The organism is Streptomyces xiamenensis (genome assembly GCF_000993785.3).
Lineage (GTDB): Bacteria > Actinomycetota > Actinomycetes > Streptomycetales > Streptomycetaceae > Streptomyces > Streptomyces xiamenensis.
This window is the reverse complement of sequence record NZ_CP009922.3, coordinates 2,783,627-2,839,137: the sequence shown is the minus strand read 5'-3', so window position 1 is coordinate 2,839,137 and position 55,511 is coordinate 2,783,627. Positions and strand designations below refer to the sequence as shown.

Genomic DNA, 55,511 nt, shown 5'->3' with positions numbered 1-55,511 from the left:
GAGGGCGGCACCAGCGGTGTCTCGTACCGCGGCGACTTCTACTCCGCCCACGAGGTACGCAACATCCCCGGCTGTGTGCAGCGGCCCCGGCTGCCGTTCGCGGTCGCCGCCACCGGCCCGCGCGGCATGCGGCTCGCCGCCCGGCACGGACAGGCCTGGGTCACCACCGGCGATCCGAAGTCCCTGGACGGCGGCCCCGACGCGTTCCTCGCCGGGCTCGGCCGCCAGGTGGAGCGGCTGGCCGGCATCTGCGAGGAGGCGGGACGCGAGCCCGGCGCCCTGGACAAGATCGTGCTGGACTCCTCCCTCGCCCCCGACGTCAACCCCCTGGCGTCGGTGACCGCCTTCGTCGACTTCGCCGGACGCTGCGCCGAGCTCGGCTTCACCGAGCTGGTGGTGCACTACCCGGTGCCCGACTCGGTGTACGCGGCCGACATGGACGTCTTCGAGCGGATCGCCACCGACGGCCTCGCCCAGCTCACCAACTGAGCCCCGGCCCGGCACCGCACCGGCCCGCCGTGGTCCTCAGGGGCAGCGCTCCCCTTCCCCTAAGGGGAAAGGGAGCCACGAGAGTGAGGTACACGCCCGCCCACCGGCACTAGTGTCTGCCGGGTGAGTGTGATTGCGACCGAAAGCCTGAGCAAGCGGTACCCCCGGGTCACCGCCCTTGACCGGCTGACCGTGGACATCGGGCCCGGTGTCACCGGCCTGGTGGGGGCCAACGGAGCCGGCAAGTCGACGCTGATCAAGATCCTGCTGGGACTCGCCCCCGCCAGCGAGGGCAGCGCGGCCGTCCTGGGCCACGACTCCGCCCGGGACGGCGCCGCCATCCGCGAGCAGGTCGGGTACATGCCCGAACACGACTGTCTGCCGCCCGATGTGTCGGCGACGGAGTTCGTGGTGCACATGGCCCGGATGTCGGGCCTGCCCGCCACGGCGGCCCGCGAACGTACCGCCGACACCCTGCGCCACGTCGGCCTCTACGAGGAGCGGTACCGCCCCATGGGCGGCTACTCCACCGGCATGAAGCAGCGGGTGAAGCTCGCCCAGGCGCTGGTCCACGACCCCAAGCTGGTGCTGCTGGACGAGCCCACCAACGGCCTCGACCCGGCCGGCCGCGACGAGATGCTCGGCCTGATCCGCCGCGTGCACACCGACTTCGGCATATCCGTGCTCGTCACCTCGCATCTGCTGGGCGAACTCGAGCGCACCAGCGACCACATCGTGGTCATCGACGGCGGAAAACTGCTCAAGTCGCAGTCCACCCAGAGCTTCACCGAGACCACCACCACCCTGCTCGTCGAGGTCACCGACTCCGACGCCCACCCCGACGGGGCGCTGGCGCTGCGCACCGCGCTGGCCGCCGCCGGCGTCGAACCGGTGGCGGAGCCCGGGACCCTGCCCGGCGCGGCCCGCCTGGTCGTCGTCGAGGCGGACGAGGACAGCGTGTACGACACGGTCCGCGACACCATCGCCGACCTCGGTCTGGGCATGGTGCGCATGGAGCAGCGCCGGCACCGGATCGCCGAGGTCTTCCAGGAGGACAGGGAGGCAGCGGCCTCATGAGCGCACCCACCGAGCCCGTACCCGCCACCCCGGCGGCGCGGATCCACAACATCGGCTACCGCCACTACGACGGACCGCGGCTGGGCGTCTCCTACGCCCGGCTCTCCCTGTTCACCCACTCCCTGCGCGGCGCGTACGGGCTGGGCCGCTCGGCCCGCTCGAAGATCCTGCCCTTCACGCTGTTCGCCGTCATGTGCGTGCCGGCCCTGGTCATGGTGGCGGTGGCGGTCACGGTCGGCATGAACAGCCTGCCGCTGGACTACACGAAGTACGCCCTGTTCATGCAGCCGATCGTCGGTCTGTACCTCGCGCTGGCCGGGCCGCAGCTGGTCTCCCTCGACCAGCGCTTCCACACGCTGCCGCTGTACTTCTCGCGGCCGATCGAGCACGCCGACTACGTACGGGCCAAGGTGGCCGCGCTGGCCGCCGCGCTCTTCCTGTTCACCGCCACCCCCGTGGTGCTGCTGTACGCGGGCGCCCTGCTCGCGAAGCTCCATGTGGTGGACGAGACCATCGGCTTCGGCAAGGGGCTGCTGACGGCGGCCGTCTTCTCGGTGCTGCACGCCGCGATCGCGCTGCTCATCGCCTCCCTCACCCCGCGCCGCGGCTTCGGCGTCGCGGCCATCATCGGAGCGCTGACCGTGCCGTACTTCGCGGTCACCGTGGTGCAGGCGGTCCTGGCCGAACAGGGCAGCGACGGCGCCATCGGCTGGCTGGGGCTGCTGTCCCCCGGTTCCCTGCTGGACGGCTTCCAGGGCGCGCTGCTGGGCGGGTCCACGGACTTCCCGCACGCGTACGTCCCCTCCGGCGCGATGGGCGTCGGCTATCTCGCGGTGATCACCGGGCTGACCGCCGCCTGCTACGCGCTGCTGCTGCGCCGCTACCGGAAGGCGGGACTGTGAGCACCATCCGCATCGAGAACGCCTCGCGCTGGTTCGGCAACGTCGTCGCCGTGAACGACGTGAGTGTGTCGATCGGCCCCGGCATCACCGGGCTGCTGGGCCCCAACGGCGCCGGCAAGTCCACGCTGATCCACATGATGGGCGGCTTCCTGCCGCCGTCGGCCGGGGCGGTGACGCTGGACGGCGAACCGATCTGGCGCAACGAGAGCGCCTACCGGCACATCGGGCTCGTCCCCGAACGCGAGGGCATGTACGACTACCTGACGGGTGAGGAGTTCGTGGTCGCCAACGCCGAACTCCACGGCCTGCCGGACCCGGGCGCCGCCGCCAGGACCGCCCTGGCCACCGTCGACATGGCGCACGCCGCGGACCGGCGCATCGACACCTACAGCAAGGGCATGCGGCAGCGCGTCAAGATGGCTTCCGCACTCGTCCACGACCCGTCGGTGCTGCTGCTGGACGAACCGTTCAACGGCATGGACCCGCGCCAGCGCATGCAGCTGATGGAACTCCTGCGCCGGATGGGCGAGGCGGGCCGCACCGTGCTGTTCTCCTCCCACATCCTGGAGGAGGTCGAACAACTCGCCTCGCACATCGAGGTGATCGTCGCCGGCCGGCACGCCGCCTCCGGGGACTTCCGTACCATCCGCCGGCTGATGACCGACCGGCCGCACCGCTATCTGGTGCGCTCCAGCGACGACCGCGCGCTGGCCGCGGCCCTCATCGCCGACCCGTCCACCACCGGTATCCACCTGGACGCCGAGGAGGACGGACTGCGGATCGAGGCGGGCGACTTCCCCCGCTTCACCGCCCAACTGCCCCGGCTGGCCCGGGAACACGGGATCCGGCTGCTGTCGGTCTCCCCGTCGGACGAATCCCTGGAGAGCGTCTTCTCCTATTTGGTCAGCGCGTAAGGAGCCCCTGCGATGTACCACCACACCGTCGCCCGGCTCACCCTCCGGGCCCTGCTGGGCCGGCGCCGTGCCCTCATCCTGCTGGCGCTGCCCGCGCTGCTGATCGCGATCGCGCTGGCGATCCGCATCGTGGGCGGCGCGGACGACCGGGCCGCCACCGAGATCCTGGGCGGCTTCGCCCTGGCCGTCATGGTGCCGCTGATCGGCGTGATCGCCGGCACCGGGGCGATAGCGCCCGAGATCGACGACGGCTCGATCGTCTACCTGCTGGCCAAGCCGCTCAAGCGGCACACCATCATCCTGACCAAGCTGTGGGTGGCCATCGGCGTCACCCTCGCCTTCACCGTCGTCCCCACGCTGCTGGCGGGGATCATCCTCAACGGCAACAGCCAGGCCATCGCGAGCGCGCTGGCCGTGGCGGCGGCGTCCTCGTCGATCGCCTACAGCGCGGTGTTCCTGCTGCTGGGCACCATCTCGCGGAACGCGGTGGTGCACGGGCTGATCTACGCGCTGGTGTGGGAGTCGCTGTTCGGCAGCCTGGTGCCGGGGGCGCGCGCCCTGAGCATCCAGCAGTGGTCGCTGGCCCTGGCCGAGCAGGTGGCCGCGCCGGGTGCGAACATCACCTCGGAGGTGGGCCTGCCGGCCGCCCTGATCCTGCTGACCGCGGCGACGGTGGCGGGCACCTGGTACGCGGCACGCCGGCTGCGGGTGCTGACGCTGGCGAGCGAGGGCTGAGCGGACACGGAGCCGAGCGGACACGGAATGGGGGCGGGCCGGAGACAACCGGCCCGCCCCTTCGTGCGCCTCTTACGGGCGCCCGTGCCGGTACCGGCGGCACAGCCGGTGGGAGATGTCCGGATCACCGGCGAGATCGGCGAGCCGGACGCTCATCCCGGCGACGATCCGCTGGGTGCTCTCCAGCTCGGTCCGCATGTGGTCGAGGCGGGTTTCCACGTCACCGAGCCGGGTCTCCACATCGCCGAGGCGGGTTTCCATGTCACCGAGGCGGGTTTCCATGTCACCGAGCCGGGTCTCCACGCGCCGCAGCCGGTCGTCCACCCGGTGAAGAACCGCCCCCACGTCCCGCAGGGCCGGTCCGATGTCGGCGAGCAGGCCCTCAAGGGCAGCGACCCGGCGTTCCAGATCGGCGGCGGGCGCTCCGTGCCCCTCCACGGCATCGAGCAGATACGCCCGCACCTCGCGTGCGACGGGGGAGTCGCGCAGCAGCATGGCGATGTTGAGGACGGTGCGGCGGGTGTAGAGGGTGAGGCGCCTGCGCTTGGCCTGTGGATAACTCTCGTTTGAGAGTGACATCGTGTCACTCTCAAAGTCCTGCAGGTCAGAGCCCTGGAGTACCGTGAGCCCGCTGTTGGTGAGTTCTTCGCGATGCCGTGTCACGAGGGCCCTGATGGTGTTGCTGTGGACAACGAAGTACGTGGCGACGAGCGCCGTCGTCACATGCAGACCGTCGGGCAGCAGCGTGAGTGCCTTGACCTTGTCGAGGGTTTCGGTGCGCCCCCGGACGTTCTCGCGCAGGGTGCGCGATTCCAGCAGTGCTTGTTCCTTGATCATGACGAGATGAGCCTCTCAGGGCGTCTGTGGCAGGTGGACGGACCCCGTGGCATCCGGAGTCCGCTGCGCCCGTAACCAGGGCTCAGGAGAGGAGATCCGCTCTACTCGTCACTTCACCGGCTCACAGTGGGTGGTACGTCGCTCTCCGGCCCCTACCGTGCGCAACCTCTCGACGCCTCATGCTCCCGTCGCCCCCGCGCGATATGTCCAACGAGCCGATCGTCAGACGGTCACGCGTTCGGAGCAATGCGGCGGGGAGGGGGAGCGGGCCGCACTGACCCGCTCCCCCTCCCCGCTCTCATCGGTCCGGCATCCGCCCGGCGTCAGCCCAGGAGCAGCCGCTCCAGCACCTTCGCGATGCCCTCCGCGTCGTTGCCCGCCGTGACCTCGTCCGCCACCGCCAGCAGGTGCGGGTGCGCCCCGGCCATCGCCACGCCGTGGGCCGCCCACGACAGCATCGGGATGTCGTTGGGCATGTCGCCGAACGCGATCGTGCCGGCCGCCGTCGCGCCCAGCCGGCGGGCGGCCAGGGACAGGCCGGTCGCCTTCGTCAGGCCCAGGGGGAGCATCTCCACCAGGTCCTCGCCCGAGACGACGAACGCCGCGTACGCGCCCGCCGCCTCCGTGCCCGCCGCCGCCAGCTGGTCGTCCGACAGCTCGGGGTGGCGCAGGTACAGCTTGCTGATCGGTGCCGCCCACAGCCCCTCCCGGTCGGCCACCGGCCGGGACAGGTCGGGGGCGTTGGGGTGCGGCACGGACTCCGGGTCCTGGCGCCAGGCGAAGCCGGGACCCATGGCGATGCCGCCGTCCAGCCCGTCGAGCGAGGCCGCGACCACGACCGGGCCGACCCGCTGCTCCAGCGCCTCCAGAGCCCGCCGCGCCACGGCGCGGTCCAGGGTCACCGAGGTCAGCAGCCGGTCCTCCCCCGCGTGGTACAGCTGTCCGCCCTGGCCGCACACCGCGAGTCCGGTGTAGCCGAGGTCGTCCAGGATGTGCCGGGTCCAGGCCACGGTGCGCCCGGTCGCCACGATGTGGGCGGCCCCGGCGGTGCCGGCCGCCGCCAGCGCCGCCCGGGTGCGCTCGGATATCGTCTGGTCGCCGCGCAGCAGCGTGCCGTCCAGATCGGTGGCGATGAGCTGATAGGGGAAACGGGAGACGGTCACGTGCTGACCGGCTCCAGCACCTCACGGCCGCCCAGGTAGGGACGCAGCGCCTGCGGCACCCGCACCGAACCGTCGGCCTGCTGGTGGTTCTCCAGCAGCGCGACGATGGTGCGCGGGATGGCGCACAGGGTGCCGTTGAGCGTGGCCAGCGGCCGTACGGCGCCGCCCTTCTCGCGCATCCGCACCTGGAGCCGGCGGGCCTGGAACTCGTTGCAGTTGGAGGCGGAGGTCAGCTCGCGGTACTTGCCCTGGGTGGGGATCCACGCCTCGCAGTCGTACTTGCGGGAGGCCGAGGCACCGAGGTCGCCGGAGGCCACGTCGATGACCTGGAAGGGCAGTTCGAGGGAGGTCAGCCACTGCTTCTCCCACGCCAGCAGCCGTTCCAGCTCTCCCTCGGCCTCCGCGGGGTCGACGAAGCAGAACATTTCCACCTTGTCGAACTGGTGCACACGGAAGATGCCGCGGGTGTCCTTGCCGTACGAGCCGGCCTCCCGGCGGAAGCACGGCGAGAACCCGGCGTAGCGGCGCGGCAGCGCGTCCGCGTCCAGGATCTCCTCCATGTGGTACGCGGCGAGCGGCACCTCCGAGGTCCCGACCAGGTAGTAGTCGTCCTTCTCCAGGTGGTAGACGTCGGCGGCGGCCTGGCCGAGGAAGCCGGTGCCCTCCATGGCGCGCGGCTTGACCAGCGCCGGCGTGATCATCGGCGTGAAGCCGGCCTCGGTGGCCTGGGCGACGGCCGCGTTGACCAGGGCCAGTTCCAGCAGGGCGCCGATGCCGGTGAGGTAGTAGAAGCGGGATCCGGAGACCTTGGCGCCGCGTTCGGTGTCGATGGCGCCCAGGCCCTGGCCGAGCTCCAGGTGGTCCTTGGGCTCGAAGCCCTCGGCGGCGAAGTCGCGGATGGTGCCCAGGGTTTCCCGGACGGTGAAGTCGTCCTCGCCGCCGACGGGGACGTCGGGGTGGACGAGGTTGCCGATGCCCAGGAGGAGTTCCTGGGCGCGGGCGGCGGCCTCGTCGCGTTCGGCGTCGGCGGCCTTGACGGCGGCGGACAGCTCGCCGGCCCGCTGGAGCAGCGCGGTCTTCTCGTCGCCGGTGGCCTTCGGGATCTGCTTCCCGAGCTGCTTCTGCTCACCGCGCAGCGCGTCGAAGCGCACGCTGGAGGACCGGCGCAGTTCGTCGGCGGCGAGGAGTGAGTCGACGATGTCGACATCCTCGCCACGGGCGCGCTGGGAGGCGCGTACTCGGTCAGGGTCCTCACGAAGCAGGCGAAGGTCAATCACCCCACCAGGCTACCGGTGATTCCGGGCAGAATCCCGGGGAATTGATTGGCGCCCTTTGTCCGCTTTGTCGGTACGGCTCCCGTTGCTGAATCCACAGGTCAGGGCGGGGTTTCCCACATGTTTTCCACAGGCCCCCGGTGCCCCTGTGGATGAATGGGGATCGCGCCCCATCCGCTAGGATGTGCGGCCGGCAATTCCCCTTTCAAACGTCTCTCACTCGCTCTTCCGAGGGAATCCCGGTGAATCGAACGGTGATTTCCCTCACTCCAAAGAGTTGCTTCGGGCGAATGGGGTGACGAAGGGTGATCTGTCCCCTGTGGATGAGGTGTGGACAAGGGGCGTGGTCACCAAGCCGTTATGTCGACAATGACCGATTGTTACCTGCCGGGTTATCCACAGCCGACCAGGTGACCCTGTGGATAACCCCCGCGCCCTCTCCCCGTACGTCCACAGGCGTCACGCGGCGTCACGCGCTCCGCCCGTCCAGGCACCGGGTGAGCCAGTCCGCCGCCCGCAGGAAATCCGGATCCGTGGTCCCTTCCCGCACCGTGGGCGCGACCCGGTCGGCGCGCGGGTAGGACCCCAGGAACCGTACGTCCCGGCACAACCGCCGCAGCCCCATCAGCGCCTCGCCCACCCGCCGTTCGGAGATGTGCCCCTCACAGTCGAGCGAGAAGCTGTACTGCCCGATGCCCGCCCCCGTCGGCCGCGACTCGATCCGCATCAGGTTCACCCCGCAGTTCGCGAACTCCTGCAGCACCTCCAGCAGCGCACCGGGGTGGTCGTCGCGCAGCCACAGCACCACCGACGTCTTGTCCGCGCCGGTGGGCGCCGCGGGCCGCGCGGGGCGGCCGGTCAGCACGAAGCGCGTCGTGGCGTTGTCGGCGTCGTGGATCTGCGTGACCAGCGGGTCCAGACCGTACGTCGCCGCCGCGAACTCCCCCGCGAACGCCGCGTCGAACCGCCCCTCCTGCACCAGTCGCGCACCGTCCGCGTTGGAGGCGGCCGACTCCCACTGCGCCTGCGGCAGATGCTCCGCCAGCCACCGCCGCACCTGCGGCTGCGCCACCGGGTGCCCGGTCACCGTCTTGATGTCGGACAGCGTCGTACCGGGCCGCACCAGCAGCGCGAAGGCGATCGGCAGCAGCACCTCGCGGTAGATCATCAGCGGTGCGCCGGAGGCCAGTTCGTCGACCGTGGCGGAGACCCCGCCCTCCACCGAGTTCTCGATCGGCACCAGCGCGCCCGCCGCCTGCCCGCCCCGTACCGCGTCCAGGGCGGCCGGCACCGAGATCATCGGGACGAGCTCCCGGGTGGCCGCCTCCGGCAGGGTGCGGAGCGCGGCCTCCGTGAACGTGCCCTCGGGGCCGAGATACGTGTAGCGGCTCGCTGCTGTCATGGCGCAACGGTATCCCCTCCCCACCGGCCCCCCCGGTCAGCCTTCCAGCAGCGCCTGCCCCACGTAGCCGCCCCGCGCCGCGCCCCCCGGCACCGCGAACAGCGCGCTCGCCTCGTGCCGCAGGAAGGGGGACAGGGCGTCCCCGCGGTCGAGCTTGCGCTGCACCGGGACGAAGCCGCGCAGCGGGTCCGCCTGCCAGCACACGAACAGCAGCCCGGCGTCCGGGGCGCCGTCCGGCAGCAGCCCGTCGTGGTACGAGAAGGGGCGGCGCAGCATGGCCGCACCGTCGTTGGTCTCGGGGGAGGAGACCCGCACGTGGGCGTTGACCGGGATGACGGGCCTGCCCGCCCCGTCCAGCGCGGCGAGGTCCACCGGGGTGGTCTCGCTGTCGCCGCCCAGCGGCGCCCCGTCGCTCTTGCGGCGGCCGATGACGCGCTCCTGTTCCTCCTGGGCGAGCTCCTCCCAGGGGTCGAGCAGCATCCGGATGCGGCGGACGACGGCGTACGAGCCGCCCGCCATCCACGGCGGATCCCCCTGGGCCGGTACGAAGATCCGCCGGTCGTAGTCCTCGTCCTCGGGCTGCGGGTTGTTGGTGCCGTCGATCTGGCCCATGAGGTTGCGCTGGCTCATGGGGCGTGCGGTGGCGCCCGGCGTGCGGTTGAAGCCGGTCATCTGCCAGCGCTGGACGGCGGACCCGGCCGCGGCGCGGTGCAGCAGGCGCAGCGCCGAGACGGCGACGAGGGCGTCGTCGGCGCCGATCTGGATCCACAGCTCGCCGCCCGAGCGGTCCGGGTCCAGGGCGTCGGCGCTGAACTCAGGCAGCGGGGCGAGCGCCGTGGGCAGGGCGTCGGTGAGGCCGAGGGTGTCGAAGAGGGCGGCGCCGAAGCCGAAGGTGACGGTCAGGGAGGACGGGCCGGCGTCCAGGGAGATGTGGGTGCCGTCCACGTCCGCCGCCTCGCCCGCCATCAGCGCGGCGGCCAGCTGGGACCAGCGGCGCAGCAGTGCGGCGGCGCCCCGCCGGTCGGTGCCGGGGACGAGGTCGTAGGCGAGCAGGTGGCCGTGGGTCTGCAACGGGCTGGTGATGCCCGGCTGGTGGGTGCCGTGGAAGGGGTGGACGGTGGTGCCGATGCTGGTGAGCGGGGTGGTGGTGGAGCCGGCGTGGGCGGTGCCGAGCAGGGTGCCGCCGACGGCTCCCGCGGCGAGTCCGGCGGCGCCGGTGGCCCCGGCGGTGCCCAGCAGGCGGCGTCGGCTGATCGGCCGGGGGGCGGTGGGTTCTGGCATGGCAGTGGGTTCGCTATCCGACGGTGACGGTGGTGGTCTCGGTGGTCTGGTCGATCTCGGAGGTGCGCAGGGTGAGGGAGAGTTCCCAGTCGCCGGGGCGGGGGAGCCGCAGGTCGTCGGAGACCCAGTGGCCGACGTCGACGTGGGTGGGCTCGTAGCGCAGCGGCCCGAGGTCCTCGGCGGGGAGGGTGAGGGAGATCCGTACCTCCTCGGCGCCGTTGGGCAGGCCCTCGGGGTCGGTCAGGCGCAGGTGCAGCACGTTGTCGCCGGTGCCTCCGGGGGTGATGTCCAGCAGTGCGGTGCCCTGCCCGTGGGGGCCGCCGGTGTCGTAGGGGAGCTGGACGGAGATCGGTTCGGGGGTGCTCGCGGTCGCGGCGGCGGCCTCGGTACGGGCCGGGGTGCTGCCGGTGAGGGCGGTGGTGACGGCGAGGATGAGGGCGGCGATGGCGGCCTCGGCGAGGACGCTGCGGCGCAGTCCCGAGCGTTCGGCGTCGGCGTCGCGGTCGCGGCGGCGCCTGGTCTGCCGGACGGCGGCACGCTGCCGGGCGAGCTGCGCCCGGCGTACGGGGTCCTCGCCGCCCTCGCTCCCGGGGGCGGACGGTACGGCGGCGGGCTCGGGGGCCGGGTCGCCTTCCGCCGGTGGGTCCGCGTCCCGGTGGCCGGTTCCCTCGGCCAGCCGGGCCGTCCAGCGCCGGGAGATCCAGGCGGCGGCCAGGATCAGCACCACCAGCGCGACTTTGACGATCAGCAGCTGACCGTACCGGGTGCTGAGGAGCGCGTCCGCGTCGCCGACCTGTCGCCACGCCTGGAAGATCCCGGTCACCGCCAGCGCCACCACCGACCAGAACGCCAGCAGCGAGAAGCGCCGCACCACCGCCCGCGACACCTGCTCGGGGAAGCGGAACAGCAGTGTCAGCAGCGTGGCCAGCCCGCCCAGCCAGGCCCCCGCCGCCAGCAGATGGATCACATCCGCCGGGACGGCCACCTGTGTCCACTGCCCGGTGGAGGCGTGCTCGGACAGCGCCCAGGTCGCCGCCAGCCCCACCGCCAGCAGCGCGCCCGCGACCGGCAGCGCGTACCCCGGCAGGCCCCGGCCGCCGCGCCGCTCCCGCGCCCCGCCGCCGTACAGCACCGCGAGGAACAGCGCGGCGGCGGCGAGCAGCAGCAGCCGGCTCAGCAGCGCCGTACCGGTCTTGGTGTCGATGGCGTCCCGCAGCCCGACCCCGGTGTACGGGCCGCGCAGCAGCACCAGCGCGAGCGTGGCGCCGGTCACCGCCGTCCAGCCGGCCAGTGCCAGCCTCCCGCTGGCCCGCGCCGCCCCCGCGCCGGGACGGCACAGCAGGGTGAACGCCACGCCGCCCACCAGCAGCACGAACCCGGCGTACGCGGGAAAGCGCGCCGTCTCGTACAGCAGCCCGACCGTTCCGCCGCCCGGTTGCTGGTCGGACAGCCGCACGGAGGTCTCGGACGGGGCGCCGACGGAGAAGGTGAAGGCGCCGGCGATGGGGTGGCTGTCGGCGGAGACGGCCTGCCAGGCGACGGTGTAGGTGCCGTCCGCCAGGCCGCCCGTCAGCGCCACCCCGTGCCGTACCGTCCCGTCCGCGCTCAGGTCGGTGATCTCGCCGGTGTCCACCCGTCCGCCCGCCGGGTCGAGCACGCGCAGCGCCTTGTCGCCGCTGAGCGTGACCCGTTCGGAGAAGGTGAGGACGACGGTCTCCGGGGCGGCGGCCACCACCTCCCCGTCCGCCGGGCTGCTCCCGGTCAGGCTCGCGTGCGCCGCGGCCTGCGGGGCCCCGGCGAACAGCAGGGTGCCGAGCGCCGCCAGCAGGACGAGCAGCCGGGCGGCGCGGGTGGCGGTGGTGGTCGTGGGCATGCGGAAGGTCACTCCCCGGTGTAGGTGGTGGCCTGGACCGGTACGTCGAGGGTGATCGGCTCGGACTTCTCGAAGCGCAGTTCGAGGGAGACGCTCTCGCCTTCGAGCGGCTGGTGCGAGAGGCCGAGCAGCATCAGATGGCTGCCGCCCCGCTCCAGGCTCAGCCGCCCGCCCGCCGGGACGGGGAAGGAGTCGACCGGGCGCATGGCGTTGTCCACCGTCTCGTGCATCTCGACGCTCTCGGCGAGGTCGCTGTGCACGGAGGTGAGGGTGTCGTCCGCGTCCCCGGTGTTCTCGATGACGAGGAAGCCGCCCGCCATGTCCGCGGTGATGGGCTCGGGGATGTACGCGCCCGCGGCCGTCAGTTCCGGCTCGCCGCCGCCGTCGGAGGAACAGGCGGTGAGCACGGTGAGCGCCAGCGCGAGGCCCGCCGCCGCGCGTGCCGCGCGCCTCACGGGGTGCGCCCCTCGATCAGGCCCGGCAGATCGGCGGCGTAGGTGTCCTGGGTGACGCCCTCCATGTAGATGACGTGCGCCTTGTCATCGGTGGGCAGGAAGGCCAGCACCTGCGAGCCGTGGGTGGAGATCCAGTTGCCGTCCTCGTCCTGGCTGGGCGGGTCGATGTAGATGCCCAGCGAGCGGGCGGCCTCCTGGATGGTGTCGAAGTCGCCGGTGAGGCCGACGAAGTCCTCGCCCTGGGCGCGCAGCCAGGGGCCGAGCGATTCGGGGGTGTCGCGTTCGGGGTCGGAGGTGATGAAGACGACGCGCAGGTCCTCGCGCTGCTCGGGGGTGAGACCGGCGGTGGCGTTGCCGATGTTGCTCATGGTGAGGGGGCAGACGTCGGGGCAGTTGGTGTAGCCGAAGTAGACGAGGGTGGCGTGCCCCGCGGTCTCGGCGACCAGGTCGTACGGTTCGCCCTCGGTGTCGGTGAGGGTGATGGCCGGCTTGGCGAACGGGGTGTCGAGCACGGTGCCCCGGGTGGGGTCCTGCTCCCCGGAGACATCGGCGACGGCCGCGTCGCCTCCGGCGCCGGAGCCGGAGTCACCGCCGCAGGCGGTCAGGGCGAAGGCCGCGGCGAGGGCGACGGCGGCGGTACGGGTGAGGGTGCGAGTGGTGTGCGGACGCATGTGGCTTTCCTGTGGTGCGGGGTTCGGGACAGGGGACCGGGCGGGGGGACGGGGCCGGGCGGACGACCGCCCGCCCCGCCCCGTCCGTCCGGCTCAGGACTGCTGGTCGGCGGGGGTGGCGCGGCGGCGGCCGGCGAGCACGCCGATGGCGATGCCGGCGATGCCGGTGGCGATGCCGGCCCCGGCCAGCACCCGCGCGGTGGTGTCACTGGCGGAGGCGGCCTCGGCGACGACCGACTCCGTACCGTCGTGGCCCGCCTCGCCCTGCCCGGACTCGGGGGCGCCGTGGCCGTGCCCGCCGTCCGTGGCGGGGGTCAGCCGCAGCACGGCCGCGGGGTACTCGGGCTCGGTGCCGTCCGCGGCCGGTTCCTCGATCCAGCGCACGACCTCGTCGCTGTCGTAGGTCTGGATTGCCTTGAAGACGAGCTGATCGGTGTCGCCTGGCAGCGGGCCCAGGGAGACGGGGAACTGCTGGAAGGTGCCGGGGGCGATCTCCCCGCCGCTCCAGGTGATGACGCTGGGGGCCTCGGTGATCTGGCTGCCGTGGTGGTCCAGGGGCTCGTCCAGCGGCGCGGTCTCGATCTCCACGTCCCAGCCGGGAACGGGCTGCGGCATGACCGAGGACAGCGGGTACGCCGGGTCGAGGTGGATCTCCAGCCGGACGGTGGAGGCGTCGGCGCGCTCGTTGGGAACCTTGAAGTTGACGACGCTGTAGCCGCCCTGCCCGGCTTCGCCGGGGTCGACGGAGACATGGGCCTGGGCGGTGCCGGCCAGCGCGAGGACGCCGGTGGCGGTGAGGAGAAGCGTGGCCGCGCGGGCGGCGACGCGAGTGCGATGCATGACAGGACACTCCACGGACGGACATCGGGTGAATGAGGGAGAAGGAGCGCGCGGCACCGCGCCGCGCTCCCTTCGGGTGTCCGTCGGAGAGGCGGGCGATCAGGCCGCGAGGGTGAGCCCGGGCGGCGGGCCGCGCCGGTGCATGCTGTGCGCGAGCAGCAGCGTGGGCGGCTTGGCGGCGGCCGGGTACCGGTCGGCGCGGGGCACGGCCGGGCCGTACGGGACGGGCCGCGCGGCGCCGTACAGCAGGTGGGTCAGCCGGACGGCGAGCGGCCACGGCAGGTGGGCCGCGGCGACCCGGGTGGCCAGCCGCACCAGCTGCCACAGCGCGGCCTCGCCGCGGCGCAGCAGCCAGCCGGTGGCGAGGGCGGCCAGCAGGTGGCCGAGCAGCATGAGGGAGCCGCTGGGCGCGGCCCCGGCGGCGTGCGCGGTCGCTTCGGCGCTCTGCGCGGCGCCCGCGGTGGGGTCGAGTCCGGCGTCGCGGACGATCTGGGCGGCCCGCTCCTCGGTGAGGGGGACGGCGTAGCCGTTGCACAGCAGCCGCCCGGCCAGGGCGAGCGGGCCCTCGCCGCCGCCGTCGCCGCCGTGGTGGGTGGGGAGGCCGAACTGGCCCAGGGAGAAGAGGTGGTGCAGGGCGAACTGTCCGGCGGCCAGCGCGCCGGCCAGCGCGGCCACCGAGCGGCGTTCGCGCCCGGCCAGCGGGAGGGACAGGGCGCACAGGGCGGCCCAGGCGGTGACCAGGGTCCAGGCCGGCAGCGGGGGGCCGCCTGCGCTCAGGTGCCCGGCGGCGGCCAGCGCGGTGCAGGCCGCGGCGAAGACCGCGGCCCTCAGCAGACGCAGATCGGCTCCGGCTCGCATGGCGGGCTCATCATCTCACCGGCCGCCACGCCGGAGACGGGCGGGATCAGGGATCGTACGCATGTGCCCGCATTCACCCTCGCCCGGCTGTCGTTATATCGACGTAAGCCTCCCGGTACATCCGCTGAATGGGGGTTGTTGGTTCCTTCCCACGCTTACGGGCCGCGCCCAACGGCAATGCCTAGGGGGAATTCACCGCGCGGTCGGGAGGCTGGAGCATGAGCATCTGGTGGTCACTCCAACTGCGGCGGGAAGCGTCCAGCGTCCCGCTCGCCCGGCGGTTGCTGCTGGGAGCCATGGAGACGGCGGGGGTGGACACGGACATCACCCACGAACTGTGCGTGGCGCTCACCGAGGCCTGTGCCAACGCCGTCCAGCACGGGGGCGGCGGCGGGGCCGTGTACCGGGTGACGGCGTCGATCGACGGCGACGTGTGCCGCATCGAGGTCACCGACTCGGGCCCCGGCTTCCCGGCCGATCCCCCAGGACCGCGCCGCGAGAGCCAGGCCCTGGCGCAGGGCGGGCGCGGGCTCCAGCTGATCGAGGCGCTCTCGGACGCGTCCCGGTTCGGCAACCACCCCGGCGGCGGCGGAGCGGTCGTCAGCTTCGACAAGGTCCTCAAGTGGCGTGAGGACGCCCTGCTCAGGGCCTCCTGACCCCCTCGCCCCGCCGCGCACGGCGGAAAACTTTCCGGCGGGCTGCAACATCGTTCCGGGCCCGGCGCATCGAAGGGAGTGAAGGGCGAGAGCGACGGGGAAACCCCGCCTCGCCAGGCACTTTCACCGGCCGGAGGCCGGTGTGGATGGGGGTCCGGGAACGATGGAGAAGATTGTGAAGCGCAGCTGGCGGCGCCGGGCGGCTCTGACGGCGGCCATCGCCACCGTCGCCGCGGCGACCACCATGGGGGCGGCGTCCGTGAGCGCGGCGTCCGAGCAGGGCACCGCTCCGGCCACCGGGCAGGAGATCGTCGAGGCGCTGACCGGGCTGCTGCCGGAGGGGACCGAGATCACCGAGTCCTTCGGCGAGGGCTACCAGGACAGCGAGTACCCGTACGCCTACGTCGAGGCCACGGACAACACCGGCGGCGCCACCACCATCGACGTGGGCGTCCACCGCTCCACCGGTGACTGGCGCGAGTACGCCGGCTGCCCGGAGGACATCGACGAGGGCGACGCCGAGGACGGCTTCCTCGGCGACTGCGTCGAGACCGAGCTGTCCGACGGCCGGCTGCTCTCGGTCAACACCTGGGAGTACGAGACCGACGGCACCGGCGAGGGCGAGGACGGCGAGGCCTACCACGCGATCGGCTGGGACGTGTGGCTGGAGGGCCCGGGGAGCCCGGACTTCGCGAACGAGAGCGGCCGCAGCGTCTACCTCTCGCAGTACAAGGACCTCACCGAGGTGGCTGACGCCGGCGCCTACGTCCCGGTCCTCGACGAGGCTCAGCTGGCCGAGGCCGCGCAGTCCCAGGTGTGGCAGGACCTGCTGGCCGCGCTCGACGCCGAGTACGGCGAGCCCGTCGAGGAGGAGTGGGAGGGCCCCGACGGCCCGCAGATCCCCGCCGCGCAGCTCCAGGACACCTTCCGTTCGCTGGCGCCCGAGGGCATCGAGGTCACCCCCGTCGAGGCCGGTGAGGAGGAGGTCGACTACGCCTCCCTGCTGGTCGACGACGGCCGGGGCGCCGTGCTGGTGGACATCTTCGCCTTCGGCCCCTGGGACGAGGAGGGCTTCGATGAGGGCATCGACTTCGACGCCGCCGCCGACGAGGAGTTCGGCCCGCAGTGCGAGCACACCATCCTGGACAACGGCGACGAGCTGAACGTGTGCGCCTGGGCGCCGAGCGACGATGACCCGCTGGGTCTGTGGTCCGCCACCGTGTACTACGCCGACGGCTCCAGCCTCGACATCACCCAGTACAACGTCGCCGACTGGGACAGCGACCCGACCCGCGCCGACGCCCCGCTGAGCGTGGACCAGCTGGCCGACATCGCCACCGACAGCGCCTGGCAGGACCTGTTCGGCGCCTCCGCGGTCTGATCCGTTCGGTACGCCCGGAGGGTGGCGGTGACGGCGATCACCGCCACCCCCGGAAATAGGCTGTAACGTCCGGCGGCTGCTCGCGCGTCATGGAAGTGAGCGGGGGCAGCCCCGGGGAATGTTGAGGGGGACCTGATGAAGCAGCGGGATCTGGAGGCGTACCACGACTTCGCCATGCGGCGAAGCGGTGCGCTGTACCGGTCCGCGTGCCTGCTGACGAGCGGCGACACCCACCTCGCCGAGGACCTCGTCCAGGAGACGCTCGGGCGGATGTACACCGCCTGGAAACGCAAGCGCTGCATCGACAACCCGGCGGCGTACGCCCACACCGTTCTGGTGCGCTGCTTCCTGACCTACAAGCGCCGCCGCAGCAGCGGTGAACGGCCCGCGGTGGCGCTGCCCGACCAGCCCGCCCCCTCGACGGACTCCACCCTCAAGGTCACCCTGCTCCAGGCACTCGCCCAGCTGCCGCCCCTGGACCGGACGGTCCTGGTGCTGCGGTTCTGGGAGGACCTGAGTGTGGAGCAGACCGCGGAGATGATGCGCACCAGCTCCAGCGCGGTGCGCACCCGCAGCAGCAGGGCCCTGACCAAGCTCCGAGGCGTGCTCGGCGCGTCCGGTCTCGCTGAACTGATCGCGCGGTAAGGCCGATGGAGAGACACCCCATGAAGAGAAACGACGACACTCCCGCCAGCTTCGAACACGAACTGAGCACCATGCTCCGGCACACCGGCGAGGGCTTCGAGCCCGACCCGCTGCGGCTGGCCGAGGGCGGGCTGCGGCGCGGCCGGGCCCGGGTGTTCCGCCGGCGCGCCGGCATCGTGGCGGGCGCGGCCTCGGTGGCACTGCTGTCCGTCGGCGCGGTCCAGCTCACCGGCGGCGGTCAGACCACCCCGGTGGCCGCCACCCCGGAGAACAGCGAGGAGATGATCGAGACCCTCAGCGCCATGCTGCCCGAGGGGGTGGAGGTCACGAGCAGCGAGGCCGAGAGCCCGCGCGGCCTGGAGACCCCGAGCATTCACCTGACCCTGCGGGACTCCGTCCCCGGGGAGGTCACGCTGGGCGTGACGCTGCACCGCTGGGCGATCGAGGACTTCCGGGTGGAAGCGGGCTGCGTGGTGCCCGACGAGCCGGGCTACCACTGCTCGCAGCAGGACCTGGACGACGGTTCGGTGCTGACCCATCTGCGGTGGGACTGGCACGGCATGGAGGACATGCCGGACATGACGACCTGGAACGCGACGCTGGAGAAGGAAGGGCCCTTCGAGGACGTTCCCTCCATGCGCTCGGTCTCCGTCGATCTCGACAAGGACCTCTCGCGGATCGCCGATCCGGACAGCTACCAGCCGCTCCTCGACGAGGACCAGCTGGCCGCGATCGCCACCGCGCCGGTCTGGCAGCAGGTCTTCGACCTGGTGGACGGCACCCAGGGCGCACCGGCCGACGACGACTTCGACCCCGAGATGGTCAATGTCGCGCCCGAGGTGCTGCGGGACCTGTTCCGCGACCTGGCCCCGGAGCGCCTGACGGTCACCGACGGTGTGGGGGAGGAAGAGGAGGCGCCGGGCGAGGTGTCCCTGGTGGTGGACGACGGCGACGGTCCCGCCTACGTCTCGATCCTGCTGTGGGCCTCCTACGAGCCGTACGAGCCCTACGACCCCGGCATGGGGTACTTCGACAGCTGGGACGACGTGGAGCTCAGCGAGGAGGAGCGGGCGGTTCTGGACGAACTCGACGACTGCCGGAACGAACCGGTCGACGACGGCACGGACATCCGGCTGTGCGCCCTCGGCCCCTCGGAAGGCGACCCGACGGGCATCTGGTCGGCCTCGGTCGTGTTCCCCGACGGGGGGATGGTGGACATCACGGTGACCAATATGCCGGGCCTGGAGGACGATGACGTCGTGAGCCGCCCCGACAGCCCGCTGACGATGGAGGAGCTGAGGGAGATCGCCCTCGCCCCGGAATGGCGTGACCTTTTCGAGTGATGCGGGGCCGGTGTGATGCATGATGTGCTGGCCGACATGACCACGGACGGAAGGCGTCGCACATGAACCGCACCTCCCGGCGGCTGGCCGCCGCGCTGCTGTGCCTGGGCCTGATCACGGCCTGCGGCTCCGAATCCGGGGACGAGGGGTCCTCGGACTCCCAGGGCCAGGAACAGCAGGGCGGGCAGCAGGAGCAGGACGGGCAGGAAGAGGAGCAGAGCGACCTCGGGCAGGACATCCCGTCCTCCCTGGCCGGCCCCGCCGGAGCGGAGGCCTCACAGGCCACCAGCGCCGTCCTGCACACCAGCGAGGGCGACATCACGGTGACGCTGTTCCCCGAGGAAGCGCCGCTGACGGTGACCAACTTCGCCGGACTGGCGGACGGTTCGCTGCCCTGGGAAGGGCAGCAGGACGGCGAGCCGCTCTACCAGGACCTCATCTTCCACCGGGTGATCGACGGCTTCATGATCCAGGGCGGGGACCCGCAGGGCACCGGCATGGGCGGCCCGGGCTACCAGTTCGACGACGAGGTCGATTCCGGCCGGACCTTCGACGAGCCGTACCTGCTGGCGATGGCCAACGCGGGGCTGAACCCGGACGGTTCGGGCACCAACGGCTCGCAGTTCTTCATCACGGTGGTCCCCACCGAGCATCTCAACGGGAAGCACACCATCTTCGGCGAGGTCGCCGACGAGGAGTCCCGGGCCGTGGTGGACGCCATCGCGACCACCGAGACCGCGGCCCAGGACCGGCCGGTCAAGGACATCGTCATCGAGTCCGTGACGATCGGCGACTGACCGCACCGCACTCGCACCCGCACGACCCCGTACTCCCGGCCGGGGCCCTGGGTGGCACGCTCAGAGCGTGCCACCCACGGCCCCGGCCTTCGTCTTCCCCGCCTTGTCCGCGCACAGTTCGCCGCGGACGGCCGCGATGTGCGCCATGTTCTCCCGGCCCCAGTCCCCCAGCGGGCCCAGCGCCCCGTTCAGCGAAACCCCCAGCGCGGTCAGCGAGTACTCCACCTTCGGCGGCACCTCGCGGTGGACCTCCCGGTGCACGATCTCGTCGGCCTCCAGCTCCCGCAACTGCTGGATCAGCACCTTCTCGCTCACCCCGGGAATCTGCCGTTTCACTTCCCCGAAACGCTGCTTGCCGTCTTTCAGCGCCCACAGAATGAGCACTTTCCACTTTCCGCCGATGACATCGACGGCCGCGTCAATTCCGCACACATAAGGCTGTTCCCGCATCGCGACTCCCCGCCCGTACGCACCTGTAGGTAGGTATCTGACTTCATAGTCGGTACTTGCCGATCGTACCGCCGTGGAACAGGCTTTCTCCTGGCGCCAGTTCTGAATACCCCTCGACACGAAGCGGAGCGATGCACGTGAGCGGGACATCCCCCGTCACCCCGGTGACGGTGCTGGGCCTGGGTGCCATGGGAAGCGCCCTGGCCACCGCGTTCCTCGACGGCGGCCGTCCGGTCACCGTCTGGAACCGCACCCCGGCCAGGGCGGACGCCCTGGCCGCACGCGGCGCCACCCGGGCCGACGACGCCCGGCAGGCGGTGACGGCCGGCGAACTGGTCGTGCTGTGCGTGCTGGACCACACCGCCGCCTACGCCACCCTGGGCGCGATCGGCGACGCCCTGAAGGGCCGCACCCTGGTCCACCTCACCAACGGCACCCCGGCCCAGGCACGGGAGTTCGCCGAGTGGGCCACCCAGCGCGGCGCACGGTACGTGGACGGCGGCATCATGGCCGTCCCGCCGATGATCGGCGGACCCGGCTCGCTGGTGCTGTACAGCGGCGACCGGTCCGCCCTCGAGGAGCACCGCGCCGCCCTCGAACTCCTGGGCGCCGCCCGCTGGCTGGGGGACGATCCCGGCCTGGCCTCCCTGTACGATCTCGCGCTGCTCAGCGGAATGTACGGGCTGTTCGCCGGATATCTGCACGCCACCGCGCTCGCCCGAACGGAGGGCGGCAGCACCCGGGAATTCACCGACGAACTGCTGATTCCCTGGATGACCGCGATGATGTCCGGATTCCCGGACTGGGCCCGGCAGATCGACAGCGGAGAATTCGGCCCGGCGTCCTCCCCCCTCGCGATGCAGGCCACCGCTTTCGTGAATCTCATCGAGGCCAGTACCGCGCAGGGCGTCGATCCGGCGCTGATGATCCCGGTGCAAGAACTCCTCAACCGCGCGGTCTCCGCCGGACTCGGCGACCAGGACAGCCCCGCGCTCGCCACCCTGCTGAGCGGCCCGGGGAAGGAACCCGTCCGATGAACCCGCGCCCCACCGACGTCACCGTCCTCGGCCCGGGCGGCATGGGCGGCGCCCTCGCCCGGCTCATCGAGGTGATCGGACCGGGGTGAACGCAGGGGCGGCCCCCGTACACACACGAGGGCCCCGGGACGGAAAACCGTCCCGGGGCCCTCGCCCGCTCCGTTACGCCACCGGTTCCGGCCGCATCAGCCGCACCAGCAGGTCATCCAGGCTGATCAGCCCGGACAGCCGTCCCTCACCGTCGCGGACCACCGCCAGCGAGGCGCGCCGCTGCCGCAGCTGCTCCACCGCGTACGAGACGGTGTCGTCCGGGGCCAGCTCGGGCACCGGCCGGGCCAGCTCGCCCGCGGTGACCCGCTGTCCGCGGGCCCGCGCCACGATGGCGTCGCGCGCGTGCACCGAGCCGAGGATCCGCTCCCCGTCCCTTACCAGCAGCCGGGTGTGGTTGCTGGCGGTCGCCGCGGTCAGGATCGCGTCGGCCCCGGCGCCCGCCGGCACCTCCGCGATCTTGTCGGCCGGCACCAGGATGCCGCCCACCGGCGACAGCGGCTGGGTCAGCGAGCGGGTGATCAGCCCCGAGTCGGCCTCACTGATCAGGCCGAGCCGCTGGGACTCGCCGACCAGATGGGCCAGCTGCTCCCGGTCGTGGATCGAGGTCAGTTCCTCGCGCGGGGTCACCTTGCACAGCCGCACCAGACCGTTGGCGATCTTGTTCATCAGCCAGATGACCGGCCGGACCGCCCCCACCACCGCGCGGAACGGCGGTGCCAGCAGCATCGCCGAGCGCTCCGGGTGGGAGATCGCCCAGGACTTGGGCGCCATCTCGCCGACCACCATGTGCAGGAAGACCACCACGACCATCGCGAACAGGAACGCGATGCCGTAGGAGAGCCCGCCGGGCAGCCCCAGCTTCTCCAGCAGCGGATCGACCTCGTGCGAGATCGCCGGCTTGGAGATGGAGCCCAGCCCCAGGGTGCACGCGGTGATGCCCAGCTGGGCGCCGGCCAGCATGAGCGAGAGCTCACGTGTTCCGGCGAGCGCCGCCTTGGCGCCTCGCTTGCCCTCGGTGATGGCCTGCTCCAGGCGGTGCCGCTTGGCGGCGACCAGCGCGAACTCGGCGGCCACGAAGAAGCCACTGCCGATCAGCAGCAGCACGGTGATGAACGCTGCCATGCCCATGCTCATGAGCGCTGCTCCACCCGTTCACGCGGCGCGCCCACCGGGAGGTCCCCGGCGGTGCCCTCCGCGGGCGGCTCGACGCGCTCCAGCCGGACCCGGCCCGGCACCCGCCGGTCGAGGGTGAGCACCTCGATGACGGCCGTGGCGCCGTCCGCCAGGCCGACCTCGATGCGGTCGCCGACGCCGGGGAAACGGCCACAGCGGTTGATGATCAGACCGGCCACGGTCTCGAAGTCCTCTTCCTCCGGCAGTGCGATGCCGGTGGCCTCGGCCGCCTCGTCGACGCGGCGGCCCGCGTCCACCAGCCAGCTGGTGCCGTCGGCGATCGCCGGCAGCTCGATCTCGTCGGTCTCGTCGGCGATGTCGCCGACCAGTTCCTCGGCGATGTCCTCCAGGGTGACGATGCCGGCCAGACCGCCGTACTCGTCCAGCACCACGGCGAACTCCTCGCCCGCCGCCTGCATCTGTTCCACAGCACCCGGCAGCGGCAGGGTGTCGGGCAGCAGCAGCGCGGTCCTGGCCAGCGGGCCCGCCTGGGCGTCCGCCAGCTCCGGCGGTGTCGCGCGCATCAGCTCGCGCACCCCGAGCACGCCGGTGATGTCATCGATCCGCTCGCCGACCACCAGGTAGTGGGAGTGGCCGTGCTCGCCGATCAGCGCGACGACGGAGGAGGCCGGATCGGTGGCGCGTACATAGGACACGTCGACCCTGGGCACCATCACCTCTGCGAGGGTGCGGTCCGAGAACTCCAGAGCGTGATCGAGGAGCTGCGCGGTGTCATGCGTCAGCTGCCCGTGCTCGTGGGATTCGTCGATCAGCCGTCCCAGCTCCTCCAGGGTCGCCCCGTGGTGGAGTTCCTCGACCGGCTCGATGCCGACCTTGCGCAGCAGCTTGTTGGCCACCGAGTCGAAGACATGGACCACGGGGCCCGCGATCTTCAGGTAGGCGAGGGTGGAGGAGGCGAGGGACTTGGCCAGACGCTCGGGCACGGCGAGCGCGAGATTCTTGGGGCCCAGCTCACCCAGGACCATCTGGATGACGGTGGCCAGCAGGAACGCCGTCACCAGCGCGACACCCGTCGCGGCGGCCTCGGGCACGCCCATGCCGCTCAGTACGGGATCGAGCAGGGTGGCGAAGGCGGGTTCCGCCAGGAAACCCACGATCAGGCCCGTCACGGTGATGCCCAGCTGGGCGCCGGAGAGCATGAAGGACAGCCGTTCCTGGACCTTCAGCGCGCGGGCGGCACGCTTGTCACCCGCGTCGGCCTCGCTTTGCAGGGCCAGCCGGTCGGCGGCCACGTAGGCGAATTCCTGGGCTACGAAATACCCGGTGCCCGCTGTCAGCACGATCACTGCCAGCAGACCCAGTAGCGCGGCACTCAACTGACACCACCTCGCCGTGTGCCGCTGTGCGTTCCATGCGGACGAGGTGGTCGGGGACTATGCCCAGGAGGGTCCGACGAATTGGCGGACAAGTTATCTCCTTTCATGGTGGGTGACACCGTTCAGCACGGTTGTGAACGGTCTGGCTGGTTGTTCAACGGGACGGGAGGTGTCCGTGTTCCCAGGGCTGTACCCGAAAACGCCCTCTTGACACCTCGCGTCCCAGGCGGAACGTTCAGGCGCCGGCCGGGGCCGCGGCCCCGGCCGGCGGAGGTACGGAATCAGCCGGTCAGCCGGGCCATCCAGGCCTCGACCTCCCCGGCCTCGCGCGGCAGGCCGGCCGAGAGGTTACGGGTGCCGTCCTCCGTGACCAGCAGGTCGTCCTCGATGCGCACGCCGATGCCCCGGTACTCCTCGGGCACCGTGAGGTCATCGGCCTGGAAGTACAGGCCCGGCTCCACGGTCAGCACCATGCCGGGCTCCAGGGTGCCCTCGACGTACGCCTCACGCCGCGCGACCGCGCAGTCGTGCACGTCCAGGCCCAGCATGTGGCCGGTGCCGTGCAGGGTCCAGCGGCGCTGCAGCCCCAGCTCCAGCACCCGGTCGACCGGGCCCTCCAGCAGGCCCCACGCCACCAGGTGCCCGGCCAGCACGCGCTGGGCAGCCTCGTGGAAGTCGCGGTACTTGGCGCCTGGCCGCACGGCGGCGATGCCCGCCTCCTGAGCCTCGTACACGGCGTCGTAGATCGTGCGCTGGAGCGCGGTGAAGCGGCCGTCGATGGGCAGCGTGCGGGTGACATCGGCGGTGTAGAGGGAGCGGGTCTCCACGCCGGCGTCCAGCAGGAGCAGCTCGCCGGGGCGCACCGGCCCGTCGTTGCGGACCCAGTGCAGGGTGGTGGCGTGCGGTCCGGCCGCGCAGATCGAGCCGTACCCGACATCGTTGCCCTCGACGCGGGCCCGCAGGAAGAAGGTGCCCTCGATGTAGCGCTCTGAGGTGGCGACGGCCTTGTCCAGCACCCGGACGACATCCTCGAAGCCGCGCGCGGTGGCCTCGCAGGCGTACGTCAGCTCGGCGATCTCGAACTCGTCCTTGATCAGCCGCTGCTCGGACAGGAAGCTCTTGAGCTCGGCGTCGCGCTCGGCGGTGATCTTGTCGGTGAGGGCCGTCTCGATGGTGCTGTCGTGGCCGCGGACCACGCGCACCGGGCCGGTGGCCTCCTTCAGCAGCGCGGCGACGGTGCGCACGTCGGCGACGGGGAGCCCGTACAGCTGCTCGGCCTCGGCCAGGCTGTCGCGGCGGCCGACCCACAGCTCGCCCTGGCCGCTGAGCCAGAACTCCCCGTTCTCGCGGTCGGAGCGGGGCAGCAGGTACAGCGTGGCCTCGTGGCCCCGGCCGTCCGGCGCGCCCTCGGCGTTCTCGGTGGGCTCCAGGACCAGGACGCCGTCCTCGGTCTGGTTGCCGGTGAGGTAGACGTACTCGGTGGCGGCGCGGAAGGGGTACTCCGTGTCGTTGGAGCGCGTCTTCAGCCGGCCGGCCGGGATGACCAGTCGCTCGCCGGGGAAACGGGCGGAGAGCGCGGCGCGCCGGGCGGCGGTGTGGCCGGCCTGCGGGACGGGGGCCAGATCGCGCTGCTCGGTGTCGGCCCAGCCGCTCTTCATGTTCTCGGCGAGCTCGTCGGAGACCGTCTTGTTCACGTTGTTCTTGCGCTGCTTGATGGTCTCGGCGGGCTTCTTCCCGTCCGTGGGCTTGGCTTCCTCGGCCACCCTGCTGCCTCCTCGCGTGCCGGCGGGTCCCGGTGGGGACCGGGTTCCATCGTATGTGCGAGTGGGGGATGCCGGACAGAGCCGTTCAGGGCCAGACATATGGCATGGCACTCCCCGGTGTCGCCTGGTGGCACCCGGTGTGACGCGGCGTGGCTCAGTGGAAGCGAACGGCGAGCAGTACGACCTCCTCGGTGTCGCTGTCGGTGCCGGTGGCGGGCACGGTGCGCAGCATGTGGTCGAGGAGGGCCTCGGGGTCGGCGCGCACCTCGGGTGCCGCGGCGCGGGCCGCGGTTCTCAGCCGGGCGAAGGCCCGGTCCATGGGCTCGCCGGTGCGGCGCAGCAGTCCGGCGCTGTACAGCAGGACCGTTTCTCCCCGGGCGACGTCGATCTCGACGCTGGGCGCCTCCCAGCAGGCGAGCATGCCGAGCGGGGCGGAGAGCGTGGTGTCGGCGAACTCGGCCCGGTGTTCCCCGATGACCAGGGGCGGCGGGTGCCCGGCGGAGGCGAGCACGAGGCGTCCGGCGGCGGGCTCGGCGTAGCCGAACAGCGCGGTGGCGGAGCGGGCGGGTTCGGTCAGCCGCAGGAGCAGTTCCAGGTCGGAGAGGACGGCGACGGGGTCCTCGCCCTCCATGACGGCGTAGGCGCGCAGCCCGGCGCGCAGCCGTCCCATGGCGGCCACGGTGGCCGGGCCGCTGCCGCCGGTGCTGCCGATGGCCAGGCCCAGCGCCTGTTCGGGCAGGGCGAGGGCGTCGTAGAAGTCGCCCCCGCCGGCCGGCAGGGGCCGGTGGCGCACGGCGAGGGTGACGCCGGGGAGGTACGGCAGCCGGCTGGGCAGCAGTCCTTCGCGCAGCGTGGCCAGCTCGGCGCGGGCGGCGGCGAGGGTGGCGTGGTGGGCGAGCTGCTGGGCGGCGTGCCGCAGATAGCGGCCGAGCAGATGGCGCTGGCGCTGGTCGGGCTCGGCGGGCTGGTCGTAGAGCCAGACGGCGGCGGCGCGCAGCCGGCGGTCCGGGCTCCGGACGGGGTCGCTGTCCGCGGCGGCCGGGCCGGCGGTGAGCAGGACGGCGTGGCTGGCTGCGGCGCCCAGGCGCCGGGCGACGTCGCGGTGCCGGGGGTCGAGTGTGTCGTCGGCGGCGATGTCCTGGTGGGTCAGCTCGGTGGGGCCGGCGGGAGTGGCCTGCGTCGCGGCGTCCAGGAGCCGGGTGTGGGGGGCGGCGGTGTCCGGCACGGTCTCCAGGTGGCCGAGTTCGCCGGGGGTGAGGCCGTAGCCGACGAGCCGGTCGGGAGCGGCGGGCCGGGTCCGGCCGACGGCGGCGTCGCCGTCCGGCGCACCGGGGTCGCCGGGCTCCTCGGGGCGCAGCGCGATCAAGCCGCGGCGTGCGCCGATCAGGTGCGCGCCGGCACGGAGAGTCTCGTGAATTGCATCACTGAGCGTGCTGGTACGGGCGAGGCGCTCGGTGAGGTCGTGGAGAGCGTTGAGGTCGCTGATCCAGGAGGCGAGCCGCTCGGGCCCCGCGCCGGGTGGGACGGGTGCGTCAGTGGGTGGAGGAGTTTGCGGTACAGGGGTGATCGTTGGGTGGATTCCGGCCACATTCGAGGGGACGGATGTGCTCATGGGCGCTCTCTTCCGTCGAGGAGCGACTGCCGCGATCTCATCGCAAACCCCCTGTTGTGCGGGGCGGCCGCGAACGGCGCACCGCTGCCGGTGGGCGGGACCTTGGTGTCCGGTGTGCTCTTGGGTCGGGAATGATGATGCCCGTGTGACTGTGGTGTTCTCTGATCGACAGGCCGGGTCCAGAAGAGTTTGGCGTAAAAGGAACGCCGGTGCGTGGGACGCGCGATCGACTGGGAGGAGCCGGCGGCGGTCGAGCCGGACGGGCTGGGTACGTACGGGGTAGTGCTCCGGGCCAGTCACGGCCGGAACGGTTGTTTGGGTTCTGGCGTCCTCACCAATGCGCAAGACGCTACATACGGTGATCTAAGTTCCACGTGAGTGATTGGCCGGAAGATCTCTTCCGGCCCTCAATCAGCCGCGAAGGAAGGGACGAGCGCTCATGCGCGAGATCCTCGGAATGCGACGCACGAACGGCAAGGGCGAAAGCGGGGGGAAGGACGACAACGGATCCGGTCACGGCGATGACCGCGCGCTGCGCGACGCCGCCTCCGGCTATGCCCGGCGCTGGGGCTGGCCGGTGCTGCCCGGCGTCGAGCGGGGGGCGGACGGCCGCTGCGGCTGCGGGAAGGCCACCTGCGTGGTGCCCGGTGCCCATCCCCTGGACCCGGAGCTGCTGGCGGCCAGCAGCGACCCCCGGATGGTGCGGTGGTGGTGGACCGTACGGCCCACCGCGCCGATCATCCTGGCCACCGGCACCGACGGGGCGCCGTGCGCGCTGAGCCTGCCCGCAGCGGCCGCCCCCTGGGCCCAGGCCGAACTGGCGAGCCGGGGCGTGCGGACCGGGCCGGTACTGGTCACCCCCACCCGGGCCTGCTGGCTGGTGGCGCCGTACGACCCGGCCGAGCTGGGGGAACTGCTGTACGCCCAGGACCTGGTGCCTGGCTCGCTGCGGTTCCACTCCGCGGGGGGCTACGTGCCGCTGCCGCCCTCGGAACTGGCGGCCGGCCGGGCGGCCTGGCTGCACGGCCCCTGGCCCGGGCGGGACGGGCGGATCCGGCTGCCGCGCACCGCCGCGCTGCTCGATGTGCTCGTGGAGGCGGCGATCCGTACGCCGGGCGGCGGCTCGCGGCTGGCGCACTGAGGGCCGTCCGCGGGCGGACACGCAAGAACCCGGTCGCTGGCGACGGGGGATGCACCAGCGACCGGGCTCACTTCAGACGGTAACAACTCCAGCGGGAATCGCAAATCCCGGCCGGCCCCCGCGCGGGTGGATCCCGCCATCCACCCGGGGCCCTGTGACCGGAATCACTCCTTTCGGATGACCGCTAGTTCAGGGTGACCTGACGGTTCGTGAGGCCGCTGCGGGCCTTGCGCTCCTCGGGGGTGAGCGGGGTGGTCGCGGCCAGCGCCTCGGCCAGCCGCTCGCCGAACGCGGTGGCCGGCTTCTCGCACTCCTCGGCCCCGAAAGCACTGGGCAGATCCCACACCGGCACGGTCAGTCCGTGCGCCCGGAAGGAACCCACCAGACGGGTGTCCTCGCCCAGGGACGACGCGCCGGCGGCGTGCAGCCGGGCGAGCGCGTCCAGCAGCTGGTCCTCGGGGTGCGGCATGACCCACCGCAGGTGGTTCTTCTCGGGGGTGCGGCACCAGTACGCGGCGTCCACACCGGTCAGCCGGGTGGTGGGCACGGCGGCGGCGTTGGCGCGCTCCAGGGAGGCGGCGACCTCACCGGTGGCGGACTCGGCGTCATCCAGCCAGAACTCGAAGCCGCTGTGCACCTCGGGCACGAACGGGGCGGACAGGTCCAGCAGGTCCTGGAGCCGGGGCCCGCCGGAGGCGGTGCGGCCGGCGGCCACCGGGCTGCCGGGGGTGGTGGCCAGCGCGCGGGTGAGCACATCGGCGAGGTCACGGGAGAGGTCGCCGGTGGCGGTGTCGTTCTGCAGGGCGAGCAGCACGGCGCCGTCGTCGCGGCGCAGCGCCGGCCAGGCCATCGGCAGCACGGTGGCCAGGGTGAGAGCCGGGACATCCTGCGGCAGCCCCTCGCGCAGGGTCAGCGGCACGGTGGCGGCGGGCACCAGCTCGCGCAGCGCGACCCAGTCGCACTCGCCGGGCAGGCCCTCGAAGGGGCGGCGCACCAGCTCGGTGGCCGCCTGGGCGGCGGCACGGCCGTGGCAGGCCTTGTAACGGCGTCCCGAGCCGCACGGGCACGGCTCGCGCGCGCCGACGACGGGGATCTCGCCGTCGGTGAGCTGCGGCGTGGCCGCGGCGCTGGGCTGGGTACGGGGGCGGCGCTTCTTGGCCATGCGGACGGCTCTCCTGCGTGTGTCGCGTACTCCTACGGCTTCGCCGCGAGCTTAGTGGCTCCGCGCGGGCCGCCCTCCGCCCCTCAGCGCGGATCCAGTACCACCCACACCGTCACCGCGCCGGACGGGTCGGCGTCGTGCACGCCCCAGGCGCGGGCGAGTGAGCCGATGATGGTGAGCCCGCGGCCGCCGCGCGCCGTGACGGACGGGGAGCCGGCACGAGGCCGGGTCGGCCCGCCACCGTCCGTGACCGAGATGGTGATCTCACCATCGGCGTCCTGGGACCAGGACGCCCGGACATGGCGGCCTTCGTTCAGTGGCCGTGCATGTCGATATGCATTACTGAGCAGTTCGGAAAGGATCAATACCGCATCGTCGATGATCGATTCCCTGGCACCATTTTCCAGCAATTCCGATCGCATACGCCGTCGTGCCGTCCCCACGCCACCGGGGCCATGGGGGACCGACATGGACGACGACGTCGGTACCTGCTGAGTTACCACCAACGCCACCCCCGATACCTCCTTTGCCCCACGCCAAGATGGGGATGCCCCCGGGGCGGAAAGCGGAAACCGGCTGTGCCCCATCCGTTGACGTACTCGTAATGATCGGATACGAAGCGAATGCGCCGGTGCACTCCCTGTCAGGCTTTGGTCAACCCATGCGCCTCAGCTGGTCACGCACCGTACGCGGCCGGTTGGTGATGATCGCGTCCACCCCGAGCCGCGCGCACAGCTCGACGTCCGCCGGGTCGTCCACCGTCCACACGTGCACCCGGTGACCGGCGCGGTGCGCCCGTTCCACATAACCGGGGTCGCGGCGCAGGATCCGGATGCCGGGGCCGGCGATCGAGGCGGCGGCGGGCAGCCGGCCGGTGCGGTTCCTGGGCAGCAGGAACTGCATCAGGAAGACGGTGGGCAGCTGCGGGGCGGCCTTGCGCACCCGCTGCAGCGAACGGGCGGAGAAGGACATGACACGGACCTGGCCCGGCAGCGGATGCGCGTCCAGGAGTTCCAGCAGCCGCTCCTCGACCCGGCCCGCCCAGCGCGTGGGGTGCTTGGTCTCGATGGCGAGCCCGATCGGCCGGCCGGCGTCGGCGACCAGCCGCAGCAGACGTTCCAGGGTGAGGACCGTGGTCCGCTCGGGGTCGGCGGCGTCGGGTGCCTCGGCCCCGCCGGAGGGCGTCATCCAGGAGCCGAAGTCCAGCTCGTTCAGCTGCGCCAGCTCCAGGGTGGACACGGCGCCGCGGCCGTTGGAGGTGCGGTTGACCCGCCGGTCGTGCACACACACCAGATGGCCGTCCGCCGTCAGCCGGACATCGCATTCCAGCGCGTCCGCGCCGTCCTCGATGGCCTGCCGGTAGGCGGCCAGGGTGTGCTCGGGGGCGTCCTCGGAGGAGCCCCGGTGCGCGATCACCTGAATCCGGTGGGGTGCGGGTTCCATCGGCTCATCCTGTCATGCACCGGGTTTACGTCCCGCTGACGGACACTGGGGAAGACTTCCCGCACTGCCCCGTACCACCCCCGACCGCTCGTGCACCCGAGGAGACAGCTGTGAGCACCGAGAAGGAGGGCCTGGCCCAGCCGGAGGAGCGGCCCACCCCGGCCCCGGCGGCGGTCACGCCGGAGGAGTCCCCGGCCGCGCCCGCGACGGCGCCCATCCCCGTTCCGCCGGCCGCCCCGGGCCCGCCGCCCGCCCCCGTGGCGCCGCCGACCGCGCCGATCCCGACCGTGACGGGTGCGGAGGCGCCGCCGGCGCCCGCCGGGCCGCCGCCGGGCGCGTTCGGCGGTCCGGTGGGCCCGCCGGCCGGTCCGCCCGATGTCCCGTGGACGGCCTTCGGGGGCGCCCCGCCGCCGAAGAAGCGGCGCACCGGCCTGATCGCGGCCGTGATCGCCGCCACACTGCTGGCGGGCGGCGTCGGCGGCGGTGTCGGCTACCTGGTGGCGGACGGCGACTCGGCCACCACCAGTACCGCGGCGTCCGGCGCGGGCACCGGCGAGGGCACCTCCGCGCGCCCACCGGAGTCGGTGGCGGGGATAGCGGAAGCGGCGCTGCCCAGCGTGGTGACGATCGAGGCGCAGAGCTCCACCGAGGGCGGCACCGGCACCGGCTTCGTCTACGACGAGCAGGGCCACATCCTCACCAACAACCACGTCGTGGCCTCGGCCGCCGACGGGGGCACCCTGACGGTCACCTTCTCGGACGGCACGAGCTACGAGGCGGAGGTCGTGGGCCGTGCCGAGGGGTACGACGTGGCGGTGCTGCGCCTGCTGGACGCGGGGGACCGCGACCTGGTGCCGCTGCCGGTGGGTGATTCGGACGCGGTGGCGGTGGGCGACGCCACGATCGCCATCGGCGCACCGTTCGGCCTGTCCGGAACGGTCACCACCGGCATCGTGAGCGCCAAGAACCGCCCGGTGGCCTCCAGCGACGGCCAGGGCGGCAGCGCCTCGTACATGAGCGCTCTGCAGACCGACGCCTCGATCAACCCGGGCAACTCCGGAGGCCCGCTGCTGAACGGCGACGGCGAGGTCATCGGCGTCAACTCGGCGATCCAGTCCACCCCCGGAAGTGGGATGGGCCAGAGCCAGGCGGGCAGCATCGGTCTCGGATTCGCGATTCCGATCAACCAGGCGCAGCGCGTCGCGCAGGATCTGATCGACAACGGTCAGCCGGTGTACGCGATCATCGGCGCCTCGGTGGAGACGCGTGGCGACACCCTGGGCGCCAAGATCTCGGACGCCGACGCCGCGGGCACCGACGCGGTCACCCCGGGCGGCCCGGCCGCCGAGGCTGGCCTGCAGCCGGGCGATGTGATCACCCGCTTCGGCGACCGGGTGATCGACAGTGGTCCGACCCTGATCAGCGAGATCTGGGCGTACGAACCGGGCGACACCGTCCCGGTGACGTACCAGCGCGGCGGCCAGGAGCACACGGCCGACATCGTGCTGGGCGAGCGGGTGGGCGACGCGTAGCACCGTCCCACCCACCGCGAGCCGTTACCCTTACTCCTGCCGTCCCGACGGACGGCAGGGGAGACTTGCCCGAGCGGCCTAAGGGAACGGTCTTGAAAACCGTCGTGGCAGCGATGTCACCGTGGGTTCAAATCCCACAGTCTCCGCAGCACGGCTGAACGCCGACCCCGAGGGGGTGTCCGGACCCCGGACACCCCCTCTGCCGTGCCGGGCCCCGGGCCGGTGCGCCGGCCACCGCAGGAGCCACGCCGTCGCTGGTCATGCGCTCCGAGCCGCGGATCGTGTCCCCTTCGATGCTCTCCGAGGAGGGCCCCGCACCGGGCTCCGTCGGGAGGCCGCAGACGGGTACCGGGGCCATGGCTCGGCGTCGGGCCGACCGGCGCGGACGAGCCGACCACTCGGCATCCGCCGTTCATATAAGCGCCGTTGGGGCCGTCATGACCGGCTCTGTGGGCAAGTGGCGGCGGTAGGGTAGGGGTTGCCTGCCACTGGTGCAGGTCAGGAAACTGGGCGTGCTCGGCGGAATCCGTGGCCGTGAGGACCGTCGGGATGGCGATGCCGTCCCTGGTCCGCCGGTCACCGTTCTCGCCAGGGGTGCCGCGGAGTCCGGAACGACGCGTTCCCGTACGGCGGTGCCCCTCGACGTATGCCCGGAAATGATCGTTTCGGGTAGTCGGAACGCTTCATTCCGTAAGTTTTCTGGTCTTGATGATGCACGATGGGGTCCCGTTGTTCGTTGTGAGGGGCAGAGGACGCACAACGTGTCTTCTCCGCCGACGACTTGAGAGGACCTGTGGGTCTGTGATCCCGCGTCACACTCCCGCCGCCCTACGCGCCCTGGAGGGGTACCGGTGACCGAAGCATCTCGCGCCCCGTTGGCGGGGGTGGTGCCCTTGCCCGCGGACCTCCGGGCGTTCCACCAGCTGTACCGGCCCGCCTATGTGCGCTGGGCCGAGCTGTACCTGGGGGATCGTCCCGGCGCCGAGGACGTGGTGGACGCCGCCTTCGAGCAGCTCGCCGAGGACTGGGGCGAGGCGCTGCGGCTGGACAGCCCCGCCGGGTACGCCTGGACCATCCTCAGGAGCCGCACGCTGGAGGCCGCCCGCGCCCGCGGCCGGCGGCCCGTCGTCATGGACACCGCCGCCTTCGAGACCGCCGCTCTGCGGGACGCCGTGGACCCGGTCGGCGAACTGGAGGAGAGCCTCAGCATCTACCAGGCGATCCGGGAGCTGCCGGAACGGCAGCATGATGTGATCGTCCTGTTGTACTGCCTTGGCTACGGTGTCCAGGAGACGGCCGATGTGCTGGGCATCAGCGTGCCCGGGGTCCGTTCCACCGCCCGCTACGCCAGGCGGCGGCTGAAGGAAGCACTCGGCCTCGACCGGGAAGGAGGCAGCGGTGACCTCACCGATCTCGCCGATTGACCGGATGCTCGCCAAGGCCACTCTCACGGCGCGGCCCTACACCGAGGCCGAGCTGGACGCCGCCGAACTGCGGCTGGCCGCGCGCATCACCCACCGTGTGCTGTTCGGCGCCCTGCACTTCGACGACGAGATCCGCTCGGTACGGGGCGAGGCGCTGGCGCCGCCCCGGGCGCAGATCGATGCCGAGGCGGCCGGGCATCTGGAGATTCTGTGCCGCACCGTCATCGAACGGGACGGCGCGCTCCAGCACATGTCCGCTTTTCTGGGCCGGCGCATTCCGCACCCGGACGGAGCGCGGGTGCTGGGCTGTGTGCTCCAGCTCGCCGGTCGCGAGGACAGCGCCCGATTCTGGTGGCAGTTCGCGGCGGGCGCGGGGGACGGTGCCGCCGCCTATTGTCTTTATCTGCACCACCTCACCCTCGGGGAGGTGTGGGAGGCGCAGTTGTGGCGCGGCCAGGCTGCCGAGTGTTCCGGCGAGGCCGCGGACGCCGGTGAGAGCACCGAGAGCGGCGGCGCCACCACTGACCTGGTGCTGCGCGTGCTGGGCCTGCTGCGCGGCAATCACTGCTGTCTGACGGATGTGGCCAGCGCCGTCCTGCGGTATGTGCCGGACGCCGTACATTTCGTCGACGAAATCGAACTGCCGCTTCCCGCCGTCGATTTCGCCCAGAGAATCGAAGAACTGACCACCTCTGCCTGAGGTGGGTTCAGCCTTTCGTGTAGGCCGAAGACGTTTATCGCGACCTCTTCATTCGTGCGAGGGAATGACCCGGTGGAACGCGAATGACCGGAGTGGGCTTGGGCAACTCTGCTTCCGCGACGTCGTGCTCAACAACCACTTCGGTTCACTGGAGGAATTCCATGGCAAGCATCCGCACCGCCCGTGTCATCGCTGCCGCCGCGTCGGTCCCGCTGGCGGTAGGTCTGCTCGGTGGCACCGCCCACGCGCTGGTAGGCGACAGTGGCGCCCTGGCGGGTGTCGCCTCCGACGCGACCGCCATCAGCACCGTGGGCAGCGGGGTGGCCGGCATCAACACCGGCAACTCCGGCACCATCCAGCAGGGTGCCACCGGAACCGGAGCCACCAACCAGAGCAACGCCGCCCAGGTGAAGGACGCGGGCTTCGTGGCGATCGACCAGGACACCACGAACTTCCAGCTGATCTTCAGCCCTCTGTGGTGAACCGTCGGGCCCACTGAGCCCACCCCCCGGGCCACGGCCCACCGGGGTGCGCCATCAGAGGGTGACCGGGCAGGGGCAGGCCGTGCGGCCGTACCGGAAGGTACGGCCGCACGGTCATGTCTGTGGTCATGTCCCCGATCACGTCCGCTCGCGCACGGTTGCGGACGGTCATCCCGATCACCAGGGAGATCCCTGATGACCCCTGAGGAGACACGCACCGCTCCTCCACCCCTGGGAGGTGTTGCCAGGACCACCTCTACTCCCTGGGGCGGATACCTCATCGCGACCTGTGGCCGATCCGGTGAGGGGGTGCCCCCGCCTACGTTGGTTTCCATGACCACGCCCAGGACGGCCCAGTCGGGGACGCCGCTGACCTTCACCTCCTACGTGCAGGCACGCGGCCCCGTGCTGCTGCGTACGGCCCGCTCGCTGACCGCCAACCCCAGCGACGCCGAGGACCTGCTCCAGACCGCGCTGACCAAGACGTACGTGGCGTGGGAGAACATCGAGGACCACCGCGCCCTGGACGGCTACGTCCGGCGCGCGCTCGTGAACACCCGCACCTCGCAGTGGCGCAAGCGCCGCGTCGACGAGTACGCGGTGGACGAGCTGCCAGAGCCCGACCCGCTGCCCGAGCCCGACCCGGCCGAGCAGCAGGCGATACGCGAGGCCATGTGGCAGGCCGTGCGCAAGCTGCCCGAGCGGCAGCGGGCCATGGTCGTCCTGCGGTACTACGAGGACATGAGTGAGGCCGCCACCGCCGAGCTGCTCGGGGTGTCGGTCGGCACCGTCAAGAGCGCCGTCTCCCGGGCACTGGCCAAGCTGCGCGAGGACACCGAGCTGGTGGCCGTCACCCGCCCCCAGGTGCTCGCCGCCTGACCCGGGCCTCCTGACCGGGGCCGCCCGATCGGGCCCGCGTGACCCGGATCTCCCGCCGGGCACCCCCGGCCGCCGTCCGCCGGGAACCCCCGCGCGGGCAGCGCGTCCCGCACACCCTCCTGACAGATCGCGTCCACACTGTCAGACTGCCGAGGCATCATGATGTTACTCAGAGTGACCTCGGGAGGCTCCGGTGTTCAGCACGATGCAGGACGTACCGCTCACCGTCACACGCATACTGCGCCACGGGCAGCGCATCCACGGCGGCTCCCAGGTGATCACCTGGACCGGTGACCCGGCCACGCCCCGGCGCCGTACCTACGCCGAGATCGGCGCCCGCGCCGCCCAGCTGGCCCACGGTCTGCGGGAGCTGGGTGTGCGCCCCGGGCAGCCCGCCGCCACCCTGATGTGGAACAACGCGGAGCATGTCGAGGCGTACTTCGCGATCCCCGCCATGGGCTCCGTCCTGCACACCCTCAACCTGCGGCTCCCCGCCCACCAGCTGAGCTTCATCATCCAGCACGCGGACGACCGCGTGATCATCGCGAACGGCTCGGTCCTGCCACTGCTCGCGCCCCTGCTCCCCGCCCTCGACCGGGTCGAGCACATCGTGGTCAGCGGCCCCGGCGACACCTCACTCCTGGACGGCACCCGGGCCCGCGTCCACGACTACGAGGAACTGATCGCCGGCCGCCCCACCACCTACCCGTGGCCCGACCTGGACGAACGCGCCGCCGCCGCCCTGTGCTACACCTCCGGCACCACCGGGGACCCCAGCGGCATCGTCTACTCGCACCGGTCCATCTACCTGCACTCCATGCAGGTCAACACGGCCGAGTCGATGGCCCTCACCGCCGGTGACGTCTCCCTGGCCGTGGTCCCGCAGTTCCACGTGCTCTCCTGGGGCCTGCCGCACGCCGCCCTGCTCTCCGGCTTCAGCCTGCTGATGCCCGACCGGTTCCTCCAGCCGGGGCCCCTCGCCGACATGATCGCCGCCGAACGCCCCCGGCACGCCGCCGCCGTCCCCACCATCTTCCAGGCCCTCGTCCACGAACTCGCCGAACGCCCCCGCGACATCTCCGCCCTCGCATCCGTCACCATCGGCGGCTCCGCCTGCCCCGAAAGCCTGATGCGCACCCTCGACGAGCGGTACGGCGTACGCGTCGCCCACGCCTGGGGCATGACCGAGACCTCCCCCCTGGGCACCACCTCCCAGCCGCCGCCCGGCCTCACCCCCGAGGAGGAGTGGCCCTACCGGCTCAGCCAGGGCCGCTTCCCGGCCGGCGTCGAGGCCCGCCTGATCGGCCCGGACGGCGCCGAGATGCCCTGGGACGGCACGGCGGCCGGCGAACTGGAGGTGCGCGGCCCCTGGATCGCCGGCGGCTACTACGGCGGCGCCGGCGCCACCGGCCCCGAGCGCCCCGCCGACCGCTTCAGCCCGGACGGCTGGCTGCGCACCGGCGACGTCGGCACCATCAGCCCCGACGGCTACCTCACCCTCACCGACCGCGCCAAGGACGTGATCAAGTCGGGCGGCGAGTGGATCTCCTCCGTGGAGCTGGAAGGGCTGCTGATGGGCCACCCCGAGGTACGGGAGGCGGCCGTGGTCGCCGTGCCCGACGAACGGTGGGGCGAACGCCCGCTCGCCTGCGTCGTCCCCGTCACCACCGGCGAGGTGGACTACGCCGCGCTGCGTGCCTTCCTCGGCGAACGGCTCGCCCGCTGGCAGCTCCCGGAACACTGGACGACCATCGAGGAGGTCCCCAAGACCAGCGTCGGCAAGTACGACAAGAAGGTGCTGCGAGCCCGCCAGGCGGCGGGCGACCTGACGGTCACCACCCTCGCCCCGGCCCCCCGCTGACCGCGCGGGGCACCGCCCGGCCGGCTGCGTCTCCCCACGCCACACGGCGTGCGGAGGCGCGGGCCCGGCAGGCGCCGTGCCCGCGCCGGACAGGGGCCTAGTGTGCGCCTATCTTGGTCAGCAGATCCACGATCTTGCTCTGCACCTCGGGATGGGTGGACCGCTCCGCCAGGAACAGCACCGTCTCGCCCGAGGCCAGCTGCGGCAACTGCGCCGGGTCCATCTCGGCCGCCGTGTAGACGACGAACGGGGTACGGCTCAGCAGCCCGTTGATGCGCAGCCAGTCGATGATGCCGGCCCGGCGACGGCGGACCTGGTTCAGGTCCATCACCACCAGGTTCGGCCGGATCTGCGCCGCCACCTCCATCGCCTCGGCGTCCGAGACGGCGTGCGCCGCCTGCATACCGCGCCGCTCCAGGGACATGGCCAGCGCCTGGGCGATGGCGGGCTGCTCCTCCACCAGCAGGACGCGCGGCGGATGCTGCTCGCTGTCGCGCGGTGCCAGCGCCTTCAGCAGGACGGCCGGATCGGCACCGTACGCCGCCTCCCGGCTGGCCTGGCCGAGACCGGCCGTCACCAGCACCGGCACCTCGGCGGCCACCGCCGCCTGCCGCAGCGACTGCAGCGCGGTGCGGGTGATCGGGCCGGTCAGCGGATCGACGAACAGCGCGGCCGGGTAGGCGGCGATCTGCGCGTCGACCTCCTCACGCGAGTGCACCAGGACCGGACGGTAGCCGCGCTCGGTGAGCGCCTGCTGGGTGGAGGGGTCCGGCTCGGGCCACACCAGCAGCCGGCGCGGATTGTCCAGTGGCTCCGGCGGCAGTTCGTCATCGGCCGGGGCGGGCACCCGCGGGGCGCCGCCCGGGCGCCCCTCGGTGACCTCCACCGCGCCGCCTGGACCGTCCAGCGGCTCCGGGCCCTCGGCGGCACCGGCCGCCGGGGCGCTGATGGCGAACTCCCGCCCGCCGCCCGTCACATTCTGCGCCGCCTGCCGGGCCGCGCCCACGGCACGGGCCTCGGCGGGTGCGGCGGCGCCCTCCGGACCCGCGGGCTGCGGCGGCTCGATCTCGGCGGGCGGGGCAGCGAGCTTGCGGCGGCGGCCCGGATGCGTCCCCGTCCCGGCGGCGCCGGTGCCCTGCGGCGGAGTGTGCACCGGGACGCCCTGGCCGAGCGTCTGCACACTCACGGCCGCCCGGGCGTCCGGCTTGCCGGCCCGGTCGCTGCCGGGCATCGGCAGGGCGCGGGGCTGGCGTACGGGCAGGGCGTTCTGCGGGGCGCTGCCGTCCAGAATCGGGCTGGCCGCGACGACGGAGTGCTCGACGGGCTGCGGTTCGGGTTCCGCCTCCACCTCCGGCGCGGGTGCCGGGGCGGGCACGGGCCCCTGGGGTTCCGCGCCCTGGCCCTCGCCCGGATTGGCCCGGCGACGGCGCCCGGTCGGCGCCTCGCCGGAGGGGCCCGTCGACTGCTGGGGAATCTCCGGCTCGGGCCCGGCGGCCGGCACCGGGCCCAGCGCGCGCCGGCGGCGACCGCCCAGCGTGCCGCCCTGCCCCTCCGGCTCCTCGGGCCCCGCCGCCGGCAGCGCCGCGGGCACCGGCACGGGCGCGGGCGCGGGAGCGGGCGTCGGCCCCGGGGGGAGCGCGGGCAGCGCCTCCCCCTGCCGCCGACGCCGCCCACTGGGCGCCTCGGCCTCGGCCTCCGCCGCCGGCTGCGGCTGCTTCTTCTTGGCCTGCGTCCCGCGCGCGGGCTGCGCGGGCACCGGCATCACCGTGGTGTCACCGCTGGCGTCCCGGCCCGCTCCCACGCCCGTACCGACGGCCTGGGGCGCGCCCGCGCCGTCCCCGCCGGAGACCGGAACCTCCAGCACATACGCGCTGCCGCCCGCCCCCGGCACCTGATGCGTCTGGAGCACGCCGCCGTGCTGCCGCACGATCCCGCGCACGATCGGCTCGTGCACCGCGCCGCCGCCGGGACGGGGCCCGCGTACCTCGATCCGTACGACATCCCCGCGCTGTGCCGCGGCCACCACGATCGTGGCGTCCCCGCCGCCGCCGCGGCCGGTGGCGTCCACCCCGGCCACATCGGCGATCAGATGGGCCAGCGCCTGCGCCAGCCGCTCCGGGTCCACCTCGGCGTCGATCGGCGGGGCGTGCACGGCGAACTGCACCCGGCCCGGGCCGATCAGCTCGGTCGCGCCCTCCACCCCGGCCGCCACGACCTCGTCCAGCGACGCCTTCTCCAGGGACAGCTTCTCGGTGCCCTCGTCCAGGCGCTGGTAGCTGAGCACGTTGTCGACCAGCGTGGTCATCCGGGCGTACCCGGCGGCCAGATGGTGCAGCAGCTGATTGGCCTCGGGCCACAGCTGCCCGGCCGGATCGGCGGCCAGCGTGGTGAGTTCGTCGCGCAACTGCTCCAGCGGGCCGCGCAGGCTCTCGCTGAGCACGGACTGCAACTGCACGTGCCGGGCGACGAGCGCGTCATACGGGCGCCGGTCGGTGAACGTGAGCACCGCGCCCACCAGTTGCTGCCCGTCCCGGACGGGCGCGGTGGTCAGATCCACCGGCACCGCGCGGCCGTCCTTGGTCCACAGCACCCGGCCGCGCACCCGGTGCTTGCGCCCGGAGTGCAGCGTGTCGTGCAGCGGGGTCTCCTCGTACGGCAGCGGGCTGCCGTCGGCGCGCGAGTGCTGGATGAGCGGGTGCAGTTCCTGGCCGCCGAGCTGGCTGGCCCGGTGCCCGAGGATCTGCGCGGCGGCCGGATTGACGAGCACGATGCGGCCCGCCGTGTCCACCCCCACCACGCCCTCGGAGGCGGCCCGCAGGATCATCTCCGTCTGCCGCTGCTGGCGGACGAGTTCGGCCTCGGTGTCCAGGGTCCCGGACAGGTCCCGCACCACCAGGACCAGCAGTTCCTCGCCCGAGTAGTCATCGGTGAACGCGGCCTCGACGGCCGAGGCGTAGTGCGCGTGCCGGTTGTTGAGCCCGGCGCTGGTCACCTCCACCGGCAACTCGACGCCGTCCGTGCGCCGCGCGACCATGCGGGTCGGCTTGGTGCGCGCGGCGGGATCCTCCTCGGGACGGCGCATGGAGCCCGGGATACGCCGCGGATCGAAGTCCGGGACGATGTCGAGCAGTCCGCGTCCGATGAGGGGCGCGCCGGGGACCTCCAGGGTCTCCATCGCGATGGCGTTGGCGTTGACGACGGTGCCGTTGCCGTTGACGAGCAACAGCGCGTCCGGCAGCGCGTCGAGTATGGCGGCGAGGCGAGCAGCGCCTCTCGCTGGCCTGCTGCTCACGACGTCGTTCCTCCCTAGCCCGTGCCAGTCGTTAGGGGGAGTCTACGGCCAGCGGTCCCCGGCGCGGTGGTGTGTTCGTGGAAGCGCTGTTCAGGAGTGGTTGCCGACCCGCGGCAGGGCGGGGACGAGGGCGTCCCAGCGGGCGATCTCACACCCGTCCGTGCGGCTGAACTCGGCGGCCACCCGCTGCCCGTCCCACACCCCTTCGACCCGCGCGGTGGCCGGTCCGCCGTAGACGCGGGTGCACAGGGTGCCCTCGGCGAGCGGCGCGAACGGCGTCCGCGCGGCCTCGATGGCGGCACAGGCGTCGGCCGCCCGCGGGTGGTCCCCGCCGGCCGGCGAGCAGCGGAGCCGCTGGACGCCGTCGGCCGACCCGTGATCGCTTACGGTGATCGTCAGCTCGTGGGTGGGCGCGGGCGCCGGCTGCGGCTGCGCGGTGCCGGCCAGAGCGGCGAGAACGAGGGCGGCGAGGGAACTGCTGTACACGGGGGCCTCCAGGACGATCGACTCCGGACGGGGTACTCCCCGCCGCCGTGCCTAACGCCCGTCCCCCCGGATCGTTGCGGAACGGATTGGCTGACCCCGCCACGCCTGTGGCATCATGTGCCACGCACCGTGTGCGAGGAGGCTTCGCCTAGTCTGGTCTATGGCGCCGCACTGCTAATGCGGTTTGGGGTAACCCCCCATCCCGGGTTCAAATCCCGGAGCCTCCGCCGTGAGCCCTGGTCCCAAGGACCAGGGCTTTGGTGTGTTTGCCCAGCTCAGAGGGGCTGGACGAACGGATTTCCCCCCCGGCCGCAGGTCATGTAATGTTGTCCCCGCAAGCCGGTCCGCAAGGGCCGCAGGCGCTCGTAGCTTAACGGATAGAGCATCTGACTACGGATCAGAAGGTTGCAGGTTCGAATCCTGCCGAGCGCACAGAATGAAGCCCCGTTCCCACCGGAACGGGGCTTTTTCATGCCAAGAGTGACCAAGCCCGGTCTGTCCGACCGCCCGGTGCGCCGGGCGGCCCACCCAAAGCCAACCGGCGTCATCTTCGGCCGTCAACAGGCATGGTGCGCCGGCCGGAAGCCTCGTTCGCGGCGGTGCTTTCGAGGGGGCACGTCGTCCGTGCCGCTGCAGCCTTCAGCCGTGACATCTAGCCCGACCTGTTGTGGTCTTCGGCTTCAAGTCCGACTGTCCGTAGGTCCTGGAGGGTTGCGTCCCTGTCGGGATTCGGGTCGGCAGGGGTCGAGCCGACCGGCGGCTGGCGCAGCTTTGCCTGAGGGTTCCGAGGGGGCCTGCCGTGCTGGTGTGATGACCGTGCCCGTGGCCGTCCGCCCAGGGTGCTGGCCGCAGCGGTCCAGCGCGCCCTGGTGCTTGCCGAAGACCTTGGATTCCAAGGTTAGACATGTGGACTTGCGCAAGTCGGTGCGTGCAATCGAAGGCTCAAGGCCATGTCAACCTTCGATGTTGCGGGTGGCTGGTTTGCGGACACGGGGTGGGCTGGTGCAGTATGAGCCGCACGCTGCGCGGGGACTGCGCGGCGGAGAGAAAGCTGAAGCCACCCGTCTGCTGTGATCGGGAGACGGGTGGCTGGGCTCCTGTCAGAGAGGCGCCGAGAACTTTATGGCTCAGCGAGGGCAAGATCATCAGACCGTCGCGCCGTTACCGACGGCCATCGTCTACAGCACGGCCCTGGCGGCGGGAGTTGTCCTGATCGGCAGCGGGCAGACCTCCGCGCCCGAAGCGTTGGGCTACGTCGCGCCCCTCCTCGTCCTGTATGAGCGGCTCCTGCATCGGCGGTAGCCGTCGTCATTGGCGACTCTCGGACCGTGCGTCGAAGAGGAGATGGGCCTCGGCAGTCAGAGCACAGTGTGCTGAGGTCAGCCGGAGTGCGAACCCGGCGATGCGGACCTCTCACAGCAGGGCTTCGGCCAGGGTGTGCCATTGGGGGAGGGGGATTTCTTCTTCGTTCCGGGTGACCACGTTCAGGGCGACGTGGTCCGCGCCGGCCGCGTGGAAGGTTTCGACCTTGGCGGCGATGTCGGCCGGGGAGCCCAGGGCGAAGACGGCGTCGAGGAGGGGGTCCGAGCCGCCGTTCTCGAAGTCCTCGGTGGTGAAGCCCAGCCGCTGGAGGTTGTTCGTGTAGTTGGGGAGGGCCAGGTAGCGGGCCAGGTAGGTGCGGGCCGTCTCGCGGGCGCGGGGGGCGTCGTCGTCCAGGACGACCTTCAGGTCGGGGGCGAGCAGGGCGTCCGGGCCGAGAGCCTCGCGGGCCTGCGCCGTGTGCTCCGCCGTGACCAGGTAGGGGTGGGCGCCCGCGGACTCGGTGCGGGCCAGCTCCAGCATGCGGGGGCCGAGGGCGGCCAGGACGCGGTGGTCCCTGGGGACCGGGGTGGTGGCCTCGTCCAGGGCGGTCAGGAAGTCCCGCATCGAGGCGTACGGCTTCTCGTAGCGCTCGGTGAGGATGGCGTGGCTGACGCCCAGGCCCAGCAGCAGCCGGTCGTCGAAGGCCGCGTTGACGCGGCTGAAGGCCTGGGCGACGTCGGCCGGCTCGTCGTTCCAGATGCTGAGGATGCCGGTGGCCACCACGATCCGGGAGGTGGCCTCCAGCAGCGGGACGGTGTCCCGCACGTGCGGGCTGCCGCCGAGCCAGATGGCGCCGTAGCCGAGGCGGTCCAGCTCGGTGGCGGCCTCGGTGATCTGGGCGCGGCGTTCGGGGTCCTCCGAGCGGAGCACGGGGGTCCAGATGCCGATCCTGCCGATGGTGTCCTTCAGCTGCTTCAGCGTCATGGGCCAAGACTGCCATCCCGAGCTTCAGCCGACGGTGATTTCGTCCCCTTGTACACGGACGTCCAGCGGCGGGAGGGGTTTGAGGGCGGGGCCCGAGAGGGGTTCGCCGGTGGCGGCGTCGAAGACCGAGTTGTGGAGATGGCAGCGGAGCTGGGTGCCCTCGGGGGTGACCTTGCCGCCCATGTGGGTGCAGACCGCGGTGAAGGCCACGAGCTCCGTGTCGTCGGCGCGGTAGAGCAGCGCCTCCTCGCCGGAGGCGGTGGCGACCTCCACCGCCTCGCCGACGGGGACGTCGGTCAGGGACAGCTCGGAGGGGGGCGTGCTCTTGTCCGCGCCGTCCCCGCCGGCGCCGCAGGCCGCCAGGCACAGGGTGCCGGCCGTCGCCGCCGCGCCCGTGATCAGGGCGCGGCGGCTGGGAGGTGTGAGGGGTCTGTCCGTGGCTCTCATACCCCGGTGAACGAACGGGGACGGATCAGGGTGCCGTCCACTTCTGGGCCGCGTTCCCGGAGCAGGTCGCGATCTGGAGCTGGTTGTTGTTGGCCGGGTCCGCCCAGGGAACGTCCAGGCACTTGTCGGCGGAGATGTTCACGATGTCCCGCGCGCCGCTGATCGCCCAGCGCTGTGTCGCGTTGCCCGTGCAGTCCCACAGGTGGACCTTCGTGCCGTCGCCGGTGGCGTTGCCCACCAGGCTCAGGCACTTGCCCAGCGCGCGCAGGGTGCCGTCGGAGTGGACCGTCCAGCGCTGCGCCGAGGAACCGTTGCAGTCGTACAGGACGACCGGGGTGCCGTTCGCGGTGTTCGCGCCCGCCACGTCGACGCACTTGCCGGCCAGGCCGGAGATCTGGCCGGTGCGGCCGTTGCCCCCGCCGTTGTCGCCCCCGCCGTCGTAGGAGGTGACCGTCACGTAGTCGACGATCATCTGCTGCGGGAAGGTGGTGCTGCCGTCCGGGTAGCCGGGCCATTCGCCGCCGACGGCCAGGTTGAGGATCATGAAGAACGGCTTGTTGAACGCCCACTGGTTGCCGCCGAGGTCGGCGGGGGTGCGGGTCTGGTAGGTGACGCCGTCCACGGACCAGCTGATCCGGTCGGGGGCCCAGTCCACCGCGAAGGTGTGGAAGTCGTCGGCGAAGGCCCGCCCGCCGGGCAGGGTGTACGAGGCGCCGATGCCGCCGCCGCCCGAGTAGCCGGGGCCGTGCAGGGTGCCGTGCACCGTGCCGGGCTCGCGGCCGATGTTCTCCATGATGTCGATCTCGCCGCTGGCCGGCCAGCCGATCTGGCCGATGTCGTTGCCCAGCATCCAGAACGCGGGCCAGATGCCCTGCCCGCGCGGCAGCTTGATGCGGGCCTCGACCTTGCCGTACGTCGTGGTGAACTTTCCGGCCGTGTTCATCCGGGCCGAGGTGTACTGGCAGGTCCCGTACCAGCACTGGTAGTTGTTCGGGTTCTCCTTGCGGGCGGTGATCACCAGGTTGCCGTTGCCGTCGAGGGCGGCGTTGTTGTTGCCCGGCGTGTAGTACTGGTGCTCGCGGTTGTTGCCGCTGTTGTCACCCGTCTCCAGCTGCCACTTGGAGCTGTCGACGGCCGAGCCGGCGGGGCCGTTGAAGTCGTCGTGGAACAGGACGGCCGCAGTGGACACATCGGTGTCCGTTTCCTGGTCGGCCGTCGCGGTCATGGCCGTCAGCGCGGTCCAGCCCAGGGCCAGTGACAGACCTGCCGCGAGAAGTCGGCGGGTGGGGGTACGCAGTGCGTGTCTCCGCTTCATGGCCCTTATTTCAGCGGCTCCCCCTGCGCATGACAAGGTGTTGGTATAGACCAGGCTTAGGGTGAGGTTAAGCCATCCTCAAGGGACCGGACTGTGTCCTGTGGGCAGGCGTTCGCTAGGGTCACCGGACATGGCTCACAACCCCCAAGCACCCCAGAACCCGCAGCAGGATCCGGCGGGCAGCACCCAGATGTTCCGCGCCTTCGTCGACGAGGAGCCGCCGCAGCGGCGCGCCCAGCAGTCGGCGTCGGCCGGCCCGCGTGTCGGGCTGATCGTGGGCATCGTGGTGGGTGTCATCGCGCTCGCCGGCGTGGCCTGGCTCGCCTTCAACTGACCCCTGTCACGTCCCCGGACCGGCGCCCCGACGCCGGTCCGGGTTTCTCATTCCTCGGCCGTCAGACCGTCGCGCAACTGGGCGAGGGTGCGCGTCAGCAGCCGTGAGACATGCATCTGCGAGATGCCGACCTCCTCGCCGATCTGCGACTGGGTCATGTTGGCGAAAAAGCGCAGCATGATGATCCGCCGCTCGCGCGCGGGCAGCTTCGCCAGCAGCGGCTTGAGGGACTCGCGGTACTCCACGCCCTCCAGCGCGCCGTCCTCGTAGCCGAGCCGGTCGGCCAACGAGCCCTCGCCGCCGTCCTCTTCGGGCGCGGGGGAGTCCAGGGAACTGGCGGTGTAGGCGTTGCCGACGGCGAGGCCGTCGACGACCTCGTCCTCCGACACCCCCAGGCACACGGCGAGTTCGGCGACGGTGGGGGAACGGTCCAGGCGCTGGGCGAGTTCGTCGCTGGCCTTGGTGAGGGCGAGCCGCAGCTCCTGGAGCCGGCGCGGGACCCGTACCGACCACGAGGTGTCGCGGAAGAAGCGCTTGATCTCCCCGACCACGGTGGGCATCGCGAAGGTGGGGAACTCCACCCCGCGTTCGCAGTCGAAGCGGTCGATCGCCTTGATCAGGCCGATGGTGCCGACCTGGACGATGTCCTCCATCGGCTCGTTGCGGCTGCGGAACCGCGCCGCCGCGTACCGCACGAGCGGCAGGTTGAGCTCGATGAGGGTGTCCCGGACATAGCCGCGCTCGGGGCTGTCCTTCTCCAGGGTGGCGAGGCGCTGGAAGAGGGAACGGGAGAGCGTGCGGGTGTCGAGGCCTTCGGTCGGCGGTACGGCGGGGAGCGGTTCGGGTTCCTGCGGCGTGCCGGCTGTGGTGAGCACCTTGGAGCTGCCCAGTTCTACGGACATGCCACCCCCTTGAGGTCGTGGACGGGTCACGGCGGCGCACTTGGTACGAGAAGTGGCGTCACCCTCGTGGATACCGGAGCTGCCGCCACGGCAAACGCGGTTCTAGCAGAATGTCACATGTCATCAACACGATGTAGCGTCATGTCGATAAAACGGCACAGCGAAGCCCGGAGTTCCAGGAGTTGGGTCCCTCGTTCGAGTTACGCGTCGATCGGATTTGCGGAACGCAGCCGCGCGAAGCTCCTGGTGAGCAGCCGCGAAACGTGCATCTGCGAGACGCCCAGCTCCGCGCTGATCTGCGACTGGGTCAGATTGCGGTAGTAGCGCAGCAGCAGGATGCGCTGCTCGCGCTCCGGCAACTGCACCAGCAGATGCCGTACCAGCGCCCGGTGTTCGACCCCCGCCAGCTCCGGGTCCTCGTACCCGAGCCGCTCGATCAGCCCGGCGGACCCGTCGTCGCGCTCCTGCGCCGCCTCCAGCGACGAGACGCGGTACGCGCTGCCCGCCTCCAGCGAGGCCAGCACGTCCTCCTCGGGGATCTGGAGCCGCTCGGCGATCTCCGCCGGGTTCGGGTCCCGCCCCAGCGCCACCGTCAGCTCCTCGGTGGCCGCCCGTACCTGGGCCCACAACTCGTGCAGCCGGCGCGGCACATGGACCGAGCGCACGCTGTCACGGAAGTAGCGGCGGATCTCGCCCACGATGGTGGGCATCGCGAAGGTGGGGAACTGCACCCCCCGCTCCAGGTCGAACCGGTCGATCGCGTGGATCAGCCCGATCGTCCCGACCTGGACGATGTCCTCCATCGGTTCGTTGCGGCTGTGGAAGCGCAGGGCCGCGTACCGCACCAGCGGCACATTGGCCTCGATCAGCGCTCCCCGGACCCGGGCGTGCTCGGCGGTGCCGGCCTCCAGCCGGTCCAGTTGCTCGAACAGCGCCTGCGTCAGCGCCCGTGCCTGGGCGCCCCGGGTCTGCGTCACCGCCACCAGCCGACCGACCTTTCACGTTTCAATCAACGGCAAAAGCGGTCATAGCATCACAAGACATGTCCACTGTGTGCAAGCACCTGAGCACGACGTGTTGATCGCCGTGCCCCGGGCGTCAGTGGACCAGGGAGGCCACCAACCGGCCCACCCCGAGCGCGGCCCCCGACACGGCCTCGATCGTCATCGCCGCGAAGTCCGCCGCCCGCCCCGGCTCCGCGATCACCGCGTACAGCACGAACACCAGCAGGGCGAAGAGCAGCAGCCGACGGGTGCGTTCCAGCGTCACAGCGGCGCCACCTCCCGCGGATACGGCGAGGGCCCGAGCCCCCGGAAGGGGGTCGGGCCCGTCGCACACACGCGGTAGCGGAGGGATTTGAACCCTCGGTGGAGTTGCCCCCACACTCGCTTTCGAGGCGAGCTCCTTAGGCCGCTCGGACACGCTACCGTGCGGAAGCTTAGCATCCGCCGCGCCGGAAGAATTCCGTGAGGAGGCCCGCGGTCTCCGCCTCCAGCACGCCACCGATGACCTCGGGCCGGTGATTGAGCCGCCGGTCGCGCAGGACGTCCCACAGCGAGCCCGCGGCACCCGTCTTGGCGTCCCTGGCGCCGTACACGACGCGCTCCACCCGGGAGAGCACGATGGCCCCCGCGCACATCGTGCACGGCTCCAGCGTGACCACCAGCGTGCAGCCGGTCAGCCGCCAGTCGCCGAGATGCCCGGCCGCCTCGCGCAGCGCCAGCACCTCGGCGTGCGCGGTCGGGTCCCCGGTGGCCTCCCGCTCGTTGAAACCCCGGCCGAGCACGGCCGCGCCGTCCGGCCCGCCGGGGCCGAGCACCAGTGCCCCGACGGGTACGTCACCGGCCGCGCCCGCCGTGCCGGCCAGGGTCATGGCCTGCCGCATCGCGGGGATCCAGGGATCGCGCAGGGGGTCCGCGGGGTCTGCGGGGTACGGCGGGCCACCAGCCGTTCCGTCACCCATCCCGCGCGGCACCCCGGGCGGTCACCTGACGGCCTCCAGCACATCCGCCGCGCCCAGCGTCTCGGCGATCTCGCCGAGCGCGTCGTCGGCGGAGAGCGTGAGCACGGTCCCGGCGTCGATGCCGAGATCGGCCAGCAGGCCCGCGTCCCCGACCGGGCCGCGCGGCACCTCGTCCGGATCGGTGTCGCCGTCCAGGGCGCCGCCGGCGCCGGTCTCGTCGTTGTCCGTGTCCCGGCCGGCCCCGACCTCGTCGTCCGCGGGCTCGTCCAGGTCATCGAGGGCCAGCATGTCGGCTTCCGCCGCCTCCCGGCCCAGCAGTTCGTCCGTCAGCAGGATCTCGCCGTACGCGCTGCGCATGGCCCGTGCGGCGTCCGAGACGAAGACGCGTGGATCGTCCTCGCCATCGATCCGGACGATGCCGAACCAGACGCCCTCCTGCTCGATGCAGACCAGGACGGTGTCGTCATCGGGAGCTGCCTCCCGGGCCAGATCGGCCAACTCGTCCAGGCTCTCCACATCGTCGAACTCGGTATCACTCGCTTCCCAACCATCATCGGTCCGCGCGAGCAGTGCGGTGAAGTACACCGTGACTCTCCCCACTCGGTCTGGCTCTGCCACTCAGCATCGTGGCAGAAAAGGGGTGCCCTGTCGGGTAACCCGGCAGTTCACCCGCGGAATATTCCGCATCCGCCCGGCAGCCGGAGTGTCCGGGGCATTCGGTACTGTCGCACTCATGCGGACCCATGTCGTCGACCACCCGCTGGTGGCGCACAAGCTGACCACGCTGCGCGACGAGCGCACCGATTCCCCCACCTTCCGGCGGCTGGCTGACGAGCTGGTCACCCTGCTGGCGTACGAAGCGACCCGTGACGTCCGCACCGAACTCGTGGACATCACCACCCCCGTGGCCGCGACGACGGGGGTGCGCCTGTCACACCCCAAGCCGCTCGTCGTGCCGATCATACGGGCGGGTCTGGGGATGCTCGATGGCATGGTGCGGCTGCTGCCGACCGCCGAGGTGGGCTTCCTGGGGATGGTCCGGGACGAGGAGACGCTGCAGGCGGCGACGTACGCCTCGCGGATGCCCGAGGACCTGTCGGGGCGCCAGGTGTACGTGCTGGACCCGATGCTGGCGACCGGCGGCACGCTGGTGGCGGCGATCCGGGACCTGATCGAGCGCGGCGCCGACGACGTGACCGCGATCTGTCTGCTGGCCGCCCCGGAGGGCGTGGAGCTGATGGAGCGCGAGCTGGCCGGAGCGCCGGTCACGGTGGTGACGGCGGCGCTCGACGAGCGGCTGAACGAGCTGGGCTACATCGTGCCGGGCCTGGGCGACGCCGGCGACCGGCTGTACGGGACGGCCGGCTGACGCGGCCGGTCAGCAGGCCGGGGCGGTCTCCTCTTCCGTGGGCTTGCGGAGCTCCTCCAGAGCGCGGGCGGCGTCCTGGGGGGCGGAGAGGTTCTTGAAGCCCTCGCCGATGACGAAGTCGACCTGGGGGCCGGCCGCGGCCTCCTCGTCCTGCTCCTCGTCCTCGGGTGCGGCCGGGGCCGCCGCGTCCCCCTCGGCCTGCTCCGCGCCGGCCAGCTGGGCGCCGACCACGGCCAGCGCGCCGGACTCCTGGGCGTCGGCGGCGCCCATCAGCAGCCCGGGCGCCGCGACCTTGCCGTCCAGCTCCTCGGGGGCGTTGTCCACCGTGCCGATGGTGAAGCCGCGTTCGGCGAGCGCGTCGGCGGTCTGCTGGGCGAGGCCGGTTCGGGCGGTCGCGTTGTAGACGTTGACGGTGATCGTCTTGGGCTCCGGCAGTTCCGCCAGCGGTCCCGAGGCGCCCTCGGCCTCGTCCCCGGCTTCGGGCCGGTCGGTGGCGCACTCCCGCACGCCGGAGGCGGCCGGCCGGGTGCCGTCGCCCTCCGCGTCCGCGGAGAACACCCGGATGAGCTGGAGCGTGCCGGTGCCCACCAGGCCGAGGACCGCGAGGGTGGACAGGGCCACGGCAACGGTGCGGCGGCGACGGCGCGGGGGGCGCATCCGGGGGTAGCGGTCACCCGTGACGCGGTTCTTCTTTCCGCCCATGCCGGGAGGCGTCAGCATGCTCATGGACGCAGCGTAGTCATGTGCGGCGCCAGGACCTACTAAATGATCAACCGATGGGCGGAACCGGCCCCGAACGGCGGACCGGCCGCGGCCTCACAGCGGGTGGTCCATCTCCAGGACCCGGGCGTGCAGGACCTGGCGCTGCTGGAGCGCGGCGCGGACCGCCCGGTGCAGGCCGTCCTCCAGATAGAGGTCGCCCTGCCACTTCACGACATGGGCGAAGAGGTCGCCGTAGAAGGTGGAGTCCTCGGCGAGCAGCGTTTCCAGGTCCAGCTGGCCCTTGGTGGTGATCAGCTGGTCCAGGCGCACGGGGCGAGGGGCGACGTCCGCCCACTGCCGCGTGTTCTCCCGGCCGTGGTCAGGGTATGGCCGGCCGGTTCCGATGCGCTTGAAGATCACAGGCAGAGCCTACCGGGCGGGGCCCCCACCGCGCAGCCGCACAGTTTTTTCCGGCCTCAGGGGGCGGTGGTGAGCGCTTCCGGGTGCCACACGGCACGACCGACCGTCCGCGCGATCACGCGGATGTTCGCGGCCAGCGCCTCGTGGCCGATATTGCCGAGGTCGTCACAGACGGAGTGGTAGCAGGGATCGTACGGTTCGCCCGCGGTGCCGCCCCACAGCCGGGCCTGGGCCTCGGTCTTCAGGCCCTCGGCGCCGGTGAACAGGCCGCCGGCCGCGATGCCCGCCTCGACGAAGGGGGCGTGGTCGCTGCGGCTGCCGAACGGCGTGAGTTCGGCGGTCAGGCCCTGCTCGGCGAGGGACGTCACCAGGTGCTCCGTGACCGCGGCCGAGCCGGCCGGCCCCTCGCTCCCGTCGTAGACGAACAGGGCGTGGTTGGGGGAGGCGATCATGTCGAAGTTCAGATAGACGGAGATCGTGTCCCGCTCGGCGCCGCTGAGCCCGGCCACGTAGTGGCGGGAGCCGAGCAGCCCCCACTCCTCCGCGGACCACAGCGCGAACCGTACGGTGGCGCCGCCGCCGCGGTGGTGCTCGGCCAGCCGCAGGGCGGTCTCCAGGACGCCGGCCGTGCCGGAGCCGTTGTCGTTGATGCCGGGGCCCTCGCGCACCGAGTCCAGGTGGGCGCCCGCCATCACCACCCGGTCGGGGTCGCCGCCCCGGCTCTCGGCGATGACGTTGAAGGTCTCGCGCTCCTCGGCGAGCTGTTCCAGCTCCAGGTGGACGGTCGCCCCGTCCGCCGCCGCCAGCTCGCGGCCGTCCGCCAGGGTGAGGCCGCCGACCGGGATCACCCCGGCGTCCGGGTCGCTGAGGCTGCCGGTGAAGGGGGTGTCGCCGGGGACGTTGTCGTGGACGAGGGCGGCCACCGCGCCCGCCGCCGCCGCGTGGGCGGCCTTCTCGGCGAAGGTGCAGGTGCCGCGGGCGATCAGGGCGATCCGGCCCCGGTACGTGTCGCCCGCGAAGTCGCCGGGCGCGCAGCCCTCGCCCCCGGCGACGGCGAGCGGGGCCGTCAGCCCGCCGGGCGGGGTGTTCGCGGTGTACGTGAGGGCCCGCACGGGGACGGCGCGCTCCCCGTCGCCGGTGAGGGTGAGGCGTTCGGCGGTGGTCTCCCGGTGGGAGAAGGTGAAGGGCTGGTGGCTGACCCGGTAGCCGGCCGCCTCCAGCAGCGCGGTGGCGTAGCGCGCCGAGCGCTCGTGGCCCGTGCTGCCGGCCTCGCGGTGTCCGCCGGAGGCGTCGGCGATCCGCTGGAGGGCGGTCAGATGGCGCAGGGCGCCCTCGGCGGTGGTCCGCTCGGCGAGGACCTCGGCGAGGTGGTCGCCGGGGCCGGGGGCCTCGGCGGCCCGGGGGGTTTCGGGGGCGAGCCCGAGCAGGAGGGGGAGGACGGCCAGCGGCGCGATGATCGTACGCATTCTTTTGTGCACGGAGGGTGACGGTAGGCGTCCGACTCGGTGCTGTCACGCAGGTCAGCGGTGCGTCCCGGTAGTTGAGATCACATTGACCTATTAGATGTACACGACACATAGTTGCCCGCATGGGTGGTGTGATCACAGGGTTCGCGATCATCGCCAGCGTGATCGGCACCGGCTATCTGCTCGGATGGCGGGGATCGCTCGGCGAGAACGGGCGGGAGGTCCTCACCAAGCTCGCCTTCTACGTCGCCACCCCCGCGCTGCTGTTCACCACCCTCGCCGGCGCCGATCTGGGCGTCATCTTCTCCACCCCGCTGCTGGTCACCGCCATCTCGACGTGCGCGGTCGCGGCCGTCTTCATCGCGCTCGGCGCGATACGCGGCTGGGGGGTGGGCCGCACCACCATCGGCGCGCTGTGCTCCAGCTACGTGAACGCGGGCAACCTCGGCATCCCCATCGCGGTGTACGTGCTGAACGACGCCACCCTGGTCGCGCCGGTGCTGCTCTTCCAGCAGCTCATCGTCATGCCGGTGGCGCTGACCGTGCTCGACCTGTCGGGCGGGGGCAGCGCGGGCACCCCGGTGTGGCAGCGGGTGCTGACCCCGTTCCGCAACCCCGTGGTGATCAGCGCGCTCGCCGGCGTCGCGGTGGCGGGCTCCGGCTGGACGGTGCCCGAGCAGCTGCTGGAGCCCGCGGTGCTCATCGGCAACATGGCGGTGCCCGCCGTGCTGCTGGCGTTCGGGATCTCGCTGCACGGCAGCAGCCTGCCGGGGCAGGGGGACGACCGCTGGCCGATGCTGCTGTCCGTCGCCCTGAAGTCGGTGGGCATGCCGGTGGTGGCCTGGGCGGTGGCCGCCGGGGTCTTCGGGCTCGGGGCCACCGATGTCTTCCACGTCGTGGTGACCTCCGCGCTGCCGGCCGCGCAGAACCTGTTCACCTACGCCTCCCGCTACCAGGTGGGGGTGCGGCTGGCCCGGGAGTCGATCCTGCTGTCGACGGTGCTGGCCATCCCGGTGCTGGTGGTCGTGGCCGCCCTGCTGGGCTGACCCCGGGCCGCGCGCGGACCGCCCGCCCCGCGATGTTGGGTTAGGTTCAGCTCTGTTGATTCGCGGGCGTTTCTCTTACGCTTCGGCCCTATGACCGTTCTCTTCCGCGACCCCGTGCACGACGGGGCCACCGACCCCACCCTCATCCGGCACCGCGACACCGGGGCGTGGTGGATGTTCTACACCGCCCGCCGGGCCGGCCACGACGGCGCGGGCGTGGAGTGGGTGCACGGCACCGACATCGGCATCGCCGTCAGCACCGACGACGGCGCGCACTGGGAGTACCGGGGCATCGCCCGCGGCCTGGAGTACGAGGCGGGCCGCAACACCTACTGGGCCCCCGAGGTGCTGTGGCACGACGGCACGTACCACATGTACGTGACCTACCTCACCGGCATCCGCGCCGACTGGAGCGGGCCGCGCCACATCCTCCACTACACCTCCGCCGACCTCGAGCACTGGAACTTCGTCTCCCGCCTGGAACTCTCCTCCGAGAAGGTCATCGACGCCTGCGTGTGGCCGCTGCCGCCCGAGGCCGGCGGCGGCTGGCGGATGTGGTTCAAGGACGAGGCGGACGGCTCCACAATTCACGCCGCGGATTCACCCGATCTCTTCTCCTGGCGCCCGATCGGCCGCGCCCTGGAGGGTGACCAGGCCCACGAGGGCCCCACCGTCCTCGCCCACGCCGGCGCCTACTGGATGCTCACCGACTGCTGGGACGGGCTGCTGGTGTACCGCTCCACCGACCTGACCCACTGGGAGCGGCAGCCCGGCGCCGTCCTGGCCGGCGAGAGCCCCGCGCACCACGCGGTCGCGATCGGCCAGGGGGAGGACGCGGGGCTGCTCGTCTACTTCACCCAGCCCGAGCCCGACAGCGCGCCGCGCCGCTCCCAGGTCGAGGCGCTGCCGCTGGCGGTCGTGGACGGCGCGCTGACACCCCTGGTGTCCGGCACCCTCCCGCCGCTGCGCGCGGACCTCACCGTGCCGCTGCGCGGCGGGACGGCGCACTGAGCGGCTCCGGCGCCGCGCCGCCCCCGTAGCACTGCGGGCAGTGCTCGCGCCGCACCTCCAGCGGCGAACGCGCGTCGTCGTAGCGGTAGATCTCGCCCACCGAGCCGTCACAACCCCGGGTCGGACACGGGGCGTTGGCACGCAGCGCGGAGGCGCGCGGGGCGGCGGCCGGCACCCAGTTGCAGGACAGGCACGGGTGGAGGAAGATCTCGCCGCGCACGTCCAGCGCGGTCACCGCCTGCGGGGCATCGCAATCGGGGCAGGGGTAGGCCATGCGCCGGAACGTACCCGGCTCACGCCCTTCCCCTGCCCCGAGTCAGCTTCTGTCACCCGTGGACGCCCGTGCGATCAGCCGGAGATGGTCCACTTCTGCGCCGGGTTGCCCGAGCAGATGGCGATCTGGAGCTGGATGCCGCTGGAGGAGTCCGCCCAGGGCACGTCCAGGCACTTGTCGGCCGAGATGTTCACGATGTCGTTGTTGGGGCTGACGGCCCAGCGCTGGGTGGCGTTCCCGGTGCAGTCCCACATGTGCAGGAGCGTGCCGTCGGAGGTCTTGGCGCCCACCAGGCTCAGACAGTTGCCCATCGCGCGCAGGGTCCCGTCCGACCAGAAGTTCCACTTCTGGGCGTTACTGCCGTTGCAGTCGAACAGGGTGGCCGGCGTGCCGTTGTCGGTACGGGAGTTGGCCACGTCCAGACACTTGCCGTCCAGACCCTTGATCTGGACGTTGCCACGGGTGATGTACGGGGCCGGCGGGTCCTCGTTCTTGGGCTCGGCCGGAGGATCGTTCTTCTTCTCCTCCTTCTCGGCCGGCGGGTCCGCCTGCTTCTCC

Annotated in this window: 55 protein-coding genes and 4 tRNA genes (2 of these 59 running past the window's edge); 25 read left to right on the top strand and 34 right to left on the bottom strand. The window is 72.1% G+C overall.

Translation table 11 applies throughout. The annotated features are described in order from the left end of the window. The 5 genes from SXIM_RS12965 to SXIM_RS12945 all read left to right on the top strand — a co-directional run. Positions 1-489, top strand: the 3' portion of a protein-coding gene (locus tag SXIM_RS12965) for an LLM class flavin-dependent oxidoreductase (RefSeq protein WP_046724050.1). Its footprint begins 441 nt before the window's first position; only the last 489 of its 930 coding nucleotides appear in the window; its start codon lies off the left edge, out of view; its stop codon occupies positions 487-489. A 123-nt stretch (positions 490-612) separates the two neighbouring features. Then, on the top strand, positions 613-1,566 hold the full coding sequence (locus SXIM_RS12960; RefSeq protein WP_030732422.1) for an ABC transporter ATP-binding protein: 954 nt from the start codon (positions 613-615) through the stop codon (positions 1,564-1,566). After that, on the top strand, positions 1,563-2,468 hold the full coding sequence (locus tag SXIM_RS12955; RefSeq protein ID WP_030732420.1) for an ABC transporter permease: 906 nt from the start codon (positions 1,563-1,565) through the stop codon (positions 2,466-2,468). The genes SXIM_RS12960 and SXIM_RS12955 overlap by 4 nt, the downstream gene beginning before the upstream one ends. Then, positions 2,465-3,382, top strand: coding sequence for an ABC transporter ATP-binding protein (locus SXIM_RS12950; protein ID WP_030732417.1), 918 nt, complete (start codon positions 2,465-2,467; stop codon positions 3,380-3,382). Before SXIM_RS12955 ends, SXIM_RS12950 begins: the two co-directional genes overlap by 4 nt. A 12-nt stretch (positions 3,383-3,394) precedes the next feature. Beyond that, positions 3,395-4,117 carry an ABC transporter permease subunit gene (locus tag SXIM_RS12945; RefSeq protein ID WP_030732414.1) on the top strand — a complete coding sequence of 241 codons (723 nt, stop codon included), beginning with the start codon at positions 3,395-3,397 and terminating at the stop codon, positions 4,115-4,117. A 72-nt stretch (positions 4,118-4,189) separates the two neighbouring features. Here the strand turns inward: SXIM_RS12945 and SXIM_RS12940 are convergent, their stop codons facing one another. From SXIM_RS12940 to SXIM_RS12895, 10 genes are all read right to left on the bottom strand, one after another. Further along, the gene (locus tag SXIM_RS12940) at positions 4,190-4,954 is read right to left on the bottom strand and encodes a hypothetical protein (protein ID WP_174864317.1); all 765 of its coding nucleotides are present in this window, start codon (positions 4,952-4,954) and stop codon (positions 4,190-4,192) included. A 323-nt stretch (positions 4,955-5,277) separates the two neighbouring features. Continuing rightward, positions 5,278-6,117 carry an HAD family hydrolase gene (locus SXIM_RS12935; protein ID WP_030732411.1) on the bottom strand — a complete coding sequence of 280 codons (840 nt, stop codon included), beginning with the start codon at positions 6,115-6,117 and terminating at the stop codon, positions 5,278-5,280. Further along, a complete protein-coding gene (gene serS / locus SXIM_RS12930; protein WP_030732410.1) occupies positions 6,114-7,394 on the bottom strand; it encodes a serine--tRNA ligase in 1,281 nt (426 codons plus the stop codon). The genes SXIM_RS12935 and serS overlap by 4 nt, the downstream gene beginning before the upstream one ends. Before the next feature lie 466 nt (positions 7,395-7,860). Continuing rightward, positions 7,861-8,793 carry a prephenate dehydratase gene (gene pheA / locus SXIM_RS12925; RefSeq protein ID WP_046724047.1) on the bottom strand — a complete coding sequence of 311 codons (933 nt, stop codon included), beginning with the start codon at positions 8,791-8,793 and terminating at the stop codon, positions 7,861-7,863. Between the two features lie 36 nt (positions 8,794-8,829). Further along, positions 8,830-10,074 (bottom strand): iron uptake transporter deferrochelatase/peroxidase subunit, encoded by a 1,245-nt coding sequence (efeB, locus tag SXIM_RS12920; protein WP_046724046.1) that lies wholly within the window; start codon positions 10,072-10,074, stop codon positions 8,830-8,832. A gap of 13 nt (positions 10,075-10,087) precedes the next feature. Next, positions 10,088-11,947, bottom strand: coding sequence for a copper resistance CopC/CopD family protein (locus SXIM_RS12915; RefSeq protein WP_046724044.1), 1,860 nt, complete (start codon positions 11,945-11,947; stop codon positions 10,088-10,090). A gap of 8 nt (positions 11,948-11,955) precedes the next feature. After that, positions 11,956-12,402, bottom strand: a complete 447-nt coding sequence (locus SXIM_RS12910) for a copper chaperone PCu(A)C (protein ID WP_030732401.1) — start codon at positions 12,400-12,402, stop codon at positions 11,956-11,958. Then, positions 12,399-13,073, bottom strand: a complete 675-nt coding sequence (locus SXIM_RS12905) for an SCO family protein (protein WP_030732399.1) — start codon at positions 13,071-13,073, stop codon at positions 12,399-12,401. The genes SXIM_RS12910 and SXIM_RS12905 overlap by 4 nt, the downstream gene beginning before the upstream one ends. Before the next feature lie 93 nt (positions 13,074-13,166). After that, positions 13,167-13,913 (bottom strand): YcnI family copper-binding membrane protein, encoded by a 747-nt coding sequence (locus tag SXIM_RS12900; protein ID WP_030732397.1) that lies wholly within the window; start codon positions 13,911-13,913, stop codon positions 13,167-13,169. Between the two features lie 99 nt (positions 13,914-14,012). After that, positions 14,013-14,771 (bottom strand): hypothetical protein, encoded by a 759-nt coding sequence (locus tag SXIM_RS12895; protein ID WP_046724042.1) that lies wholly within the window; start codon positions 14,769-14,771, stop codon positions 14,013-14,015. A gap of 218 nt (positions 14,772-14,989) precedes the next feature. On the opposite strand from SXIM_RS12895, the gene SXIM_RS12890 reads away from it, so the two are divergent. The 5 genes from SXIM_RS12890 to SXIM_RS12870 all read left to right on the top strand — a co-directional run bounded on the left by SXIM_RS12890 (position 14,990) and on the right by SXIM_RS12870 (position 19,593). After that, complete coding sequence (locus SXIM_RS12890; protein ID WP_030732393.1) at positions 14,990-15,427, top strand: ATP-binding protein; 438 nt, start codon at positions 14,990-14,992, stop codon at positions 15,425-15,427. Between the two features lie 163 nt (positions 15,428-15,590). Next, complete coding sequence (locus SXIM_RS12885) at positions 15,591-16,808, top strand: hypothetical protein (RefSeq protein WP_030732392.1); 1,218 nt, start codon at positions 15,591-15,593, stop codon at positions 16,806-16,808. Positions 16,809-16,943: 135 nt separating this feature from the next. Then, the gene (locus tag SXIM_RS12880) at positions 16,944-17,453 is read left to right on the top strand and encodes a SigE family RNA polymerase sigma factor (protein ID WP_030732390.1); all 510 of its coding nucleotides are present in this window, start codon (positions 16,944-16,946) and stop codon (positions 17,451-17,453) included. Between the two features lie 20 nt (positions 17,454-17,473). Continuing rightward, positions 17,474-18,796: a hypothetical protein gene (locus SXIM_RS12875; RefSeq protein WP_046724040.1), complete on the top strand. Its 1,323-nt coding sequence runs from the start codon at positions 17,474-17,476 to the stop codon at positions 18,794-18,796. A gap of 248 nt (positions 18,797-19,044) precedes the next feature. Beyond that, positions 19,045-19,593, top strand: a complete 549-nt coding sequence (locus SXIM_RS12870) for a peptidylprolyl isomerase (protein WP_046725627.1) — start codon at positions 19,045-19,047, stop codon at positions 19,591-19,593. 60 nt (positions 19,594-19,653) lie between these two features. Here SXIM_RS12870 and SXIM_RS12865 read toward each other — a convergent pair whose 3' ends face one another. After that, complete coding sequence (locus SXIM_RS12865) at positions 19,654-20,043, bottom strand: winged helix-turn-helix transcriptional regulator (protein ID WP_078635476.1); 390 nt, start codon at positions 20,041-20,043, stop codon at positions 19,654-19,656. A 137-nt stretch (positions 20,044-20,180) separates the two neighbouring features. On the opposite strand from SXIM_RS12865, the gene SXIM_RS12860 reads away from it, so the two are divergent. Then, positions 20,181-21,080, top strand: a complete 900-nt coding sequence (locus SXIM_RS12860; protein WP_234306866.1) for an NAD(P)-dependent oxidoreductase — start codon at positions 20,181-20,183, stop codon at positions 21,078-21,080. Between the two features lie 162 nt (positions 21,081-21,242). Here SXIM_RS12860 and SXIM_RS12855 read toward each other — a convergent pair whose 3' ends face one another. From SXIM_RS12855 to SXIM_RS12840, 4 genes are all read right to left on the bottom strand, one after another. Then, positions 21,243-22,265 carry a hemolysin family protein gene (locus tag SXIM_RS12855; protein ID WP_030732379.1) on the bottom strand — a complete coding sequence of 341 codons (1,023 nt, stop codon included), beginning with the start codon at positions 22,263-22,265 and terminating at the stop codon, positions 21,243-21,245. Next, the gene (locus SXIM_RS12850; protein ID WP_030732376.1) at positions 22,262-23,641 is read right to left on the bottom strand and encodes a hemolysin family protein; all 1,380 of its coding nucleotides are present in this window, start codon (positions 23,639-23,641) and stop codon (positions 22,262-22,264) included. Before SXIM_RS12850 ends, SXIM_RS12855 begins: the two co-directional genes overlap by 4 nt. Before the next feature lie 281 nt (positions 23,642-23,922). Further along, positions 23,923-25,503: an aminopeptidase P family protein gene (locus SXIM_RS12845; protein WP_375879427.1), complete on the bottom strand. Its 1,581-nt coding sequence runs from the start codon at positions 25,501-25,503 to the stop codon at positions 23,923-23,925. Between the two features lie 55 nt (positions 25,504-25,558). Beyond that, the gene (locus tag SXIM_RS12840) at positions 25,559-27,016 is read right to left on the bottom strand and encodes a PP2C family protein-serine/threonine phosphatase (protein ID WP_046724037.1); all 1,458 of its coding nucleotides are present in this window, start codon (positions 27,014-27,016) and stop codon (positions 25,559-25,561) included. Between the two features lie 439 nt (positions 27,017-27,455). On the opposite strand from SXIM_RS12840, the gene SXIM_RS12835 reads away from it, so the two are divergent. Then, positions 27,456-28,157 (top strand): bifunctional DNA primase/polymerase, encoded by a 702-nt coding sequence (locus SXIM_RS12835; protein ID WP_030732366.1) that lies wholly within the window; start codon positions 27,456-27,458, stop codon positions 28,155-28,157. A gap of 184 nt (positions 28,158-28,341) precedes the next feature. Here the strand turns inward: SXIM_RS12835 and SXIM_RS12830 are convergent, their stop codons facing one another. The 3 genes from SXIM_RS12830 to SXIM_RS12820 form a co-directional block, all read right to left on the bottom strand. Continuing rightward, a complete protein-coding gene (locus SXIM_RS12830) occupies positions 28,342-29,319 on the bottom strand; it encodes a DUF5926 family protein (RefSeq protein WP_030732364.1) in 978 nt (325 codons plus the stop codon). 83 nt (positions 29,320-29,402) lie between these two features. Beyond that, the gene (locus tag SXIM_RS12825; protein ID WP_030732362.1) at positions 29,403-29,831 is read right to left on the bottom strand and encodes an ATP-binding protein; all 429 of its coding nucleotides are present in this window, start codon (positions 29,829-29,831) and stop codon (positions 29,403-29,405) included. Positions 29,832-29,973: 142 nt separating this feature from the next. Next, the gene (locus SXIM_RS12820) at positions 29,974-30,762 is read right to left on the bottom strand and encodes a glycerophosphodiester phosphodiesterase (protein ID WP_030732354.1); all 789 of its coding nucleotides are present in this window, start codon (positions 30,760-30,762) and stop codon (positions 29,974-29,976) included. Positions 30,763-30,872: 110 nt separating this feature from the next. Here SXIM_RS12820 and SXIM_RS12815 point away from each other — a divergent pair, with 110 nt between their 5' ends. The 7 genes from SXIM_RS12815 to SXIM_RS12785 all read left to right on the top strand — a co-directional run bounded on the left by SXIM_RS12815 (position 30,873) and on the right by SXIM_RS12785 (position 37,640). Beyond that, positions 30,873-32,294 carry a S1C family serine protease gene (locus tag SXIM_RS12815; protein ID WP_046724035.1) on the top strand — a complete coding sequence of 474 codons (1,422 nt, stop codon included), beginning with the start codon at positions 30,873-30,875 and terminating at the stop codon, positions 32,292-32,294. A gap of 59 nt (positions 32,295-32,353) precedes the next feature. Beyond that, positions 32,354-32,440 (top strand) — tRNA-Ser (locus tag SXIM_RS12810). Between the two features lie 705 nt (positions 32,441-33,145). Continuing rightward, positions 33,146-33,718, top strand: coding sequence for a sigma-70 family RNA polymerase sigma factor (locus SXIM_RS12805; protein ID WP_324604821.1), 573 nt, complete (start codon positions 33,146-33,148; stop codon positions 33,716-33,718). Further along, entirely contained in the window at positions 33,693-34,418 is a 726-nt protein-coding gene (locus SXIM_RS12800; RefSeq protein ID WP_052385257.1) for a hypothetical protein, read from the top strand. The genes SXIM_RS12805 and SXIM_RS12800 overlap by 26 nt, the downstream gene beginning before the upstream one ends. A 161-nt stretch (positions 34,419-34,579) precedes the next feature. Further along, on the top strand, positions 34,580-34,900 hold the full coding sequence (locus SXIM_RS12795; RefSeq protein WP_030732346.1) for a hypothetical protein: 321 nt from the start codon (positions 34,580-34,582) through the stop codon (positions 34,898-34,900). Between the two features lie 333 nt (positions 34,901-35,233). Continuing rightward, positions 35,234-35,779, top strand: coding sequence for a SigE family RNA polymerase sigma factor (locus tag SXIM_RS12790; protein WP_030732344.1), 546 nt, complete (start codon positions 35,234-35,236; stop codon positions 35,777-35,779). A gap of 193 nt (positions 35,780-35,972) precedes the next feature. Beyond that, positions 35,973-37,640, top strand: coding sequence for a long-chain fatty acid--CoA ligase (locus tag SXIM_RS12785; RefSeq protein ID WP_046724034.1), 1,668 nt, complete (start codon positions 35,973-35,975; stop codon positions 37,638-37,640). 97 nt (positions 37,641-37,737) lie between these two features. Here the strand turns inward: SXIM_RS12785 and SXIM_RS12780 are convergent, their stop codons facing one another. Then, positions 37,738-40,932 carry a response regulator gene (locus tag SXIM_RS12780; RefSeq protein ID WP_046724033.1) on the bottom strand — a complete coding sequence of 1,065 codons (3,195 nt, stop codon included), beginning with the start codon at positions 40,930-40,932 and terminating at the stop codon, positions 37,738-37,740. Between the two features lie 90 nt (positions 40,933-41,022). Continuing rightward, positions 41,023-41,418, bottom strand: coding sequence for an SSI family serine proteinase inhibitor (locus SXIM_RS12775; RefSeq protein ID WP_030732334.1), 396 nt, complete (start codon positions 41,416-41,418; stop codon positions 41,023-41,025). 137 nt (positions 41,419-41,555) lie between these two features. On the opposite strand from SXIM_RS12775, the gene SXIM_RS12770 reads away from it, so the two are divergent. Then, positions 41,556-41,645 (top strand) — tRNA-Ser (locus tag SXIM_RS12770). A gap of 132 nt (positions 41,646-41,777) precedes the next feature. After that, positions 41,778-41,850, top strand: a tRNA-Arg gene (locus tag SXIM_RS12765). A gap of 981 nt (positions 41,851-42,831) precedes the next feature. Here the strand turns inward: SXIM_RS12765 and SXIM_RS12755 are convergent. The 3 genes from SXIM_RS12755 to SXIM_RS12745 are packed head-to-tail and all read right to left on the bottom strand — an operon-like array spanning position 42,832 to position 45,466. After that, positions 42,832-43,704 carry an LLM class F420-dependent oxidoreductase gene (locus tag SXIM_RS12755; RefSeq protein ID WP_030732327.1) on the bottom strand — a complete coding sequence of 291 codons (873 nt, stop codon included), beginning with the start codon at positions 43,702-43,704 and terminating at the stop codon, positions 42,832-42,834. Between the two features lie 24 nt (positions 43,705-43,728). Next, a complete protein-coding gene (locus SXIM_RS12750; RefSeq protein WP_030732324.1) occupies positions 43,729-44,151 on the bottom strand; it encodes a Rieske (2Fe-2S) protein in 423 nt (140 codons plus the stop codon). A gap of 25 nt (positions 44,152-44,176) precedes the next feature. Continuing rightward, positions 44,177-45,466, bottom strand: coding sequence for a family 16 glycosylhydrolase (locus tag SXIM_RS12745; RefSeq protein WP_174864316.1), 1,290 nt, complete (start codon positions 45,464-45,466; stop codon positions 44,177-44,179). A 130-nt stretch (positions 45,467-45,596) separates the two neighbouring features. Here SXIM_RS12745 and SXIM_RS12740 point away from each other — a divergent pair, with 130 nt between their 5' ends. Further along, positions 45,597-45,800: a hypothetical protein gene (locus SXIM_RS12740; RefSeq protein ID WP_030732318.1), complete on the top strand. Its 204-nt coding sequence runs from the start codon at positions 45,597-45,599 to the stop codon at positions 45,798-45,800. A gap of 47 nt (positions 45,801-45,847) precedes the next feature. On the opposite strand, the gene SXIM_RS12735 is transcribed toward SXIM_RS12740, so the two are convergent. The 6 genes from SXIM_RS12735 to SXIM_RS12715 all read right to left on the bottom strand — a co-directional run bounded on the left by SXIM_RS12735 (position 45,848) and on the right by SXIM_RS12715 (position 49,250). After that, entirely contained in the window at positions 45,848-46,702 is an 855-nt protein-coding gene (locus tag SXIM_RS12735; RefSeq protein ID WP_030732317.1) for an RNA polymerase sigma factor SigF, read from the bottom strand. Positions 46,703-46,902: 200 nt separating this feature from the next. Continuing rightward, positions 46,903-47,685, bottom strand: coding sequence for an RNA polymerase sigma factor SigF (locus SXIM_RS12730; protein ID WP_030732314.1), 783 nt, complete (start codon positions 47,683-47,685; stop codon positions 46,903-46,905). Between the two features lie 115 nt (positions 47,686-47,800). Continuing rightward, positions 47,801-47,971 carry a hypothetical protein gene (locus SXIM_RS27415; protein WP_158708025.1) on the bottom strand — a complete coding sequence of 57 codons (171 nt, stop codon included), beginning with the start codon at positions 47,969-47,971 and terminating at the stop codon, positions 47,801-47,803. Positions 47,972-48,043: 72 nt separating this feature from the next. Further along, positions 48,044-48,130 (bottom strand) — tRNA-Ser (locus SXIM_RS12725). Between the two features lie 10 nt (positions 48,131-48,140). Continuing rightward, the gene (gene tadA / locus SXIM_RS12720; RefSeq protein ID WP_078635472.1) at positions 48,141-48,665 is read right to left on the bottom strand and encodes a tRNA adenosine(34) deaminase TadA; all 525 of its coding nucleotides are present in this window, start codon (positions 48,663-48,665) and stop codon (positions 48,141-48,143) included. A gap of 21 nt (positions 48,666-48,686) precedes the next feature. Continuing rightward, the gene (locus SXIM_RS12715; protein ID WP_030732309.1) at positions 48,687-49,250 is read right to left on the bottom strand and encodes a tRNA adenosine deaminase-associated protein; all 564 of its coding nucleotides are present in this window, start codon (positions 49,248-49,250) and stop codon (positions 48,687-48,689) included. A 148-nt stretch (positions 49,251-49,398) separates the two neighbouring features. Between SXIM_RS12715 and upp the strand changes: the two genes are divergently transcribed. Next, the gene (upp, locus tag SXIM_RS12710) at positions 49,399-50,034 is read left to right on the top strand and encodes a uracil phosphoribosyltransferase (protein ID WP_030732306.1); all 636 of its coding nucleotides are present in this window, start codon (positions 49,399-49,401) and stop codon (positions 50,032-50,034) included. Between the two features lie 9 nt (positions 50,035-50,043). On the opposite strand, the gene SXIM_RS12705 is transcribed toward upp, so the two are convergent. From SXIM_RS12705 to SXIM_RS12695, 3 genes are all read right to left on the bottom strand, one after another. After that, positions 50,044-50,760, bottom strand: coding sequence for a LytR C-terminal domain-containing protein (locus SXIM_RS12705; RefSeq protein WP_078846905.1), 717 nt, complete (start codon positions 50,758-50,760; stop codon positions 50,044-50,046). 90 nt (positions 50,761-50,850) lie between these two features. Next, a complete protein-coding gene (locus tag SXIM_RS12700) occupies positions 50,851-51,156 on the bottom strand; it encodes a type II toxin-antitoxin system VapB family antitoxin (RefSeq protein ID WP_030732301.1) in 306 nt (101 codons plus the stop codon). Between the two features lie 56 nt (positions 51,157-51,212). Then, on the bottom strand, positions 51,213-52,622 hold the full coding sequence (locus tag SXIM_RS12695; RefSeq protein ID WP_053116182.1) for a M28 family peptidase: 1,410 nt from the start codon (positions 52,620-52,622) through the stop codon (positions 51,213-51,215). Between the two features lie 122 nt (positions 52,623-52,744). On the opposite strand from SXIM_RS12695, the gene SXIM_RS12690 reads away from it, so the two are divergent. Further along, positions 52,745-53,668, top strand: a complete 924-nt coding sequence (locus tag SXIM_RS12690) for an AEC family transporter (protein WP_030732297.1) — start codon at positions 52,745-52,747, stop codon at positions 53,666-53,668. A 90-nt stretch (positions 53,669-53,758) separates the two neighbouring features. After that, positions 53,759-54,679 carry a glycoside hydrolase family protein gene (locus SXIM_RS12685; protein ID WP_046724030.1) on the top strand — a complete coding sequence of 307 codons (921 nt, stop codon included), beginning with the start codon at positions 53,759-53,761 and terminating at the stop codon, positions 54,677-54,679. Here SXIM_RS12685 and SXIM_RS12680 read toward each other — a convergent pair. Together SXIM_RS12680 and SXIM_RS28100 are read right to left on the bottom strand one after the other, a co-directional pair. Then, complete coding sequence (locus tag SXIM_RS12680; RefSeq protein WP_046724029.1) at positions 54,645-54,953, bottom strand: hypothetical protein; 309 nt, start codon at positions 54,951-54,953, stop codon at positions 54,645-54,647. The two genes, SXIM_RS12685 and SXIM_RS12680, sit on opposite strands and share 35 nt — an antisense overlap. 74 nt (positions 54,954-55,027) lie before the next feature. Then, on the bottom strand, positions 55,028-55,511 hold the 3' portion of the coding sequence (locus SXIM_RS28100; protein ID WP_043177540.1) for an RICIN domain-containing protein. It continues 368 nt past the right edge of the window; 484 of the gene's 852 nt are visible here — the last part of the coding sequence; the start codon falls outside the window, past its right edge; its stop codon occupies positions 55,028-55,030.

What these genes read in the sequence shown, in the direction of transcription:
- SXIM_RS12955 (WP_030732420.1), top strand. Translation starts at nt 1,563, where the DNA reads ATGAGCGCACCCACCGAGCCCGTACCCGCCACCCCGGCGGCGCGGATC.
- SXIM_RS12945 (WP_030732414.1), top strand. Translation starts at nt 3,395, where the DNA reads ATGTACCACCACACCGTCGCCCGGCTCACCCTCCGGGCCCTGCTGGGC.
- SXIM_RS12940 (WP_174864317.1), bottom strand. Translation starts at nt 4,954, where the DNA reads ATGATCAAGGAACAAGCACTGCTGGAATCGCGCACCCTGCGCGAGAAC.
- pheA (WP_046724047.1), bottom strand. Translation starts at nt 8,793, where the DNA reads ATGACAGCAGCGAGCCGCTACACGTATCTCGGCCCCGAGGGCACGTTC.
- efeB (WP_046724046.1), bottom strand. Translation starts at nt 10,074, where the DNA reads ATGCCAGAACCCACCGCCCCCCGGCCGATCAGCCGACGCCGCCTGCTG.
- SXIM_RS12915 (WP_046724044.1), bottom strand. Translation starts at nt 11,947, where the DNA reads ATGCCCACGACCACCACCGCCACCCGCGCCGCCCGGCTGCTCGTCCTG.
- SXIM_RS12905 (WP_030732399.1), bottom strand. Translation starts at nt 13,073, where the DNA reads ATGCGTCCGCACACCACTCGCACCCTCACCCGTACCGCCGCCGTCGCC.
- SXIM_RS12900 (WP_030732397.1), bottom strand. Translation starts at nt 13,913, where the DNA reads ATGCATCGCACTCGCGTCGCCGCCCGCGCGGCCACGCTTCTCCTCACC.
- SXIM_RS12895 (WP_046724042.1), bottom strand. Translation starts at nt 14,771, where the DNA reads ATGCGAGCCGGAGCCGATCTGCGTCTGCTGAGGGCCGCGGTCTTCGCC.
- SXIM_RS12890 (WP_030732393.1), top strand. Translation starts at nt 14,990, where the DNA reads ATGAGCATCTGGTGGTCACTCCAACTGCGGCGGGAAGCGTCCAGCGTC.
- SXIM_RS12885 (WP_030732392.1), top strand. Translation starts at nt 15,591, where the DNA reads ATGGAGAAGATTGTGAAGCGCAGCTGGCGGCGCCGGGCGGCTCTGACG.
- SXIM_RS12880 (WP_030732390.1), top strand. Translation starts at nt 16,944, where the DNA reads ATGAAGCAGCGGGATCTGGAGGCGTACCACGACTTCGCCATGCGGCGA.
- SXIM_RS12875 (WP_046724040.1), top strand. Translation starts at nt 17,474, where the DNA reads ATGAAGAGAAACGACGACACTCCCGCCAGCTTCGAACACGAACTGAGC.
- SXIM_RS12865 (WP_078635476.1), bottom strand. Translation starts at nt 20,043, where the DNA reads ATGCGGGAACAGCCTTATGTGTGCGGAATTGACGCGGCCGTCGATGTC.
- SXIM_RS12855 (WP_030732379.1), bottom strand. Translation starts at nt 22,265, where the DNA reads ATGAGCATGGGCATGGCAGCGTTCATCACCGTGCTGCTGCTGATCGGC.
- SXIM_RS12845 (WP_375879427.1), bottom strand. Translation starts at nt 25,503, where the DNA reads ATGTCTGGCCCTGAACGGCTCTGTCCGGCATCCCCCACTCGCACATAC.
- SXIM_RS12840 (WP_046724037.1), bottom strand. Translation starts at nt 27,016, where the DNA reads ATGAGCACATCCGTCCCCTCGAATGTGGCCGGAATCCACCCAACGATC.
- SXIM_RS12835 (WP_030732366.1), top strand. Translation starts at nt 27,456, where the DNA reads ATGCGCGAGATCCTCGGAATGCGACGCACGAACGGCAAGGGCGAAAGC.
- SXIM_RS12830 (WP_030732364.1), bottom strand. Translation starts at nt 29,319, where the DNA reads ATGGCCAAGAAGCGCCGCCCCCGTACCCAGCCCAGCGCCGCGGCCACG.
- SXIM_RS12820 (WP_030732354.1), bottom strand. Translation starts at nt 30,762, where the DNA reads ATGGAACCCGCACCCCACCGGATTCAGGTGATCGCGCACCGGGGCTCC.
- SXIM_RS12795 (WP_030732346.1), top strand. Translation starts at nt 34,580, where the DNA reads ATGGCAAGCATCCGCACCGCCCGTGTCATCGCTGCCGCCGCGTCGGTC.
- SXIM_RS12790 (WP_030732344.1), top strand. Translation starts at nt 35,234, where the DNA reads ATGACCACGCCCAGGACGGCCCAGTCGGGGACGCCGCTGACCTTCACC.
- SXIM_RS12755 (WP_030732327.1), bottom strand. Translation starts at nt 43,704, where the DNA reads ATGACGCTGAAGCAGCTGAAGGACACCATCGGCAGGATCGGCATCTGG.
- SXIM_RS12750 (WP_030732324.1), bottom strand. Translation starts at nt 44,151, where the DNA reads ATGAGAGCCACGGACAGACCCCTCACACCTCCCAGCCGCCGCGCCCTG.
- SXIM_RS12745 (WP_174864316.1), bottom strand. Translation starts at nt 45,466, where the DNA reads ATGAAGCGGAGACACGCACTGCGTACCCCCACCCGCCGACTTCTCGCG.
- SXIM_RS12740 (WP_030732318.1), top strand. Translation starts at nt 45,597, where the DNA reads ATGGCTCACAACCCCCAAGCACCCCAGAACCCGCAGCAGGATCCGGCG.
- SXIM_RS12735 (WP_030732317.1), bottom strand. Translation starts at nt 46,702, where the DNA reads ATGTCCGTAGAACTGGGCAGCTCCAAGGTGCTCACCACAGCCGGCACG.
- tadA (WP_078635472.1), bottom strand. Translation starts at nt 48,665, where the DNA reads ATGGGTGACGGAACGGCTGGTGGCCCGCCGTACCCCGCAGACCCCGCG.
- upp (WP_030732306.1), top strand. Translation starts at nt 49,399, where the DNA reads ATGCGGACCCATGTCGTCGACCACCCGCTGGTGGCGCACAAGCTGACC.
- SXIM_RS12705 (WP_078846905.1), bottom strand. Translation starts at nt 50,760, where the DNA reads ATGAGCATGCTGACGCCTCCCGGCATGGGCGGAAAGAAGAACCGCGTC.
- SXIM_RS12695 (WP_053116182.1), bottom strand. Translation starts at nt 52,622, where the DNA reads ATGCGTACGATCATCGCGCCGCTGGCCGTCCTCCCCCTCCTGCTCGGG.
- SXIM_RS12690 (WP_030732297.1), top strand. Translation starts at nt 52,745, where the DNA reads ATGGGTGGTGTGATCACAGGGTTCGCGATCATCGCCAGCGTGATCGGC.
- SXIM_RS12685 (WP_046724030.1), top strand. Translation starts at nt 53,759, where the DNA reads ATGACCGTTCTCTTCCGCGACCCCGTGCACGACGGGGCCACCGACCCC.
- SXIM_RS12680 (WP_046724029.1), bottom strand. Translation starts at nt 54,953, where the DNA reads ATGGCCTACCCCTGCCCCGATTGCGATGCCCCGCAGGCGGTGACCGCG.